The organism is Rubidibacter lacunae KORDI 51-2, from assembly GCF_000473895.1.
GTDB classification, from domain to species: Bacteria; Cyanobacteriota; Cyanobacteriia; order Cyanobacteriales; family Rubidibacteraceae; genus Rubidibacter; species Rubidibacter lacunae.
Window position 1 is genome coordinate 1 of sequence record NZ_ASSJ01000001.1, and the last position, 57,671, is coordinate 57,671.

At 56.1% G+C, this 57,671-nt stretch carries 39 protein-coding genes, 1 other RNA gene and 1 pseudogene (1 of these 41 running past the window's edge); 30 read left to right on the forward strand and 11 right to left on the reverse strand.

The window, feature by feature from the left end; genetic code table 11:
- Nucleotides 1-637 precede the first annotated feature (637 nt).
- From KR51_RS00010 to KR51_RS00020, 3 genes are all read left to right on the forward strand, one after another.
- On the forward strand, nt 638-10,864 hold the full coding sequence (locus KR51_RS00010; RefSeq protein WP_022603645.1) for a CARDB domain-containing protein: 10,227 nt from the start codon (nt 638-640) through the stop codon (nt 10,862-10,864).
- Between the two features lie 230 nt (nt 10,865-11,094).
- Complete coding sequence (locus tag KR51_RS00015) at nt 11,095-12,039, forward strand: hypothetical protein (protein WP_022603646.1); 945 nt, start codon at nt 11,095-11,097, stop codon at nt 12,037-12,039.
- Nucleotides 12,032-14,404, forward strand: a complete 2,373-nt coding sequence (locus tag KR51_RS00020) for a tetratricopeptide repeat protein (protein WP_040654517.1) — start codon at nt 12,032-12,034, stop codon at nt 14,402-14,404. The genes KR51_RS00015 and KR51_RS00020 overlap by 8 nt, the downstream gene beginning before the upstream one ends.
- A gap of 940 nt (nt 14,405-15,344) precedes the next feature.
- Here the strand turns inward: KR51_RS00020 and KR51_RS00025 are convergent.
- Together KR51_RS00025 and KR51_RS21395 are read right to left on the reverse strand one after the other, a co-directional pair.
- Nucleotides 15,345-16,013, reverse strand: a complete 669-nt coding sequence (locus KR51_RS00025; protein WP_022603649.1) for a hypothetical protein — start codon at nt 16,011-16,013, stop codon at nt 15,345-15,347.
- A gap of 173 nt (nt 16,014-16,186) precedes the next feature.
- Nucleotides 16,187-16,348: a transposase gene (locus KR51_RS21395; RefSeq protein WP_456300039.1), complete on the reverse strand. Its 162-nt coding sequence runs from the start codon at nt 16,346-16,348 to the stop codon at nt 16,187-16,189.
- Nucleotides 16,349-16,790: 442 nt separating this feature from the next.
- Between KR51_RS21395 and KR51_RS00030 the strand changes: the two genes are divergently transcribed.
- The 9 genes from KR51_RS00030 to KR51_RS00070 all read left to right on the forward strand — a co-directional run bounded on the left by KR51_RS00030 (nt 16,791) and on the right by KR51_RS00070 (nt 22,033).
- Entirely contained in the window at nt 16,791-17,321 is a 531-nt protein-coding gene (locus KR51_RS00030) for a phycobiliprotein lyase (protein ID WP_040654566.1), read from the forward strand.
- A gap of 87 nt (nt 17,322-17,408) precedes the next feature.
- Complete coding sequence (locus tag KR51_RS00035; protein ID WP_022603652.1) at nt 17,409-18,215, forward strand: hypothetical protein; 807 nt, start codon at nt 17,409-17,411, stop codon at nt 18,213-18,215.
- Nucleotides 18,216-18,223: 8 nt separating this feature from the next.
- Nucleotides 18,224-19,090 carry an SDR family oxidoreductase gene (locus KR51_RS00040; protein WP_232214473.1) on the forward strand — a complete coding sequence of 289 codons (867 nt, stop codon included), beginning with the start codon at nt 18,224-18,226 and terminating at the stop codon, nt 19,088-19,090.
- 111 nt (nt 19,091-19,201) lie between these two features.
- Nucleotides 19,202-19,298: signal recognition particle sRNA small type (gene ffs, locus KR51_RS17080), an RNA gene on the forward strand.
- A gap of 83 nt (nt 19,299-19,381) precedes the next feature.
- On the forward strand, nt 19,382-19,831 hold the full coding sequence (locus KR51_RS00050) for a phasin family protein (RefSeq protein WP_022603654.1): 450 nt from the start codon (nt 19,382-19,384) through the stop codon (nt 19,829-19,831).
- A gap of 89 nt (nt 19,832-19,920) precedes the next feature.
- Complete coding sequence (locus KR51_RS00055; protein WP_022603655.1) at nt 19,921-20,346, forward strand: hypothetical protein; 426 nt, start codon at nt 19,921-19,923, stop codon at nt 20,344-20,346.
- A 45-nt stretch (nt 20,347-20,391) separates the two neighbouring features.
- On the forward strand, nt 20,392-20,832 hold the full coding sequence (gene queF / locus KR51_RS00060) for a preQ(1) synthase (protein ID WP_022603656.1): 441 nt from the start codon (nt 20,392-20,394) through the stop codon (nt 20,830-20,832).
- A gap of 16 nt (nt 20,833-20,848) precedes the next feature.
- Entirely contained in the window at nt 20,849-21,373 is a 525-nt protein-coding gene (gene msrA, locus KR51_RS00065) for a peptide-methionine (S)-S-oxide reductase MsrA (RefSeq protein WP_022603657.1), read from the forward strand.
- A 6-nt stretch (nt 21,374-21,379) separates the two neighbouring features.
- Nucleotides 21,380-22,033: an LmeA family phospholipid-binding protein gene (locus KR51_RS00070; RefSeq protein ID WP_022603658.1), complete on the forward strand. Its 654-nt coding sequence runs from the start codon at nt 21,380-21,382 to the stop codon at nt 22,031-22,033.
- Between the two features lie 109 nt (nt 22,034-22,142).
- On the opposite strand, the gene KR51_RS00075 is transcribed toward KR51_RS00070, so the two are convergent.
- On the reverse strand, nt 22,143-23,219 hold the full coding sequence (locus KR51_RS00075; protein WP_022603660.1) for an AI-2E family transporter: 1,077 nt from the start codon (nt 23,217-23,219) through the stop codon (nt 22,143-22,145).
- 749 nt (nt 23,220-23,968) lie between these two features.
- On the opposite strand from KR51_RS00075, the gene KR51_RS00080 reads away from it, so the two are divergent.
- Nucleotides 23,969-24,331: a hypothetical protein gene (locus KR51_RS00080; protein WP_022603662.1), complete on the forward strand. Its 363-nt coding sequence runs from the start codon at nt 23,969-23,971 to the stop codon at nt 24,329-24,331.
- Between the two features lie 158 nt (nt 24,332-24,489).
- Here the strand turns inward: KR51_RS00080 and recJ are convergent, their stop codons facing one another.
- From recJ to KR51_RS00095, 3 genes are all read right to left on the reverse strand, one after another.
- Nucleotides 24,490-26,772: a single-stranded-DNA-specific exonuclease RecJ gene (gene recJ / locus KR51_RS00085; protein ID WP_022603664.1), complete on the reverse strand. Its 2,283-nt coding sequence runs from the start codon at nt 26,770-26,772 to the stop codon at nt 24,490-24,492.
- A gap of 101 nt (nt 26,773-26,873) precedes the next feature.
- The gene (locus KR51_RS00090) at nt 26,874-27,725 is read right to left on the reverse strand and encodes a universal stress protein (RefSeq protein WP_022603665.1); all 852 of its coding nucleotides are present in this window, start codon (nt 27,723-27,725) and stop codon (nt 26,874-26,876) included.
- Nucleotides 27,726-27,821: 96 nt separating this feature from the next.
- A complete protein-coding gene (locus tag KR51_RS00095) occupies nt 27,822-28,076 on the reverse strand; it encodes a hypothetical protein (protein ID WP_040654533.1) in 255 nt (84 codons plus the stop codon).
- Between the two features lie 87 nt (nt 28,077-28,163).
- On the opposite strand from KR51_RS00095, the gene KR51_RS00100 reads away from it, so the two are divergent.
- Together KR51_RS00100 and KR51_RS00105 are read left to right on the forward strand one after the other, a co-directional pair.
- Nucleotides 28,164-29,546 carry a folate/biopterin family MFS transporter gene (locus KR51_RS00100; RefSeq protein ID WP_022603666.1) on the forward strand — a complete coding sequence of 461 codons (1,383 nt, stop codon included), beginning with the start codon at nt 28,164-28,166 and terminating at the stop codon, nt 29,544-29,546.
- A gap of 758 nt (nt 29,547-30,304) precedes the next feature.
- Nucleotides 30,305-31,795 carry a carotenoid oxygenase family protein gene (locus KR51_RS00105; protein ID WP_022603667.1) on the forward strand — a complete coding sequence of 497 codons (1,491 nt, stop codon included), beginning with the start codon at nt 30,305-30,307 and terminating at the stop codon, nt 31,793-31,795.
- Between the two features lie 226 nt (nt 31,796-32,021).
- Here KR51_RS00105 and carB read toward each other — a convergent pair whose 3' ends face one another.
- Both carB and KR51_RS00115 read right to left on the reverse strand, forming a co-directional pair.
- Nucleotides 32,022-35,297, reverse strand: a complete 3,276-nt coding sequence (gene carB, locus KR51_RS00110; RefSeq protein WP_022603668.1) for a carbamoyl-phosphate synthase large subunit — start codon at nt 35,295-35,297, stop codon at nt 32,022-32,024.
- A gap of 124 nt (nt 35,298-35,421) precedes the next feature.
- Entirely contained in the window at nt 35,422-35,607 is a 186-nt protein-coding gene (locus KR51_RS00115; RefSeq protein ID WP_198016639.1) for a hypothetical protein, read from the reverse strand.
- A 240-nt stretch (nt 35,608-35,847) separates the two neighbouring features.
- On the opposite strand from KR51_RS00115, the gene KR51_RS00120 reads away from it, so the two are divergent.
- From KR51_RS00120 to KR51_RS20825, 3 genes are read left to right on the forward strand one after another with little or no spacing between them, the layout of a single operon-like run.
- Nucleotides 35,848-36,837 carry a 2-hydroxyacid dehydrogenase gene (locus KR51_RS00120; RefSeq protein ID WP_022603669.1) on the forward strand — a complete coding sequence of 330 codons (990 nt, stop codon included), beginning with the start codon at nt 35,848-35,850 and terminating at the stop codon, nt 36,835-36,837.
- A gap of 14 nt (nt 36,838-36,851) precedes the next feature.
- Nucleotides 36,852-37,007, forward strand: coding sequence for a hypothetical protein (locus KR51_RS18965; RefSeq protein ID WP_156914887.1), 156 nt, complete (start codon nt 36,852-36,854; stop codon nt 37,005-37,007).
- Nucleotides 36,985-38,094 carry an ABC transporter ATP-binding protein gene (locus KR51_RS20825; protein WP_022603670.1) on the forward strand — a complete coding sequence of 370 codons (1,110 nt, stop codon included), beginning with the start codon at nt 36,985-36,987 and terminating at the stop codon, nt 38,092-38,094. Before KR51_RS18965 ends, KR51_RS20825 begins: the two co-directional genes overlap by 23 nt.
- A gap of 98 nt (nt 38,095-38,192) precedes the next feature.
- Here KR51_RS20825 and KR51_RS00130 read toward each other — a convergent pair whose 3' ends face one another.
- The 3 genes from KR51_RS00130 to KR51_RS00140 all read right to left on the reverse strand — a co-directional run bounded on the left by KR51_RS00130 (nt 38,193) and on the right by KR51_RS00140 (nt 41,744).
- Nucleotides 38,193-40,247 (reverse strand): flotillin family protein, encoded by a 2,055-nt coding sequence (locus KR51_RS00130; RefSeq protein WP_022603671.1) that lies wholly within the window; start codon nt 40,245-40,247, stop codon nt 38,193-38,195.
- A 341-nt stretch (nt 40,248-40,588) separates the two neighbouring features.
- The gene (locus tag KR51_RS00135; RefSeq protein ID WP_022603673.1) at nt 40,589-41,278 is read right to left on the reverse strand and encodes an OB-fold-containig protein; all 690 of its coding nucleotides are present in this window, start codon (nt 41,276-41,278) and stop codon (nt 40,589-40,591) included.
- A gap of 145 nt (nt 41,279-41,423) precedes the next feature.
- On the reverse strand, nt 41,424-41,744 hold the full coding sequence (locus KR51_RS00140) for a DUF3082 domain-containing protein (RefSeq protein ID WP_022603675.1): 321 nt from the start codon (nt 41,742-41,744) through the stop codon (nt 41,424-41,426).
- Between the two features lie 152 nt (nt 41,745-41,896).
- On the opposite strand from KR51_RS00140, the gene KR51_RS00145 reads away from it, so the two are divergent.
- From KR51_RS00145 to KR51_RS00195, 12 genes and pseudogenes are all read left to right on the forward strand, one after another.
- Nucleotides 41,897-42,526 carry a molybdenum cofactor guanylyltransferase gene (locus tag KR51_RS00145; protein ID WP_022603677.1) on the forward strand — a complete coding sequence of 210 codons (630 nt, stop codon included), beginning with the start codon at nt 41,897-41,899 and terminating at the stop codon, nt 42,524-42,526.
- A gap of 119 nt (nt 42,527-42,645) precedes the next feature.
- Nucleotides 42,646-43,348 (forward strand): annotated as a pseudogene (locus KR51_RS17810) (IS1 family transposase).
- A gap of 68 nt (nt 43,349-43,416) precedes the next feature.
- Nucleotides 43,417-43,662 (forward strand): hypothetical protein, encoded by a 246-nt coding sequence (locus tag KR51_RS00150; protein ID WP_022603679.1) that lies wholly within the window; start codon nt 43,417-43,419, stop codon nt 43,660-43,662.
- Nucleotides 43,663-43,696: 34 nt separating this feature from the next.
- The gene (csaB, locus tag KR51_RS00155; protein ID WP_022603680.1) at nt 43,697-44,770 is read left to right on the forward strand and encodes a polysaccharide pyruvyl transferase CsaB; all 1,074 of its coding nucleotides are present in this window, start codon (nt 43,697-43,699) and stop codon (nt 44,768-44,770) included.
- A gap of 235 nt (nt 44,771-45,005) precedes the next feature.
- Entirely contained in the window at nt 45,006-45,926 is a 921-nt protein-coding gene (locus tag KR51_RS00160) for a hypothetical protein (RefSeq protein ID WP_156914888.1), read from the forward strand.
- Between the two features lie 139 nt (nt 45,927-46,065).
- Nucleotides 46,066-46,821 carry a tetratricopeptide repeat protein gene (locus tag KR51_RS00165; RefSeq protein WP_022603682.1) on the forward strand — a complete coding sequence of 252 codons (756 nt, stop codon included), beginning with the start codon at nt 46,066-46,068 and terminating at the stop codon, nt 46,819-46,821.
- 236 nt (nt 46,822-47,057) lie between these two features.
- A complete protein-coding gene (locus KR51_RS00170) occupies nt 47,058-48,938 on the forward strand; it encodes a serine hydrolase domain-containing protein (RefSeq protein ID WP_022603683.1) in 1,881 nt (626 codons plus the stop codon).
- Nucleotides 48,939-49,281: 343 nt separating this feature from the next.
- Nucleotides 49,282-50,358, forward strand: a complete 1,077-nt coding sequence (proX, locus tag KR51_RS00175) for a glycine betaine/L-proline ABC transporter substrate-binding protein ProX (protein ID WP_022603684.1) — start codon at nt 49,282-49,284, stop codon at nt 50,356-50,358.
- A gap of 433 nt (nt 50,359-50,791) precedes the next feature.
- Complete coding sequence (locus KR51_RS00180) at nt 50,792-52,225, forward strand: ammonium transporter (RefSeq protein WP_084202351.1); 1,434 nt, start codon at nt 50,792-50,794, stop codon at nt 52,223-52,225.
- Nucleotides 52,226-52,489: 264 nt separating this feature from the next.
- Entirely contained in the window at nt 52,490-52,969 is a 480-nt protein-coding gene (locus KR51_RS00185) for a (2Fe-2S) ferredoxin domain-containing protein (protein ID WP_022603688.1), read from the forward strand.
- Between the two features lie 147 nt (nt 52,970-53,116).
- Nucleotides 53,117-53,770, forward strand: coding sequence for a response regulator transcription factor (locus KR51_RS00190; protein WP_040654578.1), 654 nt, complete (start codon nt 53,117-53,119; stop codon nt 53,768-53,770).
- Nucleotides 53,771-54,525: 755 nt separating this feature from the next.
- Nucleotides 54,526-57,671 carry the 5' portion of a DEAD/DEAH box helicase gene (locus tag KR51_RS00195; protein WP_022603690.1) on the forward strand. The gene runs 1,090 nt beyond the window's last position, so the window shows 3,146 of its 4,236 coding nt (coding positions 1-3,146); it begins with the start codon at nt 54,526-54,528; its stop codon lies off the right edge, out of view.

The window sequence follows — 57,671 nt, forward strand, 5'->3', positions numbered from 1 at the left end:
GCCTGGAACTGAAAACAGCCTAGGCTCCACACATCAGCTAGTTTCTAGAGCAGTGTAAGGAGCAAGCCTAACACGCGGAAGCAGAATTATATTTCTAGAAAGGGAAGAGCACCCGCTATGGACATTTTGCCACCTGCTCAATGTCCTTCAGCTTTTCTCTATAGTTGGCTCCTAGTAAATCCATCATTTCTGCCTGGGCTCTATCCCGCACCTCTTGCCGACTATTTCTCTCCGAAAAGTACAACGCAAAGGCTTCCATGCCAAGCAACTTTTCCAAGAATTTTCAGGCAGCGATGCTTTCCTGTCTTGCCTTCAGGGCATACGATATTATTTTTCTTTGATGATATGGTTGCTTGAGTGTCGAGAACATATTGTGTTGACAAGTTCACTTTACAGTGTTACTCTTGAGCAGGCTTTGCGAGAGCTGGTAGCTTGCCTATGTCTTTAGGTAATGGGATTAATGCAGCTACTTGCTTAACTGTTTTTGACAGAATGAATGGCGTTTGCTAGGTTATTAGGCTCGCCTAGGTTTTGCGAACCAAGAGTTTCATTTAGGGTTTCTCACAGCAGAGTTTCTTCTAACTTCTGCTGTGAATTCGGGTCTTTCTTTTCTTTGGTATTATTGGAGGTTGGGTAAGTGTTGAAGTCTCCGTCCGAGTTGCTTCCCGTGTTTGCAGATACCGCGAACGATGTCGCGATCGCGAGCGTATCGTCGGAAGCGCCCGCCAGTATCTTCGCGGATGACTTCGACCCAAACATCGACCCCACGCTCTGGGCGGAGATTAGCGGTGGCACAGCCAACACCCAGTTTACGGGTAGCAACGGTAACTCGCTGTTCTTTAGCGGCTCAGATCCGCGCCAGGCCATTACGAATCCGATCGAGATCGCGAACGGCGGGACAATTGAATTCGACCTAATTTTCGGTACGAGCGGCAACGGCGGGGAAAATGCGGATGACGGCGAGGATGTGGTGCTGGAATATAGTACCGACGGCGCTACTTTTAGGACCATCGCTACCTACGACACCGAAAACTTTCCTGTTTTTACGACGGTAACCGCAGCGGTTCCGGCTGCAGCACAGACCGCCGGCACGCAGTTTCGATGGCGCCAGGTCAGTAACAGTGGTGGTGGCAACGATCAGTGGGCGATCGACAACGTCTCCATTGTCCCCAACGAAGGTTTAAGCATCGATGATGCCAGCGTCATTGAGGGCGACAGCGGCACGATAACGGCGCTGTTTACCGTCACGCTGTTTGACGATCCGGGCATCCCTGTCACGGTCGATTACGCTACTGCGGACGGAAGCGCCACGATTTCCGGTGGCGACTACATCGCGACCAGCGGCACCCTGACCTTCAATGGGGCAGGCTCGCAAACAGTTGCGGTGATAGTTAACGGCGACCTAACCAGCGAAAGCAGCGAGACCTTCACGCTGGAGCTGAGTAATGCCAATCATCCGATCCTCGACGGCAGCGGCACCGTCACAATTTTCAATGACGACCTCTTAGAGGTAGACCTAGAGCTGTCGCTGCTGATTGACGTTTCGGGAAGCGTGAGCGAGGGTGAGTACGAGCTGCAGGTAGGCGGTTATGCCAACGTTTTCGACGATCCGACTATTTACACTAACTTGATTGCTGGGGGTATCGAAGGGCGCGTCGGCATAAACGTCGTGCTCTGGTCGAGCAACACCGAGCAGGTGGAGTCCGTGCCCTGGACGGTCATCGACAGCGTGGAATCGTCTCAGGCGTTTGCCAACACGATCCGCTCGACATTGCTGCCAGACTTCGGCGGCACCCGCCCCTTCAATGGCGGCACCGATCCGGGACCGGCAATCGAATTCGCGACACCGTTGTTTTTCAGCAACGATCTCGACGGACGCTTTCTTGCGATGGAAGTGTCTGGAGACGGTTCGGGGAACGCCAGCACAACTTCAGCTGCGCGCGATCGCGCCCTGGAAGCAGGCATTGACGCCATCAATGGCATCACAATTGGCAACAGTAGCTCGCTGCAGAACTTCTATAGGGATTCGTTGATTGGCGGCACCAACGCCGACGGCACACCTGCATTCATCGTCGAAGCCAATACCTTCAGCGAATTTGAGGCCGCCGCACGCCAGAAGCTCATTGCCCAATTGACGCCGCCACCGCAGATTACCATCGACGACGTGGCAATTGCCGAGGGCAACGCCGGCACCACCACGCTGACGTTTACGCTTTCGCTCAACCGCCCCAACGACCAGCTCATTAGCGTCGATTTTGCCTCTCGCGACCTAAGTGTCGGTGATATCGCAGAAGCAGGCATTGACTACTTAGCGACGAACGGCACGGTAACCTTTGCAATTGGCACCACAACGCAAACGGTGACAGTGGACCTGCTCGGCGACCTGACGCGCGAGCCAGACGAGCGCTTCGAACTAGTTCTGAGCAACTCGGTCAACGGTGACATCCTGGACGGCACGGGCATCGGCACGATTCTCAACGACGACCTGCCCGACCTCAGTTTTGTCAGCACCAGTGTCTCGCCGGACCCCGTCAGCCCCCTTGAATCGTTTACCCTCGAGTGGAGCGTCGCCAACTCGAGTCCGTTCGGAACGCTCGCGACCTGGGCCGACGCGGTGTTTTTGTCGGCCGACGCGGTGCTAGACAGCGGGGATATCCAGCTCGCCAGTCGCAACAGCACGCCGCTGGGAGCCGGAGATTCTTACACGCGCAGCGCGACGCTGGCCTTTCCCGAGCGCGCGGCGGGGACGTATTCGCTCATCTTTGTGACGGACCGTGCGGATGCCGAAGCCGAGCTCGAAGAGAGTAACAATAAAACCGTCGTTCCGCTTGAGGTTGTCGTCCCGAACTTAGAGATTACAGACGTCTCGCTGCCCGAGACAGCAGCATTTGGCAGCGCGATCGCCACTTCCTGGACGGTAACAAACACCGGCAGCGGACGCGCATCGGCCAACTGGCTCGATCGCGTGTACCTCTCAACAGACGCCACCCTCGATGCCGGCGACGTAATTTTGCAAGCCTTGGCGGCACCGCAGACCCTTGAGTCGGGAGTCAGCTATAGGCAAATCCAGTCGATTTCCTTGCCGCTGGATGCCAGCCTGGAGCCGGGTGATTATTTCGTGCTGGTCGAGACCGACGAGCGCGGCGACCAGTTCGAGACCGATGAGGATGATAACGCCATCGCTGTTCCGATCGCTCTGGAGTTTCCTCCCCTGCCCGATCTCATCGTATCGGTCATTGCCGCTCCCTTAGAAGCTATCTCAGGACAACAGATTCCTATCACTTGGACCCTAACCAACCAGGGAACTGCCGACTTCTCAGGAACCATCCAGGATCGGATTTTTCTCTCCAGCGATCGATTCTTTGGCGACGATCGATTCTATGGGAGCTTTGACTTTACCGGCACCATCGCCGTAGGTCAGTCCATTAATCGGACTCAGCTCATTAATCTACCGATTACCTTGGGTGATGACCGATTTGCCATCATCCAAACCGATGTGCTCGATGATGTCTTTGAGGGGCTAACGGGGGAAGCCAACAATCAAACCGTTGGTGACACCCTCATTGACATTGAACTTGCGCAGTTCCCCAATCTTCAAGCAGAGAATGTGCTCGCGCCCAGTATTGTCTTCTCTAGTCAGGAAACCCTAGTGGAATGGGAGGTGGTCAATGTTGGCAATGCCCCCACTAATGTCCCGCGCTGGAATGACGGAATTTGGCTCTCCCTCGATCGGGTTTTAGACGGGGGCGATTTTTTCCTGGGGAACGCTGTTAACCCAAGTTTTCTCGCGGTTGGCGACCGTTACCGCAATAGCCAAGTGGTCACGCTACCGGAAGGCTTGGACGGAAATTACTTTTTCCTGGTTCAAGCGGACAGCAATACCGCTGTCGTGGAATTTGAAGCCGAAGACGATAACTTAGCCGCCAGTGAGCTGGTGGAGGTTGAACTGACACCGCCCCCAGATTTGACTGTCAGTGTGGTCAGCTTGCCGAGTTTAGTTTTCTCTGGAACTCAAGTCGACGTCAATTGGACAGTTACCAATGTTGGCGAAGGTCGCTCCTTGGAAACCCGTTGGCGCGATCGAGTTTATCTTTCGACGGATGAGTTTCGCGGGAACGATACTCTCCTTGCCACGGTGGGGCGCAACGGTCGTTTAGAAGCGGGAGACAGCTACAGTGCGTCAGCGGCGGTAGAGCTGCCTCCAGAAATTAGCGGTGACTTTTTCATTCTTGTCGAGACCGATGCAGGCAACCAGGTATTTGAGGGCGCTTTAGAAACGAACAATATCGGGTTCGACTCGACAGAAATTTTGCTGACGCCGCCTCCGGATTTGGAAGTCACCTTTGTAACAGCGCCCGCCATTGCTACTGCCAGCCGCTCTTTCAGTGTTTCCTATGGTGTCACCAATTTTGGGGCAACGGCAACTCTGGATGCTAACTGGAGCGATGCTGTTTATCTGTCCTCTGATTCCCAACTTGACCCCAGCAGCGACCTGTTTTTGGGGTTCGTCAATCGCCAGGGGGCTCTAGACATTGGCGAATCCTACACCGCCACTGGCAACTTCACACTACCCGACGGGCTAAGCGGTGACTTTTTTGTCATCGTTCAGACCGACGACAGCGATGGCGTCTTCGAACTTGATAACGACAACAACGCCAATGGGAGTCCCAGCGTCACGACCATAACTTCCGAGCCAGCGGATCTCCTTGTGAGCCAAGTGCAAGCTCTCAGCAGCGTCGAAGCCGGCAAGAGTTTGCTGGTGGCGTGGCAAGTGCTCAATCAAGGGATTGGTGACACCGCAGTAACCGGATGGCAGGACCACATTGTCCTCTCCCTAGACGATATCTACGGCAACGCCGACGATGTCACGATCGGCACATTTGTTCGCAATAGTCTGCTTGATGTTGACGAAACTTACACTCGTAGCCAAGCCCTTGCCATTCCTTTTGAGCTGGTGGGCAACTTCAACCTGTTTGTGGAAACCGATCGCAAAAACCGGGTGTTTGAGGATCTTAACGAAGGCAATAACCTCAGCGGACCCCTGCCCGTTACGATAACCCGCCAAACCCCGGATTTACAGGTGACCAGTGTTGTGCCCCCAATCAGCGCCCTTTCCGGTCAAACCTTTAGCGTTAACTGGACGGTCCGCAACTTCGGCACGGGTCAAACCAACGCCAACTTTTGGTACGACGAAGTTTATCTGTCGACGGATGATATCTTGAGCAGCGACGACCGGCCCCTTGGTCGGGTGATTCGCTCCGGTCGTTTGGACCCTGGGGAAAGCTACACCGCCAATGGCACCTTTACCCTCCCTCTCGAGCTCGTAGGTGACTTCTTTGTTTTGGTAGAAAGCGATCGCAATAGCGTCAATTCCCGCAACAATAACCAGGTCTTTGAAGATAGCCTCGAAACTAATAATGTAGGTGCCAGTGAGCAGCTCACAACCATTGCCCCTAGCCCTGTGCCCGATTTGGTGGTCAGTGTTGTTGACGCCCCCTTAACCGCCATTAGTGGTCAAAACTTCGACTTAACCTGGACTGTAACCAATCAAGGTCAAGCGCTCAGCGACGATATCAACCGTAATGTTTTTTATCTGTCCCTGGATCAAATTTTCGATCGCAACCAGGATACCTACCTAGGCTTTGTGGAGCAGAGTGCCGGGCTCGGGGCCGGGGAAAGCCTTACCCAGACAGTATCTCTGCGTATTCCCGCCGGATTAGCTGGACCCTTCTACGTATTCGCAGAAGCCGACAACGGAAACCGTATTTTCGAGCGCGGAGGTGAAAACAATAACCGCAGCTACGACACCACCTCGGTGGACGTAATTTTGCCTCCTCCAGCAGATCTGTCTGCCACGGCTATTACCCCGCCAGCCATCGGCATTATTGGTGAGAGCAGCACCATAAGCTACACCGTCACCAATCTCAGTGCTGAATCAGTCCAAGGCCGCTGGACCGATTCTCTCTATCTCTCCGTCGATGAGACCTTCGACGCTAGCGATCGCCTATTTTCCCAGATTCCGCTCGGGGGACCGATTGGCTCAAACACCAGCTATAGTCGCTCCGCCACTGCCCCCCTACCCGGACTGGTTCCGGGGGATTATTTCGTGATTTTGCGGAGCGACATCCGTAACGAAGTGCCCGAAGCTGACGAAGCCAACAACCTGGGGGTTTCTCTGGGTCAAATCAGCGTGGATATCGAGTCCCTCCCCTTAGGGGGCAGCGACAGCGACCAATTGGTTGACGGTCAAGCCATTTACTACCGCATTGACGCCCCGGCCGGGGAGTCCATCCGCCTGAGCTTGGATAGCCTCGATGACACCGTTAGCACCGAGCTCTTTGTCCGCTTTGGGGATGTTCCGACTCGGGGGCAGTTCGACTTTGTTGGCGAACCGTTTGTCGCCGATCAAGAAATCGTTTTTCCCTCGGAAGCCGGTGGCTCTTATTACGTTTTACTCTTTGGCGACAATCTGCCCAATCCGTCTGACTATACCCTCAGCGCCGAAACCATTCCATTCTCTCTGTCCGAAACGGATCCGCTGACAGTCGGCACCAGTGGCCCCTTTACCCTAGAACTCGAGGGTGCTCGATTCGATAGTGAGACTGACTTTCGGCTGGTTACTCCCGACGGGCAGGTTATCGAGCCCATTGCTTTGGTGCGAGAAAATTCCACAAAAGCTTTTGTCACGTTTGGTTTGGAAGATGCGCCCTTGGGCATCTATGACATTCAAGCGGAAGCTGGAGATGGTGACATTGCCGAGCTGACCGATGCGCTAACGGTAATTGCCGGAGAGGGGGAGAATTTCATCGCTCGCATTGAAGGACCAGCCCGGGTTCGGCCGCGGGTCAGCTACGCCGCTAGAATTGACTATGCCAACGCTGGGGATGTGGACAGTGCCGCCGCGTTAGTCATTTTACGCAGTGAAACCGGAACTCCCCTAGGGGCCGATTTTGATGACATTGCGCCCCGCAATGGCTTGCATCTACTGGCAATTGGTGATGACGTCCGACCGGATACCCTGCGCCCCGGCGAACTAAGTTCGGTGCCGTTCTTCTACCGCGTAGACGGAGCTGCCGTCAGTATTGACACTTTTATCTACCGAGCAGACAGCACAACCGTCATTACCGAAGTGGAATGGAGAGAGATCGAAGCGGCTATCCGACCGCCAGAATTGAGCGATGCTCAATGGAATCCATTCTGGGCTGAGGTACAGCCGCGCATTGGGGAAAACTGGGGCGACTACGTTTCTGTGCTCAATGAACTGGCAATCGCCTTTGACGAGCCCAGCGATCGTCCCTTCGATGTTCGGGAATTGATTGCCAAATTCTTTGAGAGTGGAGATCTGTCAGTATTCTCCCAAAAATCAAGGGTTTCCGGGCGAATTTTCGATAGTGAAACGGGTGAACCTGTGGCGTCTCCTGGACTATTTCTTTACCAAGAAAAAGACGGAGAAGTGACAGCTCTACAGGTTTTTGCCGCAGATGCGGACGGCCGCTTTGAGCTTAATTCTTTAGAACCAGGCACTTACTTCCTCGGCGGCTACAACAGCTTTCGCCTCAGCGAGCGGGTCGACGTTCCAGAAGTAACAGGACCCCTTAGCTTCGATCCCACTGCCATCATATTTACGGTTGCTGAAGGACAGGATCTCACCGGACTGCAATTCAATCTGAATCCGCCCCAGGAATCCCAACCTTTAGAGGTCGATCCAAGTGATTTTGGACAAGAATACGAGGTTCTCATTGCTGACCTAGAGGCTAGCCTCGCAGAACTGGAGGAAGCGATCGCCACTGGGTCGGGAGCTGGAGCTCAAAGTTTTGCTGCGACCAGAACCATTGACGTTACGGCCATTGAAATTGACTCGGTAGTCAGCAGTGCTGCGGATGCCAGGGTGAGCAACAGCAACTTACCCGTTCCCCTTCCCAGTCCTAATTTGCCCGAGAGAAACCCCGGCGGCCGCCTATCCATTAAGATCCCCGAATTAGGCAGCCTTGCTCTGGGTGTTAACCGCAAAGAAGAACGGACCTGCGAAGGGGCATTCGTGAGAACCACCTATGGAGGGCTGCTCACAGTCGACAACTTTCTTGGGGTTGGCGATCTAAGCGGGGTTGGTGTTATTGCTATTCCCGTCAGAACTGATTACGACTTAGTTAAACAAGGGAATGAATGCGTCTATAGACTGACTTCTACAACCCTATCCGCTTCTGGTGGCGTTGGAGTAAAGGGGGACGCACTTGCACTGCTTGACGTAGTAGCACGATTTGCCCCTCCCGCCGTTCCAATTGTGAATTTTATTCGAAAGACTATTAAACGAATTAATGATGTTTCGAGTGTATTCGAGCTAAGTGGCGAAATCCTTGCCAAAGTGGGGATTACCGGCGCGCTCAAACTTTTCCCCGACGGCACTGCCTCCGGTCGCATTACCGCCGATGTTGGAGCCTCTGGTCGGGCATTAATTCAGTTTCCCGGCATACGGTCCGGAAATGGCTTTCTGGGCGAAACCGATCTAGTAGTATCGGTCAACTTGGACGCCAATATTCCCCTAGCCGGTCCCCAATCACTGGGGCAGACCAAAATATCCGGTACTGCCACTTTCTTTGGAATTCTTGTGGGTCAAAATGTAAATCTTACGTTTGAATTTTTCAAAAATGGGGGCGACGGTGGTGACTTTAGCGACAGGCAGCCGCTGCCAACAGGTTCGTTTTTCTATGACTTACTCTCAAATAGCCAGGGTTTATCTGGTGGTCCACCGGAAGAATGCGATTGCGACGACGATCCGCCCTATTTGCCGCCCGTTCAGACCTCCCAGGATCCGAATGACATTATTGGACCGGAGGGATTTGGCGAAGAGAATTGGATTCCGGCTGCTGATATGTTGGAATATCGTATTCGGTTTGAAAACGATCCGGAATTCGCCTCGGCACCCGCCCAAGTGGTGCGTATCACTCAGCAACTTGATACCGATCTTGACTTCCGTACCTTCCGAGTGGGGGACTTTGGCTTTGGTGACCTAATAATAGATGTCCCTGAGAACCGCGCGTTTTATCAAGAGCGTCTGGACTTAACGGCTGAACAAGGTATCTTTGTTGATGTTGTAGCTGGTATCGATATTGCTAATGGCGAGGCATTTTGGCAGTTTACCTCCATCGATCCAGCAACTGGCGATCAGCCCTTAGATCCTGCTCTGGGCTTTCTGCCGCCCAACCTTACTGCACCTGAGGGAGACGGATTTGTAGAATACACCATCCATCCACGAGCGGACATCGCAACGGGTACGATTATTGATGCCCAAGCGCGAATAGTTTTTGATATCAACGAACCCATCGACACCCCAGCGATCTTCAATACCTTGGATGCTGAAGCACCGGCCACTGCCGTTGCGACCCTGCAAGGGACAGTAAACAGTCCCGAAATTCCATTGAGGTGGTCTGGTCAGGACATTCCGGGCGGCTCCGCACTAGATAGTTTCGATGTCTTTGTTGCCGAAAATGATGGCATTTTCGAGCCATGGTTGTTGGATACCACTTTAACGGAGGGAGTCTATGTCGGCGAGCCAGGGCGGCGCTATCGTTTCTACGTTCTAGGCACTGACAACGCGGGAAATGTAGAGGCAATTCCTGCGCTCCCGGACGCAGAAACCACTGTGGTCAACGATAACCTGCCACCAGTCGTCAAGTCACCCCTCCCGGAGCAGCAGGTCATTACCGGAGAACTTTTTGTCTTCGATTTTGCAGCAGACGCATTTATCGACCCAGATCCGGGAGACATCTTGACCTATAGTGCCAGCCTTAGTGGAGGCACGCCCCTTCCTGATTGGCTCTCATTCGAAGGCGTTATTCGAACTTTTACGGGAACGCCGCCGGTAGAAGCAGTGGGCGAACTCACTGTTGAAGTGGAAGCGCAAGATGAAGACGGGGGCATTGCATCAAACACGTTTGCCTTAGTCATTGACGCCGCAGACTTAGAGCCGCCAAATAATCCGCCTGTCGCGACCGACGATACTGCGATTGCGCGGTTGAATGAAACCTTAACGTTGTCAGCGGCAGACCTACTGGCTAACGATACGGATGCAGATGCGGAGGACATTTTGACCGTAGTAAACGTGAGTAATCCTCTTAACGGTTCGGTCAGTTTGGATGCCAATGGCGACATTATCTTTACCCCAACAACAGATTTCGTAGGCACAGCCAGTTTTGACTACCAAATCAATGACGGTAGTGGAGGTACCGCGGTCGCCTCTGTGCTGATTGATGTGCAATCGCCATTTAATGAAGTTCCGGGCACCGGGGGCAATGACGTGTTGATCGGCACAACTGGCGACGATAAACTCACGGGTGCAAATGGTCGCGATACTCTCTTGGGGGGCAATGGCAATGACTTGCTTGATGGCGGTCGCGGTCGCGATACTCTCTTGGGGGGCAATGGCAATGACTTGCTTGATGGCGGTCGCGGTCGCGATACTCTCTTGGGGGGCAATGGCAATGACTTGCTTGATGGCGGTCGCGGTCGAGATGTTCTCTTAGGGGGCGATGGCGATGACTTACTCGATGGCGGTCGCGGCAGTGACTCAATCAGCGGTGGTTCAGGTCGAGATGTTTTTGTTTACAACAACGTTCGGCATGGGCTCGATCTAATCGTTGATTTCGAAGTAGGTTTCGATAAAATCGATTTAAGTGCCATCTTCGAGTCATCCAGATATGGCAGCCAGGATCCATTTGCCGACTATGTTCGCCTCAGTGCCCAAGGCAGAAGCAATACGCTCCTTGAAGTTAATCCCGTGGGCGATGCTCGAAACCGCTTCCTTCCCCTGGCGAATCTGCATGGGATATTACCTGATGCTTTAAGTACTGCGGATTTTGTTATATAGCTTTTGTCAGCACTAACAGGACACTTCTGCCTATGCGCTGGTAACATATTAGCGTTTTGGAGGCCACTCGCCTCTTTGCCAAAGAGATTGTTGCTACAATAATATTCACTAAATGAGTGTACCCGACTATTCAGGTTCGCAATGCTGTAAGAGGGTGTATTCAGAAAATTGCTCGCAAATCAATATAGGTATGACTTCAGCCAAATCGTAACAAGATTCCCAAAGATACAATGGATATTGATTGGTTCGCGCTTGTTGCTTTGTTGGCTATGGCTATATTAGTCGGCATTTTTTACTTGCCGGATGCTAGCGTATTCATTTCATCAACTCAGTTTCGAATTCGGTTCCGTCCTTTGGTTAATTGGGCATTTGCCTGGTTTTTTTTATGGTTAAGCGGTTTGTCTATCACCGTGGCATTGTTCAGTGTTTCCGACATAGGAATTTTTTGTCAGCGTTCAATTGGAACGGAAACTGTAGATTGTGAAATCAGGGAGCTAGATTGGTGGGGAAAAGAGTTGGTTGACCTTCACCTTGGCGATTTACGGCAGGCCAATTTTGAACCTGTGCTATTTTCCAATGAATCCAACTCACTTTCATCTAGTGAATCTCCCTCTTCTTTTGAGCAAGATGAGAGCGTGCGCTTAGTGCTGCGTGGCATAAACACTGCTTACGAGTTTCAGGACAATTTGCGGAAAAGCGATCTGGCATCGCCATCGATCAGCTATGACTACCAAGTGCTCTATATTCAGCAACGTTTGACTCAGTTTCTAAATGGAAGGGAGCAACAGATTTCGTTGAGTGTTGATTGCCGTGAGATTCTATACAGCTGTTTTGGACTGGGAGGATTTTTCCTAATAATTATGCTCATATTTCTCATCAGTTCGCCGTTCATTGAGCTAAATTTGGACCAGACGAGCCAAACCTATGAGCTAGTCCGTCGGCGAGCAAGAGGACTTTTGGGAAAAACTTGGCAAGGTACCCTTAGCGAAATTGACAAGGCAGATCTTGAAACTACTCAAGGTGAAACCTCTACATTGTCTCGTGTGATTTTACGGCTAAAATCAGGTGAACTCATACCAGTAACATATAATTATAGTAATATTTCCTCAGAATACAAACTCTACTGGATAAAGCAAATTAATATCTATCTGAAGAATGCTGCCTCAAATGGATAGCTTCTACAACAGCTCTATTTCTATTGATGAAAACTATCAACAAGCTTTAGCTGCTTATGAACACCAGCAATTTCATGCAGCAGTGGAGATTTGTAGTCTGATACTTACCCAAGCTCCATATCATCTTGATGCACTTCAGATTAAAGCAGCAGCCCAATTGGAATCAGGGGATTTTCGGGCAGGGATCGCTACGTTTGAACGAGCTTTAAGCATAGCTCCAAAAAATATCGAAATTCACTGTAATCGAGCCACAGCTCTACTGACTATTGGGGAGACACTAGCCGCTCAGGAAGCATTGGACCAAGCGATCGCCCAACGGCCAACCCAATCTCGCCCTTACTTTATGCGAGGTCTGATTTTGCTGGCACAGTCGGCGATTCCAGAAGCGATCGCGGACTTCGATCGAGCTTTGGAATTTGCACCTGAAAATCTTGGCGAAGTCTACAAAAGTCGAGGACTTGCTCGGACTTTGCAGGAGGATTGGTCAGAGGCAGTTAACGATTGTGACCAAGCTCTAAAATTAAATGAACTCGATCCAGAACTGCTGAATATTCGTGGCTTAGCACATTGGCGCTTAGGTCACGAAAACGCAGCTTTAAAAGACTTTTCCGACGCGATCGCCTTAGCACCTAGCCACATCGAACCGTGGCTAAACCGGGCCCAACTATACTGGCAGCAGCGTCAGCTTACAGAGGCGCAGCAAGATTTAGCCCAGGCGCACCTCCTCGCCCCGGAACGGGAAGATATCCAGCTAAAACAGTGGCAGCTAGCGGTTGCCAATAAAGAGGCTTCAGCTATTCTGAGCCAGGTTGAATCCCTGCTCAAAGATAAAACCTCTTCAGAGCATGCCAACGTCCGAGCTTGGTTAGCCGCCCAGCCCGAAACACCTGAAGGAAGTTGGATTCGAGGCAGCCTGGAAACAGTGCTAAGTAATTGGCCCAGCGCGCTTTCTCATTGGAATCAGCTGATCGCAATTCAGCCCGAAGCTTTTGGAGCCTATGCGCTGCGAGGATTGGTCAAATGTAAACTCGGGGACTATAGCGGCGCCGTTTCAGACCTCACTAGTTTTCTTACTCAGTGCCAGCCAACTGCCGTAGCGCTGAAATGCCGAGGGGAAGCCCATTATCTAATGGGAAACCAAGCGCAAGCATTGAGCGATTTTAGCGCCGCCTCATCCCTGAATTCTGAGGATCCCGATCTATATAGATATCGAGCCAGAATTTTTGCAGAGCAAACAATCTGGTCCCGAGCTCTCGCCGAAATCAACCAGGCTCTAGCTCTACAGCCTCAAAATCTCGAAGCGATTAATTTACGGGGATTAATTTGGCTGCGTCTCGAACAGCCCCAGCGAGCTTTAGCTGACCTAGATCTGCACATAACCCTCTCGCCAGAAGATGCGATCGCTTGGGGAAACCGGGGTTCCTTGCGCGCGCAACTCGATGACCTGGAGGGCGCATTAGCTGATTTTGGGCGCTCACTACAGCTCCAACCAGAGGCGAGTGGAGGGTGGCAAGAGCGAGGACGAGTGCTCATGCGCTTGGGGCGTTTCGCTGAGGCACTGAGCGATTTTCAGCAGGCCGTGCAACTCCAGCCGGAAAGTGCCGCAGCCCTAAATAACCGGGGCGTTGCTTATCGAAATCTTGGTGAGCTGGAGGCCGCCCGACAGGATTTCGCAGCGGCAAGCCAGCTTCAGCCGGAGAATGTCGCTTTCGCTGAAAACCAAGCCGAACTGCTGGTGGCTATGGGGCAACCGGAGCAAGCGCTTCGCACCCTAAATCGATTACTCAAGGATTGCCCTCATGCCGTCTCCAGCCAGAAGCTTCGCGCGGACATCTATCTGCAAACTCAACGATTCGATCAGGCCGTTGCAGATTACAGCGCTGTGCTCTCCGGCGATCCTCAAAATCCAGAACTTTACTACCGTCGAAGCATTGCCTATAGCTACCTCAATAAGACTAAAGCCGCGATCGCAGACGCTAGTCAAGGGTTAATGATTGCGCCAGAAGCCTTCCAGCTCCTAATTTTGCGAGGCAAACTCTATCTTAATGCCGAAAATTATCGGGCTGCCCTTCAGGATTTTAGTCAGGCGATAAAACAAGACCCGAGCGCTGATATTTATTACTATCGAGGTGTTTGTAATCACTATCTGAGTCAATTTGACCAAGCCGTTGCCGACTACAGCGAGGCTATTCGATGCAATCCTGAGTTTAGTGCTGCTTACCAAGATCGGGGGCATAGCTACGCCGCTCTTCAAAACTCACAAGCCAAGCAGGATTGGCAACAAGCTCTAGCTCTTTACAACAGCCAAGGAAACCGCCAAAAAGCAGCTGAGATCGAACAACTTCTTAAAGAGAATCTTCTATAGTCCAAAAAAGATTTAAGTCAAAGTCCTCTCCAGTTCTTCGAGAAGAAAGGGGACGATGCTCTTATCCCTATAGCCACCACCCCGACCCTGACAAAGCCAGGGTTGTGATTTTTCTTTCGAAAGACGCCATGTCAGCTTGCAAGTTGTCAGCGATCGCGCTCAACTCGAGACGTTCGAGATGGGATGCAAGCTACTCAAAATTTCATCACTGCCTCCAACTCTCCCATCATCAAGCTCATCTACCAAGCAGTAAAATGCCTGGGATCAAAAGAAAGGGGACCTCGAGACATTTCCGAATTGTGTACTACTGGCGGCTGAAATGTACGTGCAGACTTGTCAGCCTTTTGTCTTGAGCGAACAAATCGCCAACCCACCTAACAACAAGCCGGCAAAGCCTTGCTGATGCTTAAAAGTATCGACATGACTCTCCACACCGCCAAGAATATCGTCACCAAACTTGTCAAGCTGATTCCGGCGATCTCCCTCACCTCACTTTATGAATTTAAGCTACGTTGCAACCGATCTTGCCCGGCTGGAAATGTCAAATTACCGCCAGAGAGAAAGTTTGTTGAGAATGGAGAGGGGAACAGCACAGAAAACTGGAAATTCTCACTTTTCAATTTAGTACTGGTACTAAATCCTGGCGATCGCTCATGACGAAGAAGCACTCCAAGCTTATACTTTAAGCCTTTCAGCAATCTTGATTAGATTATGTTCGGATTTGTTAAATCTCCTTTCCTGATTCATCAGAATACTCTATAAACAGCGAATTTCCAGTTGCTTGGAACTGGGCAAACATTTTATCGACTAACGCAACCCCAATTCCTCTGTCGCTGACCATCGGTGAAACGTAGCTGCCATTCGACAAGACTATCTCGTCTAACCAGAGAAGCGATCGCCCTGACCCAGATTTGTATGCCCCTCATAAAGCGGGCGATCGCTATGACACTTCTTTCACTTCATACAGGCACCCGCGCTCGTCTTCATAAGTTCCATCTTCTCGCCTGGTTAGAGATAGCACTTCTTTAATCGAATGGTGAGTTCCCTTTGCTAATTTCCAAAGAATCGGGATGACCAATGTTTCTAGGGTGACCAGTATTGCCAACACGATGATGAGTTTGAAAATACCTTCATTGTCAGCCTCACTGAGAATCTGGCCCGCGACGATAGTCGCAAGGATGAAAATGTTTGCTGCCGTTGCATGCTGAAGCCAAGAGTGAGCTGGCCGCAGGCGTATTGCCAGCAAAGCTAGTGCGTGCGCGTAAGCGATCGCATAGATAGAAAGGATGCTAGCGGTCTTCCAGTATCCTTCCGAGGATATATCTACCCAAGTGGCAAGGATATGCATTGCTGCAGAGAATCCTGCCAGAACAATACCAGATACGCCGGCAAAGGAGCTTCTAACCCTTGTGGAGTAGGCACCACAACACAGAGAACAGATGCTAGCAACGGCGATAATAGATGTGGTGATTAAGACTTTGAATTTAAACCAATTAAAGCCTCCGGTCAGCACGATGAAAATTGCAAGCAGGGCGCTGACTGATAGAAAGACAATAAATGAATAAAGCGACCCTTTGCGAAGGCGCTCGATCGCCTTGGAATCCTGCATCACTGCTCTCCGTCAAGAAAATAGGTGGACAACCACTGACACAAGCAATCCTATCCATCCTTGTGACAAAGATGCTTTCCTGTGGGACGCTATGCAACCCGTACCATGCGTGCCCAAGCCAATGGCAGGTAGCACCGAGTAATGGTCTCCTACAGGCTCATGATCTGCTTGTCCTAGGACACGTCGATTTCGACGAAGGTGTGGTTGCATTGAACACACTTGAAGCGCTGGATACCGTGGCTGATGCGTCCGTGTTTGTGAGATTTGGGAGGGTCGCAAAAGGGGCAGTGCATGTCAGCGAGTTCGATCGGTGTCTCTTCCTCGATCGATCCCATACTTCTTTGGTTCACTACCCCATCGACCGATCGCCACCCGCTCGGCTCACTTGTGCGCTATGTCCATATCAGCCTTGCTCCACCAACAAACCGACTGGTGCCATTAGATCCCTTAATCGGAGCGGAGTTTCGACCGAAGTTATCCGGAGGTGAAATCTTATTGAGACTAGCCCCAAATCTGGGTACCGCAAGGCTCGCGCTCGATGCATCCCCCCCGATATTTGCCGCAAACTTACGCTACCGACGCGCACCACAACTCATAAATCCATCTCGCGATTGTACCGGCAGATACAGTCAGGAGGATTTAATATCTGTAGGCTATCGTGAAGCTTTGTGAAGGCCATGCACTTCAGGGCTAAGAGTCTGCATTCCCTCTTATCTAGTTGTACAAATTCGCTCAGATCCCAACCATCTAGGCCATAAGGAGTCTATCTTGACCACCATCGGATCTACACGCGCGGTCGTCGCAACGCATGAGCAACTCATCGCTGCCTTCTTCCAGGCATCTGCTGGCAAGTGGCACTCCGAGCGTCGTTATTACACCTTGCCCCAGGGCAAAACCAAAGAAGTGTGCAGCCGCCTAGAAATCGAACTCCTCGATCGCGGTTGTGAGGAGTTGCACCACCTAGAGGCCTTACATCAGCTTGATGCTGACGCGCTGGTCTGTGGCACGCGGGTGAGCTGGTGCAGTATAGATGCTGAAACCGGTCGGCTGCAATCGGAAGATTCGACGCTATTTGGCGCGCTCGGGAACCAGCTTTATCGCGATCGCGGCTTTGCGATCGACCAGCCGGTAGCCGCGCAGTTCCACTTCATCAACCCTCAGACTTTGTGCCTGCGAACCGAATATAAAGGCTCAAGCTTTGAGGAAGAGTTGAAGCTGATCGGCGATCGCTACCGTACCCGTCAAACGATCGTCGCGCGGGCGGGGGAGCAGAAGCTCATCGGACAATACCTCGAGACGCGCCTGTAACTCGCCCGTATCACCGGCAAGACGAGCGAGTCCGCAATCGCGTCCGGGCTGCTAGAGTAGCGAGTAAATCCCCTTACCGTACTGCTCATGTTCCGACGTCGTCGAACGCGATCGCTCGTCCTACCGGCACTCCTCACCTGTAGCTTGGTGCTACTATCGCCGTCGATCCGTGCCGAGTCGCCTGCCTCCGCTCCCGATTCGCTTCAGCAGCTCTTGATTGACATGGAGCGCGCGGCCAGCAGCCAAGATTTACAGTCGGTGATGGAGCACTACAGTCCGGACTTTACCAACAGCGACGGCCTCGACTTTACCTCGCTATCCTTGGGGCTGACCCAGTTGTGGGAAGAATACGACAGCATTGACTACACGATCGAGCTGCAGTCTTGGGACAGAAACGGTACCGACCTCATCGCCGAAACCCTCACGCGCGTTACAGGCGTGCGCCGAGTTGGGGCTAGAGACATTCGTCTGAGCGCTGAAATCGTGTCTCGCCAGCGCCTTAGCGGCGATCGCATCGTCGAGCAAGAAATCCTGTCCGAGCGCTCGCAAATCCTCACGGGCGCAAATCCCCCGCAGGTGAGCGTGAAGTTGCCCGATGCCGTCGCAACAGGCGAGATGTTTGACTTCGACGTTGTCGTTGACGAACCATTGGGCGACGACGTCCTACTGGGAGCGGTTTTGGAAGAGCGCGTCACAAATCTCACCCAGCTGTCGGATAGCGCATTGGACATCGACGTTTTGCCAGCGGGTGGCATCTTCCAAATCGGCACTGCTCCCGACGAACCCGGTGACGAATGGCTCTCGGCCGTGTTGATTCGCTCCGATGGCATCACCGTCGTAACGCAGCGCTTGCGGATTGAGGCGGGCGAGCCGAGTGCCGAGGCCGCACCTTAGCAACTCGGTTGCCGATCGCGCTCTCTAGTCCGCGCCCCGATAAGGTCAACGGTCCTGCGTTCCGAACGATTGCGTTTCTCAAGCCCATGGTCGATCTCGACGGTTCGATCGCGTTAGTGACCGGTGCCAGCAGCGGTATCGGTACGGCCTGTGCCCGCAGTTTTGCCCGTGCGGGCGCGCGGCTGGTTCTCTTGGCTCGCAGTGGCGATCGCCTGCGCGAACTGCAGGCCGAGCTGGCCGATGACAGCGGTGGTGCGTGTTACGTCCTCCCGTGCGACGTCCGCGATCGCGCAGCCGTTACCGCCGCGGTAGCGTCGCTGCCACCATCGTGGTCGGACATCGACGTGCTGGTCAATAATGCCGGGCTCAGTCGCGGTTTTGACCGATTTCCCGACTGCAGCATCGAGGATTGGGAAGAGATGATCGACACCAACCTCAAGGGGTTGCTATACGTTACCCGCGCGCTCGTGCCGGGTATGGTCGCGCGCGATCGCGGCCACATCATCAACATCGGCTCGATTGCCGGGCACCAAACTTATCCACGCGGCAACGTCTACTGCGCCACCAAAGCTGCTGTGCGCGCGCTCTCCGAAGGATTGAAGCTAGACCTGCTCGGGACGGCCGTCCGCGTCAGCTCGGTCGATCCCGGTCTGGTGGAAACAAACTTCAGCAACGTACGTTTCCACGGCGATCGCGTACAAGCCGCCAAAACCTATGCGGGCATGACACCGCTGACGCCGGAAGATATCGCCGAGGTGGTTGCGTTTTGCGCGTCGCGCCCGCCCCACGTCAACATCAGCGAAGTCCTTGTCATCCCCACCGATCAATCCAGTTCGACACTGGTCCACCGCCGACTGCCGGACGAGCGCGCGTAGGGCGTTGGCTCCCTCGGCACGTTGGATACGGGTTGGTGCCGCCGGCGATCTCGCCGGTCCCTCAATGCGGAATGAAGTCGGTGCACTGGGAGTGCGTGTTATTCTAGAATCGATCCGGACTCGCGCGATCGTGACGCCCGAACCTTGTCAGGACCGGAAGGTAGCAGCAATAAGGGATGCTCGCGATAGGCGCGAACTCCGGGTCGCTTGCAGTCCGCACCACCTCGCGGCGGACTGGCTGGTAGCAGTAGCAGTATTAAACGAGTATCGATTCGGGCGCGATCGCACATCATGGGTCAGAACCGATTTGGCGACTTCGTGCAGAAAGCCTTCTACCTCGGGGTTGGCATTGCCGACTTCGCTCAGGAGAAAGCTTCTGAAACCTTGCAGGATTTGCGAGGGCGCGGGCAGCAGCTTGCCGACGAGATGGTCCGACGGGGCGAGATGAGTTCCGAGGAGGCTCGCCGATTCGTCGACGATCTCGTGCGCGAAGCTCAACAACGTCAACCGGGGAAGTCAACGGATGCGGCTGCGGACAAACCGACCGGTCGTCCCGAACCCCGCCAGATCGAGATCGAGATTCTAGAGGACGAGGAGCTGCCGGCATCGGCGGTCGGCGACTCCAGCAATACTGCGGGGGGCGAGAATCTTGCCGCGGACGACGAGGATTCCGAGCGGCTCGACTCCCTGCGCCAGCAAGTGGACGCGCTGCGCGAGGAACTGCGCCGCCTGCAGCAATAACGCGCGCGATTGCGGTTTGGGACGGGCGGGTCCCGAGCGGGCGATGGTGGAACGGCGGAATGGACGGAAGTATTGCTGGAGGTTGACTCGTGCCCGAGCCGGATGATTGGTCGCGCGATGTCTGGGAATTCTGCGAACTAACGGCAACCGAACTCGAACGGTTTTTTCAGTCGGCCTCAGAGGCGATCGCGGCGATCGCCTCTGAGGCCGAGGCGGCATTGGTTGCCGACTGGACGCAAACCTGGGAGGAGTTCTGGGACGCGCTGGGTGTTGACGAGCAACCCTACGAGCCGGATGTCTTGCTGTTTGCCGAAGAGCGTTGGGAGCCGATGGCAACATCGGTTGTAGCCGGAGCCGACTGGAACCCCGCCTGTGTGGGCTGCCGCCACTATCACGGTTATGTTTACGGGGAAAATTTTTTGGTGTGCGCGATGCATCCCTACGGTTCGGAGGACGACACGTGTCCCGACTGGGAAGGCAAACCCCCACCGCTGCCGCCACGCTATCGGTTTTGATCGGCCGCTGCACTCGGATTGCTATTAGATACGGAGGTCTCCCTTGTGACTCAAACGCCACCCCCTGCCTCAGCTTCAGCAAACCCACCGACCGAGGTGAAGTACGGCGAACGCGCGATCGCTGAAGGCGAACTGTTGACCTTCCCCAATCCGCGTCCCGGTCGCCGCTACACGATCGACATTTCGCTGCCGGAGTTTACTTGTAAATGCCCGTTTTCCGGCTATCCCGACTTCGCAACAATTTATCTGTCGTACGTGCCTGACGAGCGCGTTGTGGAGCTGAAGGCGATCAAGCTTTACATCAATGGCTATCGCGATCGCCACATCTCCCATGAGGAATCGGTCAATCAGATTCTCGATGATTTGGTGGCCGCGTGCGATCCGCTGGAGATGACGGTCGAGGGGGATTTTTCGCCGCGCGGAAACGTGCATACGGTCGTGAAGGTGCGGCACGTGAAGCCGCTGTCGGATGGGACGGGCATGTAGATCGAGCGGAGACGAGATGGCGGAACGACTGGAGTTGGCAACATTTGGGGCGGGTTGTTTCTGGGGCGTGGAGGCTGCGTTCCAGCGCGTGCCAGGCGTGCGCTCGACGTCGGTGGGTTACATGGGCGGGCATTTCCCCAACCCGAGCTATTTCGACGTGCTGGCGCGCATCACCGGCCATGCCGAAGTAGCGCAGGTGGAATTCGACCCGAATGCCATTAGCTACAATCAACTCCTAAATGTTTTCTGGTCGATTCACGATCCGACGCAAGTCGATCGCCAGGGTCCCGATCGCGGCGAGCAGTATCGGTCGGCAATCTTCTACCACTTACCGGAGCAGGAAGCCGCTGCACGTCGATCGCGTCTTGCCCTGGAGCAGTCGGGCAAGTACGACAAACCGATCGCCACGCAAATCGTGCCGGCAAGCGAGTACTACCGCGCCGACGACAGCCACCAACAATATTTTGAGAAACGCGCGCGCGCTCGATGCGATCGCCAGACCGGGTCGCGATCGCAGTCCGAGCGGGCGGTGTCGTCCTAGCTGGCAATGCTCGACAGTTATCTGCTCGCGCCGATCGCGTCATCTGCCCTGCAGCTTTGGGTCCGCTCGCAGCTCGATCGCGTGACAGCGCTGGAGGTGGAAGTAGTAGGAGGCGATCGCGCGTTACTGCACGGACAGGTAGAGCGGGTGGTGTTGCGTGCGACTAAGGCTGTTTATCGCGGCTTGCAGCTGGGGAAAGCAGATTTTGCCGCCGATCGCGTGCGGCTGGAACCCTCACTGTTCGGTCGGTGGATGCAGCCAACAGCACCGGTGACAATTGTAGGAGAGGTGAGGCTGCACTCCGAAGATTTACGAGCGTCGCTAGCGTCGCTGCTCCTATCGCGCGCGCTGACCGAAATATGTGCGACAGCATTACAGGTTGATGGCGTCTGCTGGACGTGGGTTGCCTGCGATCGCGCCGGACTGAGGCTGTGGGGCGATCGCGCGGGCGAGCCAGTTGCGATACAAGCGGGGTTGCACGCGATCGCACCGCAAGTAATTTGGTTGTCGCCGCTGGCGGTTACCGTGGGACAATCGCGTCGGGTCCTTCCGGAAGGCTATCGCCTGACCCTCGGCTCGGAAATCGCGCTGGAAACCCTGCAACTCGAAGCTGAGGGCATGCGCATCAGCGGGTGCGTGTGGATCGTACCGGAACGGTGATGCTCGAACGCAAGGCACATACATCGCCGGCACGTAATTATCTTTCTGGAAATTTAAACGCACCCCCGATCTCCTACATCGCCGACCGTATCGATCGAGTGTTTTGAGGTTATTCAGACTGATTGGCAAAACCTGCTTCAGGTTGGGTGGCGTAGTCTTCTAGAGAAACCTCGGTATCGACCCACGTCCGCAGCAATTCGTAGCCCATAGACAAAACTACCGGTCCGACGAAAAGACCGATGATGCCGTGAGCCAAGGTGCCGCCGAACACGCCGATGAAAACAACCAGCATCGGTACTGGCAGTCCGCGGGACAGGAGGATCGGCTTAAGGAAATTATCCGATAGCCCGGCTGCCACCATCCAAACCGTGAAAATCCCAGCCTTTATTCCTCCTATCGTGGTCCAGGCATAGGCAATTGTGCCCAACACCACAATCCCCGGACCGACTTGCACGACACTCAAAACCAAACAGATTGGAATGAGGATACCGGCGAGGGGAATCCCGGCTAGAACGAGACTGATCCCGATCAAGAGGGTTTGGAAAACGGCAATACCGACCACTCCTCGGGTTACATTGCGAATTGTCGCCACTGCCAGCGCCAGGAAACCATCACCTTGGATGGGGTTCAGTCGGAGAACGAAGCGACGGATGCCCCTCGCGATCGCGTCTGCATTGAGCATCAAAAGCCCAGAAATAATGGTGGCGAGCAAAAACTGCAAAATACCAAGACTGGTCGTGCCAGCCAATGCCAGTAGGCTGCCGGCAAGTTTTTGTAGTTGCGGGCTATACTCCTCAATCACGCTCTTGAGGTTGACGGATGCGTCTTGCCAGATCTCTGCAGCGGGTTCTCCGATAACCGGCCAAGTCGCGATGCTGGGGGAAGGCGGCGGAATTTGGAGGTTACCGCTTTCGAGATTGGAAGCAAAGGATTGAATGCTGTCAACGGCCCCACCCGCCATAAAACTGACGGGACCGAGAACGATTGCAACACCCATGAGCGTGATCGACATTGCTGCTAGTTTCCGCCTACCTCCAAAGCGATCGCTCAACCACAAGAACAGCGGGTAAAGCACCACCGCGATAATCGACGCCCAGATTGCGAGGGCAATGAAGGGGCGCAACAAAATAAAACACCAAGTTGAAAACAAGGCCAGGGCTGCATAACGAATGATGGGATCGACCACGATCGCCTCCACGGATTGGACACAGTGGGAATTTAGAGACTGGAATCTTTTAAAACAAGAGGCATAAAATCGAGCTATCTGGAACCGATTCAAGCATATGCAACCGCCATCTTTGCAATGGGTTCGGGAAATCTTTAGCTTCTGGAGGGTATCTAGAAAGAATGGATCGAGCGGCCAGCCGAATCAACATCAATTGCACTATCGTCGTCCCTGCCTTACTGACGATCGTGTCGCCCCCACGATCGCGTCGCAGACTTGGCTGTGAAGGTCGTACCAATTGGTTTTGGGCAGTGGGATGGAGACAGTGGAGGAGCGCCCGTCCTATGCGGCCTAACCAGAACGGCGGTTGCTATCCTTGCGACTGCAATGCTGGCAAGAACGGTAGATCGATGCATTTCTTAATCTCAAACCGCTATAGAATATCGAATGAAAATTAGTGCCTACCGTTTGTACTTACCAAGAACTATCCATCGCGCGATCGCTATCTTAATTGCGAGTATTGCTTAAGGGCACCTCGATTGATTCGCTCAAGGCTGAAAGTCTGCAGGGTAGAACGTGCATTTCAGCTGCCAATAGACTTAAACCTCGAAATTTATAGAGATGCCCTTAAGTTGAACTGACTCGCCAACGCGATTTAATAACAGCTAGACGAACAGTCAAATGAAACTCTCGACTCCCATTTCGCGCCACTGGTGCAACGATTGTTCGCAAAATCATTTTATGCTGACTAAAAGTAAATAGTGTTTGCCATGCACCGTCTTATTGCCTTCGTGTTTTTGGTAGTAGTTTCCCTCATCGATCGCCCGGTTTTGGGAATGGATGGTCCCCCCAACGCCGACGCCGAGACTGGGACGGGTTCGCTGGTCTGGGTAGCAAAGTCGTACTCCGTCGGCGAGCAGTGTCGCCGATACGAGGAGCCCCCGACGCCGGAAACTGAACTGAAGTTGGTGGGCGTGGAGGTTTATGCGGAAGTAATCGAGCGGAAGATAGCCTGCTTGGCCTGTGGTTGCCCGTCTTATGTTGCCGTTCACTACGCCGAGATCCGGGAGTCAGACTTAGAGCTGTCTGTAGAAAGCGGGTTCGAGCGATCGGACCCTCCCAATCGCGATTGAGGGGGCAGCGATCGCAAGCCAGTCGCAATCGAGGTTTGCCGATAGTTGTTGATTGAGGGACTCGTCTTGGTGCAGTTGTGGCCCCGAAGTTGTTACTGAGGTCGACTTCGTTGCTCGTCGTTCTCAGGTTGGCGAAGTTTGCACGGACGTCAGGCAACTCAACCCACAGCGTCCGCAAGCGTTGTGACCGGGGCGCGACAGAAAAACTCGCGGCGAAACTGAGCTTCTGCTATGGCTTCTAATGCCTGCGAGATCGCCGCTTCAGCATCGTCGCACGGCTGCAACTGCCCGGACACGGCAACCGCATCAGCGGTTTGCTCGACGGTCAACCCCAGGGACTCCAGGGCATGCAACCCCACATCTAACGCGCGATCGCCGAGGTCGAGTTTGGTCCGTAATTGCTCGCGGCGCGCGACGGTGCCCGTGCGGCAGAGGAACTTGGCGATACCGACCAGTTGCTCCCACGTTGCTTGCGGCGATCGCGTCTCCGGTGCCGAATAGGCCAACGCCAGCTTGCGATCGTGCGTCCGCGCGCGACGGGCGTTAGTGCTGAGGTCGCGCCAGTCGTATGGACAGTCGTGCAGAACGACCGCTTCGTCGGTGGTGCGCTCGCAGTCCTCGGAGCGATCGCGCCAGTCGAGCAACCAACTGTGACGATCGTGTCGGACGCCGAGGCCGTCGGAACGCGGTCGAACGGCTAACAGACGGACTTCATAGCGGCGCGAGTAGGAATTGTAGTCGAGTTCGACGATCGCGTCGTGGCGCTCGGCAGTCGGCAGTTCGTCGACTGCGTGTCCCCACCAAATGCCGGGAAATCCCCTGTCGGTCGAGCCATCGTGCAACTCGAACGTGGTGCGCGGGTAGCGCGTTTTGCCACCCTTAAGGTCGCGATAATTGGTCCGCCACAGCGCCTCGAACCAACAAGCGCGCACGAGCAGTTTCGGCGCGGGGTTGCCCATACCGCACGGTTCGAGCCAGCGCAGTTCTCGGAACAGGTCTTTCCCGAGCTCGGCAACGGTAACGGCGAGGTCGGCCGTCACGGTGGGGGCTGTCGGCGTCGCGCCCAAACGCTGCCGTAACTGCTGTTGTAGTCCGTCGCGGAACAGCGGCACGTTCTCGGCGAGTAAGCTCATGCCCGCTGCGTAGGGATGCCCGCCAAAACTACGGAGCAGTGGTGCTTGCGAGGTAACTAGTTCGTACAAGTCGATGTTGTTGACCGAGCGCGCCGATCCCCGCGCGATCGCCGGATCGGCCGTCTCGTCGACGTTCAACAAAATCGTTGGGCGGCCGTATTCTTGCGCGATTTGACCGGCCACCAACCCGAGGATGCCACCGTGCCACTGCGGGTCGGCCAGCACGATCGCGTCTGCGGTCGAGAGATCCACCCGTGCGAGTTGTGCCTTCACGGCTTTGACCAAGTCGGTCTGCAGGTCGCGACGGCGGCCGTTAGCGAGTTCGGCAGCCGTTGCCAGCTCGCGACAGTGTTGCGGATCGCGACCGGTCAGCAGTTCGATACAGAAGCTGGCGTCACCGTGGATGCGGCTGACAGCATTGATGCGCGGTCCGATGCCGAAGGAAATGTCCGTGGCGCGATCGCCCACGCGCTGGCACAAACCGAGTAAGTGAGCGACGCCCGGTCGATCGTGGGTCTTGGCTTGAGTTTTGAGGCGATCGATGCCGCGCTGCGCCAGGTAGCGGCAGTCGCCTTTGAGTTCCACGAGGTCGGCAATCAAACCGATCGCGACCAAATCGAGCAGGTGCTCCAGCGGCCGTTGCGGTACGTCGGGCAGGCGTTCGTAGAGTGCTTCGACAAGTTTGTAGGCAACGGCGACACCGGAGAGGTGATGCAGAGGATGGTCGGACGGCAGGTAGCGGGGATTGACGATCGCCACAACATCCGTACGGGCAGCGGGCAGTGCGTGGTGGTCGGTAACGATAATGTCGATGCCGAGGGCGCGCGCGTGGTCGATCTCGGCGAGGTTGGTGCTGCCGGTGTCGCAGGTGACGACGAGAGTGACCCCCGCTGCCGCCAGGCGATCGAGACCGGCGGAGTTAAGGCCGTGGGATTCACGCAGGCGATCGGGCACGAGGTAACTGAGGCGATCGCGCGGTGCGAAGAATTCCCCCAGCCCGTCCCACAATACGCTCGTGGCAGTAATGCCGTCGGCATCGAAGTCACCCCAAATCGCCACGCGCTCGTCGTCGTCGCGAGCCTGCTGCAAGCGCGCGATCGCCCATTCCATCTCGTTGCCGAAGGCAAACGGACTCGTCGGGACGTAACAGTCCGGGTCGAGGAAGCCAGACAAGTTGTCAAGATCGCGGATGCCCCGCTGCCAGAGGAGAGCGGCGAGATAGCGTCCGTCAGGAGCATAACCCCGCACCGCATCCCGGAACCACTCGGGGACGGCATCCGCAGCAAGAATTTCCCAGTCGTCTTGCATGTTGTTAGCGGTAAATCGTGCTAGCGCTTGGCAGTACACCTGTCCCTATCTTCTCGCAGGGCACTGCCGAGTCGCCAGCCCGAAACGCGATCGCGTCCACTTCACACTGACGTGCGACCCAGCAGGACGGGACAGTTGGCGTGAACGCGCACGTAATCAGAGAGCGAGCCACCGAGCAAGCGATCCAAATCCGGCAGGCTCTTGGCAACTGTCGGTCGGCGATCGGGCGAGCCGAGGATCAGCAAATCGACGTTCTTGTCCCCGGCAAGCTGGCAAATTGTCGGACCTGCCTGACCGCCCGTCACGAGGCAGCTCGGCTCGATGCCGAATTGCTTGGCGCGCGCGATCGCGGCTTTCAACTCCGGCGCGGCATCGCCTCGCACGTGGGTTTGCACGCCCTCTGACGGATCGAGCGCTTTGTCTACGTAGGTTAAAAAGAGCTGCCCCCCCGAGATTTCGCGGACCAAAAACAACGCCAACTCCAGGCAATAACTAGCCGCCTTCGATTTGTCCACTGCGACCATCAGGCGCTTGAGCTTCTTGACGTAGATGTCATCTTTCACTAGTAGCATCGGCCGGCTGGTGAGTTGGAAGACATACTGGCTGACTGAATTCTCCAGGATCGACTCCAAGCGCTTGAGTCCGCGCGAGCCCATCACGATCAAATCGGCATCGAGTTCGTCGGCAACTTGCAGCACCGTATCCTTCGGTTCGCCCTGCCGCAGAATCGTGGTCACGCGCTGGGGATCGAGCTTCAGGCGCTGGAGGGCGCCGGCCAAGACCTTAGCCCCGTCTTCCCACTTCTCGGTCATGCCCTGAGCGCTCGCCTGCGGGGGTACAACGTGGAGTAACGAGAGCGTCGCTCGCTGCAGCGATGGCAGATCCAGCAGGTACTCCAACATCTCTTCGGTGTGACCCGTCCCCGAGTCGGCCAGGAGAATTCTTTTCAGCATCTCGATGCGTCCTTTAATCGATGCGTCTTTTAACAAAGCGGTTGCAGTTCGGCGCGGGCACCCTGTGGCTTCGCTCGCGACTGCCCGCAGTCTCGGCTAAGGCGGGCGAACAATACGTTCTAACGATCTGTTGGGAAACCAATCGCAAAACAGCTGCGACCCGATCGAGCCCGGTTCGATCTGCGATCGCGCGCGGGCGGCCAAATTGCCTCTGAATAAAGCATAGGCAGGCACTCGCGCCGCCATCGCCACCATGCAACACGTCTTCAAATTTAGCGAACGGGTATCGAGCGCGCGATCGCCAACTGTTTGGATCCCGCCAAACTGCTCCCGTCCTGAAGCCCAAGCCACGGCGCTCTCTCAGGTGGGACCGATCGCGCTCCGACCGAGCCGCCCGGTAAGATGGACTGAGATACAAAACTTAAACTTTCTTCAGGAATGACTGCCGCCCTCACCCCCCGCAAGCGACTGCGCAACGTCATCCGCGATCGCCTGCTGTTTGGCAACGAGCCGACGCCGGAGCTACTGGCGATTCTGTCGATTTATTTCGTGCAGGGCATTCTCAATTTGGCACGCCTGGCAATCGGCTTTTTTCTCAAGGACGACCTCGGTCTCAGTCCGGCGGAAACCTCAGCACTGATCGGAATTGCTGCCTTGCCTTGGGCGATCAAGCCGGCGTTCGGATTTTTGTCTGACGGGTTGCCGATCGCCGGCTTGCGACGGCGGCCGTATCTGATTATTTCCGGCGTGTTGGGATCGATCTCGTGGCTGCTGTTGGCGACGGTCGCGGACAGTGCTTGGTCGGCGACGGCTGCGATTTTGCTCGGTTCTGCTTCGGTCGCGCTCTCAGACGTGATTGTGGACTCGCTGGTGGTAGAACGCGCGCGCTCGGAATCGTTAGCTAACGCCGGTGCCCTGCAGTCGATTAGTTGGGGCGCCGCAGCGGTGGGTGGGTTGCTGACGGCGTATCTGAGCGGCTGGATGTTGGAGCGGCTCGATACGCGGTCCGTGTTCGGAATCGTCGCGACGTTTCCACTCATCGTGGCACTGGCGGCCGGGGCGATCGCGGAGCGAACGGCGGGCACGACGCCACGACCGGTCGAGCAGGCCAAACGCTTGTGGGCGACCGTGCGACAGCCGGTTATCCTGCTACCCACGGCATTTATTGTCCTGTGGCAGGCGACCCCGAATGCCGAGTCGGCACTCTTTTTCTTCACGACCAACGAGTTAGGATTCTCGCCCGAGTTCTTGGGGCGCGTGCGGTTGGTTACGAGTGGGGCGGCGCTCCTGGGCATTTGGCTGTATCAACGTTTCTTCAAAACCGTGCCGTTCCGCCACATTCTCGGCTGGAGTACGGTGGGGTCGGCGGTGCTGGGGCTGACCGCGCTGCTGTTGGTCACCCACGCCAACCGCGCGCTCGGCATCGACGATCGCTGGTTCAGCCTCGGCGACAGCTTGATCCTGACCGTCGCGGGCCAAATTGCGTTCATGCCGGTGCTAGTGTTGTCCGCGCGGTTGTGCCCGCCGGGCGTGGAAGCATCGCTCTTTGCGCTGCTGATGTCGGCGTTTAACTTAGCGGGCTTGCTATCCCAAGAGCTAGGCGCGCTGCTAACCCAATGGTTGGGGGTCACCGCAACGAATTTCGACAATCTCTGGCTGTTAGTGCTGTTGACCAACCTTTCAACCTTGCTGCCGTTGTTTTTCCTCGGTTGGGTGCCCGCGCGCGACCCCCGCGTCTTGTCAGCGGACGAGCCGCTGCCGGCTGCACCCGCACCCGATTGCGTTGCCGAACAACCTGTCGCACTCTACGGCGACCGGTAAAGCGATCGCTTCGCGCTGTCACGCTCCTATCCCACTCAGCTCGCTCTTTAGCAACAGAAAGGTCGATCGGGACAGTCTTCGGAAAGGGAATCCTAACAAAACTGACGTTGCAGACCGGAAGTGTCCGAATCGGCTCTTCAACTGCTATAGCAATACCCCACTCGATCCGGACAGTTCATCTTTCACAGAGTGGGCCTTAACGGATAACCCGGCCCCCGCATGCCTTGCCGATACCATGCCGAGTTGTCAGGGGATGCGGTTGGGGCGAGATCTCTATCGAGAGACGTAATATTTCCATTAAAACTTGACATTTCTCGGGAAAACTGTAGAAATTGATTAGCCGAGCCGTCAAGACTTTTATCCCCCAGCATTAGCTGAGGGACGGAAGGAAGAGAGTTTGTGCAGCTGGAAACGGCTTATTGCAGCTCTGAAGGAACGCGCCTTTAATCGAAAACATGTGAAATACCGCTGATAAAAGTATACGCAAGACCCCGGTTAACCGGAACGTCGTTTAGTATTCCGAGACTGGCAGTTACCGAGGCGTCAAAGTCGAGTTATGTGACTTTGACGAAGTCATTACACATCCGGCCAGCCGGATGAATTACTGCGTTTTCAACCACTTGAGAGCATCTGGGTCGACAAATTTAGCAGTTGGGGAGCTGGTGCGAACCCTTGAGTTCTGAAACAACTGTGATTGCGGCATTTCCATTGCCGAAGTTGTCCAGACGCTCCCTTCAATTGCTATGTAGTTAACGACCATGACCTCAACCCAGCAGCATCCGCCTGCAGGAGCGTCCATGCGCTTCGATGACTGGCGGCTAGGATACGAATCCCAGCGTCGTGAAGAAGCCTATTGGCTGGATCGCGAGGCGATCGTTGGCACGATTCCTGCCGAACTGCAGGGCACGCTCTTCCGTAACGGACCGGGTTTGCTGGATGTGGGCGGGACGCCGATTCACCATCCCTTCGACGGTGACGGCACGATCTGTGCCGTCACTTTCCGTGACGGACGCGCCCATTTTCAGAATCGCTTCGTCCGCACTGAGGGCTTCTGCGCCGAGCAGGCAGGGTGTAGAATCCTTTATCGCGGTGTTTTCGGCACGCAAAAGCCTGGCGGTTGGACGAGCAATGCCTTCGACTTTCGCCTTAAAAACATCGCCAACACCAACGTTATTTACTGGGGCGGCAAGCTCCTGGCGTTGTGGGAAGCCGGGCTGCCGCACTGCCTCGAGCCGGGCACATTGGAGACGTTCGGCACTGACGAGCTTGACGGCGCGATCGCCGATACGTGCGCTTTTTCCGCTCACCCGCGCGTTGACCCCTGCAGCCAGCTCGACGGCGGCGCGCCTTGCCTGGTCAATTTCTGCATCAAGCCCGGTTTGTCCACGACGATCTGGGTTTACGAATTCACGACTGACTGCCAGTTGCTCCGCAAACACGCGCACAGCGTGCCCGGTTTTGCATTCATTCACGATTTCGCGATTACCCCGAACTACTGCCTGTTCTTCCAGAACTCGGTATCGTTCAACCCGATTCCCTTTGCGTTAGGCCTGCGCGGTGCGGGCGAGTGCGTGAAGTTCCAGCCCCAGAAGCCGACGCGGGTGCTGGTCGTGCCTCGCGATCCGGCGCGCCAAGACGTAAAGGTCCTGGAAGTCGAGGCGGGCTTCGTGTTCCACCACGCCAATGCCTGTGAATTGGACGAGCAAACCCTGCGCATTGACTCGATCTGCTACGCTGACTTCCCCAAAGTCGAACCTGGCTCGGACTTCCGCGACCTGGATTTCTCGGCGCTGGCGCCGGGGCAGCTATGGCGCTTTACGTTGAACCTGAATGCTGGGACGGTGGATCGTCAGTTGGCGATCGCGCGGCACTGCGAGTTTCCCTGCGTGCACCCGCAGCATGTCGGTCGGCCGTACCGCTATCTGTTTCTCGCCGCAGCCGATCGCCCCACGGGTACCGCGCCGTTGCAAGCGATCCTCAAGTACGACTGGGAGACGGGTGAGACGTGTCTATGGAGTGCGGCCCCGCGCGGCTATACCGGCGAGCCGGTGTTTGTGCCGATGCCTGATGCAACCGAGGAAGATGCTGGCTGGCTGCTGGTGCTGACTTACGACGCGAGCGCGCACCGGTCGGTGGTGGTGGTGTTGGACGCACGCGATCTGTCAGTCGTCACCGATCTGCGTCTGAAGTACCACATTCCCTTCGGACTGCACGGTACCTGGACGCCCGAGTGCTTCGTCTCGACGTAACGCGATCGCGCCGTGTCCTGGTAGCTGGAGCCCGCAGGCAAGAGCCGCCGGGATAGGGTCTGTTTTGACGAGCCATGCCTCTAGCTCTAGCGGACGAGACGGACCAACAGGCGATCGCCCCTCGCTTCGGACCAGCAACCGCTAGCTCACCCCCTGCGGCTTGGACTTTGCTCCGCAAGGGGGACAGATCGCGTTCGAGCCCGCAATCGACTTCCAAGTTCGTTGACTACTGCACCGAGGTGCCGATGAAATCCTGTAGCGCTTTCACATCTAGCGGCTGCGACTGCAGCGTCTGGATTGCTGCAACCGTAGCGCGCGCGCCTGCAATTGTGGTGACGATCGGGATTTTGTAGGCTAGAGCCGTGCGGCGAATCAGGCGTCCGTCGGCTTGGGCTTCGAGCCCTGACGGCGTGTTGATGATGAGCTGAATGTCGCGGTTCTTAATCGCATCGAGGACGTGCGGGCGTCCCTGATGGAGTTTCAAAACTAGCTCGACCGCCAGCCCTGCCGCCTGTAATGCCTGGCGCGTCCCTTCCGTCGCGACGATCTTGAACCCGAGGTCCATGAAGTCGCGCACGACCGGAATCACTGCCGCTTTGTCGCGATCGCTCATGGAGACGAACACCGCTCCAGACAGCGGCAGCGCCTGACTCGCTCCTAGCTCGGCTTTAGCGAACGACTTGCCGAAATCGCGATCGATACCCATCACCTCGCCCGTCGAGCGCATTTCCGGTCCGAGTAACGTATCGGTGCCGGGAAACTTCGCAAAGGGCAACACGGCTTCTTTCACGGCAACGTGCGCCAAAGTCGGTTCGCTCGTGAAGTTTAAATCGACTAGAGATTTACCCGACATCGCGCGTGCAGCCAGTTTGGCCAGGGGAAAGCCCGTTGCTTTGGAGACAAACGGGACCGTTCGCGACGCGCGCGGATTGGCCTCCAAGATGTAAACGGTCTCGCCTTGAACGGCATATTGCACGTTCATCAATCCGACAACTTTCAGTTCCCGGGCAAGTGCGTGCGTTGCTGTCCGAATGGTGGCAATGACCTCATCGGATAAAGACGTATGCGGTAGCGAACACGCTGAATCGCCCGAGTGGATGCCGGCTTGTTCAATGTGCTCCATGATGCCGCCAATGGTCACGTTGCCCTGCAAATCGGCGATCGCGTCCACGTCCACTTCCACGGCGTTTTCCAGAAACTTGTCGATCAAAATCGGGTGCTCCGGCTCGACTTGCACCGCCACGTTCATATAGCGTTCGAGTTCGGCATCGGAGAAAACGATTTCCATGGCGCGGCCGCCCAACACGTAGGATGGGCGCACCACGACGGGATAGCCGATGCGTCCGGCGATCTTCAGTGCCTCTTCGTAACTGCGGGCCAAACCGTTCGGCGGCCGGGCGATCGCCAACTTGTCGAGGACATCATCGAAGCGCTCGCGATCCTCGGCGGTGTCGATCGAGTCCGGCGACGTTCCCCAAATCCTTGTTGCTTCGTCATCCTTTGCAGCTGAGTCGCCGGCCTGCGCGTCCAGGAACTGCTGCAGCGGCACGGCCAACTTCAGGGGCGTCTGTCCGCCGAACTGAACGATGATGCCGCGGGGTCGCTCGACGCGAATAATGTTGAAGACATCCTCGCGCGTAAGCGGTTCGAAGTACAGGCGATCGCTGGTGTCGTAGTCGGTCGAGACGGTTTCGGGGTTGGAGTTGACCATAATCGTCTCGAACCCATCTTCGCGCAGCGCAAACGATGCGTGACAGCAGCAATAGTCGAACTCGATGCCCTGACCGATACGGTTGGGACCGCCACCGAGAATCATGACCTTCGGGCGATCGGACGGGAGGACCTCGCTTTCGCCTGCTTCGTAAGTCGAATAGTAGTAGGGCGTCGACGCTGCGAATTCGGCCGCACAGGTATCGACCATCTTGTACACCGGAAATACGTCTAGCTCGAGTCGTCGGGCTTCGACGTCTCGCTCGGCGGTTTTCGTAGCAAATGCAATTTGCCGATCCGAGAAGCCCAGCTGCTTGACTTCGCGCATCTGAGCGGCACGAATTTCTTCGATCGGCGTGCGCTTGAGGAATTTCTCGCCTTCAAACAGCGTTGCCATATGGTTGAGAAACCACGGGTCGATCGCCGTCAGCTCGTAAATTTCGTCTATATCAATACCGAGCTGCATGGCCTGACGAATGGCGAAGATCCGATCGGGATTGGGCGTGCGCAAACTTGCACGGACCTGCGCGATCGACGGCAGCTTCTCGGCGCGATCGCACCCCCAGCCGTAGCGGCCGATTTCCAACGATCGCAGTGCTTTTTGGAACGACTCGCAGAACGTGCGCCCGATCGCCATTGCCTCGCCCACGGATTTCATTTGCGTGGTCAATACGGGCTCGGAACCGGGGAACTTTTCGAAGGTGAAGCGCGGGATTTTGGTGACGACGTAATCGATGGTTGGTTCGAAGGACGCCGGGGTTTGCTTGGTAATATCGTTTGTAAGCTCGTCCAAGGTATAACCGATGGCGAGCTTTGCTGCGAACTTAGCAATGGGGAATCCAGTCGCTTTGGATGCCAGCGCCGACGATCGCGACACGCGCGGGTTCATTTCAATGACAATAACATCACCATTCTTAGGATTAACGGAAAACTGTATATTCGAGCCACCGGTTTCAACGCCAATCTCGCGAATAATCTTCAGGGAGTAATCGCGCAGTCGCTGGTATTCCTTGTCGGTTAAGGTTTGAGCGGGTGCCACCGTGATCGAGTCACCGGTGTGTACGCCCATCGGATCTAGGTTTTCGATCGAGCAAATGATGACAACATTGTCGGCGAGGTCGCGCATCACCTCTAGCTCGTATTCTTTCCAACCCAGCAATGATTTTTCAATCAGAATCTGCGACACCGGACTGGCATCTAAGCCGCCGGATGCCATTTCTTCAAATTCTTCTTGGTTGTAGGCGATGCCGCCACCCGTCCCGCCCAGTGTGAATGCAGGGCGGATCACAATGGGAAAACCGCCAATTACGTTTTTAGCAATACTTTTCGCTCCATCGAGCGTGCTGGCAATCCCCGACGGACAGACCGGCACGCCAATCCGTGTCATTGCCTCTTTAAAGAGCAATCGATCTTCTGCCATTTCGATTGCGGCGAGCTGTGCCCCAATCAACTCGACGCCGTATTTTTCAAGAATGCCTTTGCGTGCCAACGCAACCGCAACGTTCAATGCGGTCTGACCGCCCATTGTCGGCAACAGCGCATCGGGACGTTCTTTAGCAATAATTTTCTCGATGAATTCGGGAGTCAGCGGCTCGACGTAGGTGCGATCGCTCATTTCCGGATCGGTCATGATCGTAGCGGGGTTGGAGTTAACCAACACAACCTCATAACCTTCCTCGCGCAATGCCTTACATGCTTGGGTTCCGGAGTAGTCAAATTCGCATGCTTGCCCGATAACAATTGGTCCGGAACCGAGCAACAGAATTTTGTGCAGGTCATCGCGGCGGGGCATCGCAAGTTCGTCGTCTTCGCAACGAGTCTGAGAAATCGACCCTATTGTATCGGCTCGGCGGCGCTCCCCACGCGAATGTGGTGGTTTAATAACGCATCGAGCGAGACGCAGCAGCTGGTTGAATTCAACCAACCTGAGAGCATTTCCCAACCGGGCGATCGCCAAACGGCACCGGTCTCGTGGCGGACTCGAACCCTTTGACTCCTCCAGTGCTGTAGAGCTCGTTGACCATTCGCGCGGGATTCAACCCGCTCCCGGCTGGGTAACTGTCGGCACGATTCTTGCTATCGGTGTTATCGGCAACTGTCACCACCACCTTTGGCAGTTTCGCTACCTGTGTGCTCGCACGTCTGCAAAGGGTTTTATTGCCGAATGCATCATTACTTCTTTGATACGTCAGGTTGTTAGTCACCCTCGGCAAGTCATCCTGTCTGCAGGGGCAGCAAGTGTCTCGGGGGAAACGCTAAGAGACTCTTGCAAATTAGGTCCAAGCGCGGATCGCGCGATTCAATAGGGGCGTAAACCAGCTTTTATCAGGAGGGCGAGGGCGATGAAAGTTGCCATGTTCAGCACCAAGCGCTACGACCGAACGTTCTTCGATGCAGCAAATCGCGATCGCCACGAGATAACCTACTTTGAGCCACGGCTGACGGCGAGTACGGCCCCCTTGGCTGAGAGGTATCCGGCTGTGTGTGCGTTTATCAATGACGAACTCGACGCAGCGACCCTCAAGATCCTGGCCGCTGGCAATACGCGGACCATCGCCTTGCGATCTGCGGGCTTCAACAACGTCGATCTGCCTGAAGCTAAGGCTCTTGGCATGAACGTCGTGCGGGTCCCGGCGTATTCCCCCTATGCAGTTGCCGAACACGCAGTAGGGTTGGTGCTGACGCTCAACCGCAAGCTTCACCGTGCATACAGCCGCGTGCGTGACGACAACTTTGCCCTCGATGGATTGTTGGGATTCGACTTGCACGGCGCGACAGTCGGTATCGTTGGCACGGGCAAGATCGGTCGCTGCTTTGCCTGCATCATGCAAGGTTTCGGTTGCAAATTGCTGGCGTACGACGTTTACCAAAACCCCGAATGTTTGGAGATGGGGATCGAATACGTGGAACTACCCGAACTGCTAGGGCGCTCGGACATCATTTCATTGCACTGCCCGCTGACTGAGAATACGCACCACCTCGTCAACGACGAAACTATTGCACTTTTCAAACCCGGTGTCATGCTGATCAACACCAGTCGCGGGGCACTCATCGACACGGCTGCTGCCATTCAAGGGATCAAGTCGGGTCAAATCGGCTATCTCGGGATCGACGTGTACGAGAGGGAAGCCGATATCTTCTTTGAAGATTTATCTGATGAGGTCCTCCACGATGACGTGTTTCAGCTCCTGCAGTCGTTTTCCAACGTCGTGATTACCGCCCATCAGGCGTTCTTCACGCGGAATGCTCTCGAGGCTATTTCTTCCACAACGCTTGCCAACCTCGATGACATCGAGCAAGGACGTTCCTGTGCCAACGAAGTTAAGTCCTGACCGAAGGGCTGGACTTGACACGCGGCGCGATCGCGTTCGTTCTGTTTGTTGAATCTCCGCTTGTTGATTCTCAGCGATCGCGCCAGTGCGTTTCCTCCGCGCGGCAGGCGATCGCCTACAATCGGGCCGGTTCCGAGGAGGGCGGCTATGGCACGGGTCGAGTTAGTTAAGGTCGCGCGGCGCTTCGGTCGCACGGCGGCGATTGAAGATATAAGTTTTAAGGTTCCCGACGGGCAGTTTTGGGTGCTGGTGGGACCTTCAGGTTGTGGCAAATCAACCATCCTGCGGGCGATCGCCGGGCTCGACCCCGTCAGCGAAGGCACCGTTTATATCGGCGATCGTTCGGTCAACCGCGTGCCCGCCCGCCAGCGCGACGTGGCGATGGTTTTCCAAAACTACGCCCTTTACCCGCACATGAGCGTGGCCGAGAATCTCAGTTTCGGGTTGCGAATGCGCCGCGTTGCCGAGCCGGCCGAGATCGCCCGTCGCGTGGACGCCGTGGCGCGATCGCTCGACATCGCCCACCTGCTGGAGCGCAAACCCCGCCAACTCTCCGGCGGTCAGCAACAGCGCGTTGCTCTCGGCCGCGCGATCGTCCGCCAGCCGCAAGTGTTCTTGCTCGACGAACCGCTCTCCAATCTCGACGCACAACTGCGCGATGAAACCCGCACCGAACTCAAGCGCTTGCACGCCCGCATCGGCATCACTACCCTCTACGTCACCCACGACCAAATCGAGGCTATGACCCTTGCCGACAGCATCGTCGTGCTCGATCGCGGGCGCATTCAGCAGATCGGCACGCCGCAAGCAGTCTACGATCGCCCGGCCAACCGCGCGATCGCGACCTTCCTAGGCAGCCCGCCCATGAACCTACTCCCCGCAACCTATGGCGACGGCAGGTTTCGCATCGGCGACCAAACCCTCGCTGCAGGAACGCTCGCACGGGAGATCGAGCTGCGGACGGGCAAATCCTACGACCTTGGCATTCGCCCCGAGTGCTTGAGCTTGTTTCCTCCTGAAGGCGGCGAGTTTGCCGTCTTACAAGCAGTTGCCGATGCAGTCGAACCCCTCGGTCGCGAAACGCTCGTTAACGCGACCCTTCCCGGCACCGACTGCACCCTCAACTGTTTCATTCCGGGACTGTGGATGGGCGATCGGGGTACGAGGTTGGTGCTGCATCTGCCACTCAATCGCGCTTACTTGTTCGACGCTGCGACTAGCGAGCGGCTTTACCCACGGGGCGAGATCGTGCATTGAGCCGAGCGGGCAAAACCGGTCTCGATGGACGCAAGTGTCAACCGTGCCCTGCTTTGTGCCATTAGCAATTGATAGTTGGAGCAGCCCGAGTGTGTACTCTACGCGATCGTAGGTGGCAGTTCGATGGATGATTGCTGCGCTGCAGGTTGCGATGGGGCAGGTATCGGTGCTACTGGTTGTGTCGGACGATCGCCTTGAGTCGGTGCGACTGCAGGTGTTGATGCAGCCGGTGCGGCGGGTGGGGTTCCTGCGGCAGGCGTGCTGTTCTCCCCCTCCGGACCGTGCAACAGTTGCTTGACTTTCCCTGCCAGCGCCTCGACGTTACCGTCATCGAGCAGCGCGTTAATCAAAGCGAAACCGCTGGTCGACAGCATGAGCTTGTTGAGATCGCCGATGCCGTTCCCCGCGCCGTTGTTAGCACCATTCCCGTTGCCACTGCCTGGAAAAGCATAGATGCGCGCGTCGCCCAAAATTCCCGGTTGCGGCATCAATGCCGTCAAAATATCGGGCATTTGCTCGACGAGATCCGGCCACAAACCGCGGATCAAATCGGCGGTGCGGTTGGCATCGTTGAGGGCATTTTCCGCCTCAACCAGTGCTTGTCGACCCCGGGCCTCAGCGAGTGCTTTATCGCGGTTGGCATCGGCTAGGGTGCGAATGGACTCGGCTTCGAGGTCCGCAGCTTGGCGGGCAATTTCTGCCTGACGACGGCGGCGGTAAACGTCGATTTCCACCACGTTTTGGTCGGAAATGCGGCGCTCTTGAGCCTCCTGCTCGGCCGCGATCGCGGCCAGGCGCTGGCTGCGATCGGCTTCTTCAACCGCAACGGCTGTTTGGACGGCACTTTCCGCCGTCGCGCGCTCGGCATCGGCTTGGAAGCGTTCCTGTTCTTTGCGGGCGATCGCGATCGCGGCGGATTGCTGAACGATGCTCGACTCTTGCTCGGCTTCGGCAACTTCGATACGAGCGCGCAGGCGCGAAGCATTCGTGACCTTCTCGCGCTCGATCTCGGCCATTTCCGACTCTTGCTTCTGCAGCGCCTGAGCGACATTGAGCTGCTTGTTACTTTCTTCGAGCTGAATATCCGACGTGATTTTCTTTTGCTGCACGTCCAACTGCTTTTGGATGCGGCCTTCTTCGACCGACTGTTCCTGAAGGATCTTGTTGCGCTCGGCCGTTGCCGATTCGCGGTCTTGGGCTTCTTGAATTTCGCGAGCGCGTTGGGCGCGCAGGGATTCAATTTCGAGTCGTTGTTCGAGTTGGGCGTTCTCGTTGTCGCGGGCGATATTCAGCGACTGTTTCTGCGCTTCAAGTTCTTTTTGCTCGATCGCGACGCGGGTGGTTAGCTCGACTTCGCGCTGTTGGCGAATCGAGCGCTGGATGGTTTCCGTTCGCAAGCGCACGCCCTGTGCGTCGAAGAAATTGTTGGTGTCGTAGGTATCGCTTTCTTCAACTTCGGAAATGGCAATGTTGTTGAGGGTTAAGCCCACCTTTTTTAAATCCGGCTCGATGAGGTTCAAGACCTCTTGGGCAAAGCCGAGTTTATCAGAGTCGATTTCGGCGAGGTTCTTGTTTTTTGCTGCCGCGCGGATGGCGTCGTCCGCTCGCTTTTCCAGCGCGTTCTTAATATCCGCTGCAGTGATGCGGCCGTTCTGAGACAAGCGTTCGGTAGCGGTGCGGATGTCTTCGTCGATCGCGTTGATGCATACGAAAAACGTCACGCGCATATCGGCTCGCAGATAATCTTGGGTGCGGACGGCCAATTTACCCGTCCGTTCCACATCGATGGAAATTTCCTTGAGCGGCACGCGCGTCAGCTCGTCCAACACGGGAAACACCAGACAACCGCCGTGCTTGATCACCTTGCGTTTCCTGCCGACACCGGTTTTCACAAAGGCTTCGTTCGCAGGCGTAACTCTGTAAAGTCGGGCGAGAGCGGTCAGGGCAACCACGATCAACACGATGACCACGCCGCCAAGAATGAAAATGGGCAGGCTCCCCACCAGCTTCGTTGGAAACTGGGCGGCTTCGAGGCGACTGAGGGCAGCCGGTTGTTGGGCGATGAAGTGTTGTTCGGAGGCGCGCTCGGCACCAACGGTTGGTAACGACTGCACGAACGTCAGCCAAAACATCGGATTATCTTGCACGTACATGTGAACCCACTCCATAAGGCGGTTGTGAGACCTTTCAACTTTTTAGTCGCGATCGCTGGCGGGGTTTATGCCGACCTCAGTGGACGAGTCGCTCTGCGCTAAATAGGGCTTGCTGAAAAAGTCCACAAAGCGAATTTAGGGGACAGAGAGCTCATGAAATCAGGCTTTCGCCATCTAGCCCCAGATTTTCGCCCCTAGTTCTCGGCTCAAGTGCAAGGGTTTTGAGGCTCTAGCAACCATAACCTTGCACTTCTCTGACGCAGAAAACGCTGGAACCTTCTCGCTGAAACCATTCCAGCCTTTTTCAGCAAGCCCTAAATACTTCAGCAATCGAACTGCACCTAACTGCGCGTGCCCTGCTCGAACCACCGCTCGCGGTCGATGCTATCTTCTGCGATCGCCAGGTACGCGCGCGCTTGGCGATCGATGACGAGTACGCGCGTGCCGCAGGTGGGCACCACAGTCGCCCAGTCCGGCAGCATGGCACTAATCGTGACGCGATTGCCTTGAGGGTCGATCGCGATCGCTTGTCCGAGCTTGCCGTGCGGAATCGTCGCCGAGCTTACTGTACCCGTACAGCCGATTAAACGATCGGCGCCCGTGTCTTCTGAAAACGTGGCAAAAATGTTAGCAAACAAGCGCGCAATGAAACTGCCGGCGACCAAACTGATGGCAAATGACACGAGAAAAATGATGCTGCCGAGCCCGAACAAACCGCTGGGAATCCTACCGAGAACATTGCCCGCGATCGTGTTCAGCAACAGACCCGTCAATCCCCATACGCTAAAGTCCACTGCCAGCAAAAGCAGCAATGGAGCTTTCCCAAACCCCAGCAATCCGAGCAACACGTCCCTGCCGGAACTGTCATCAACATCGACATCAGCGTCGAGGTCGGCGTCAATATCGATATCAATATCGAGCGGACCGGTATCGGCTTCCTCGCCAACGCCCGATAGAATCACCAGAGCAAAGAAAACAATACCAACTGTCAAGAAAAGCCAATAGAGTGAATTCCCCGGATCGAATAGCACGATCGTGACCCGCCAGTTCCGTTACTCATCTGCGAGGATACGCGCTCGATTTCGGGGGTGCCAGGTTCGGCTACGAAAATTTACACGCAACCGGGCAACTCATCCCTCGCGCCCGTTCGGGTGCCGTTGATGTGATTTTGGTTGTTCAGGACTCGCGAGGCGATCGCTTCTGTTGCCACAGTGTTTGCCCAGCCAACAGCACTAACCCGACGGCCGAGAGGGCAAACAGTGCCGTCGCGATCGTGCAGCCGCCCACCACCAACGTGCGCACGGCCGAGCCGATCGCGATCGCGGTTTGGTTGCCTGAGGCGATCGGCTTGTTAGCGTAACTAGCGGCAATCGAGCGCGTCAGGAGATAGAGCGGCAGGGCAATGCCGCTGGAAATTGCCGCCCCGAGCAGGCAATCCCACGGGTTGATGGGGCGCGCTTCGGAGGTATCGGGGGAACGAGTTGGTGGTAACGTCATGGTGCGCGATCGCGACAGAACAGTTGGCGACAGTCGGCTATGGACGGCAACCCGAGCGGTAGCCGTGCCGATATTCCACAGACTAGCGCTTCAAGACAGCAGGCGATCGCTCTCGCGAGTGCCTGACGTTCGTCTGAGTTCGACACGTTGCTATGACTAAAGAGATAGCCCCGACGTCCGCCACCGAACCTTCCATTGCTGCCGTGGTGCTGGCAGGCGGGCGCAGCCGCCGCATGGGCGAGGATAAGGCACTGCTGGTTGCACGCGATAAACCGCTCCTGCAGCACGTTTGTGAGGTCGCGATCGCCGTTGCGCAGCCGGTGGCGGTGGTGGCCGCAGAACCGGAACGTTACAGGGCGATCGTGCCTTCCGGTTGTCAACTGGTCGCCGAACAACCTGGATTTGAGGGACCGCTAGTTGGGTTCGCACGCGGATTGGCTGCGGTTCGGGCCGATGCGGATGTTGATTGGGTGTTAGCCCTAGCATGCGATTTACCGTGCTTGGACGCAAGCGCGGTTCGGGAATGGCAACTGCAACTATCAGCCTTGCCCGATGACCGCCTGGCGTTCTTGCCGCGCCACCCGGAGGGATGGTGGGAAGCACTGTGCGGGTTTTATCGCGGGTCGTGTTTGCCGTCACTACAGGCATACGCAGCAGCAGGCGGGCGTTCGTTTCAGGGTTGGCTCGACCGTTGCAGCGTAGCAGAGTTGCCCGTCCGCGATCGCGCCCAGTTCCTCAACTGCAATACCCCCGAAGACCTCGAGCGTGCGCGGCAGCGGTAGCTCTCGTCCCGCTCGTTCATCTATCAGCGGTGCCGTTGGTTGAGGAGCGTTCGATCGAGAGCAGGTGCACTCGGGGATGTAGATACCTATAGCTGTGACGGCATTACGCAATGGTAAAGATGAGATGTCCTAAGTGCCAATTCCAGCATATTCGTAAGAACGGCTAACGATATGGCAAGCAAAACTGCCAGTGCAAGGACTGCGGCCGTCAATTTGTCGAGTCCTACTCACAACGAGGTTACCCACCCGGAGTTCGGGGAGACTGTTTGCGGCGATACGTCGCGGGGCAGGGGTTCCGGAGCATCGAACGTTGCACTGGGGTCAACCACAACACCGTCATCATTTGAGTCCGTTTGAGTGTAGTGGAGGAGCTCCCCCAGCTCCCCACTGAGGAGACTCAGTCCCTGAGATTGGGGAGCTCGATGAACTACAAACCTTCGTCGGCTCCAGGAAAAAACGATGGATATGGTCGGTGGTTGACCATAAACGGACTGGCATCCTTGCTTTCAGGTTGGCGACCGCAACAGCCAGACCTTTGAGAATCTCTAAGAGCGCGTGCAAGGGTGGGATTGTTTCTAGTGGGTGTGCGATGGCTACCCGGTGTATCCAAAGTTCATGGATGCGACAGAGCCCGGGGTGAGTAAAACGTATATGACTCAGGTGGAAGGAGAGAATACAAGGCTGAGGCATTACCTAGAAAGACTGAAGCGCAGGACTCTTTGCTATTCAAAATCTGAAGAGATGCTGACGCTATCGTTCAGGCTCTTGGTGCATTATTTGCGTTACCGGACAGTGCCAAATCCAAGGTCACCCATCTCTTGAGGGTGCAACACCGAATCGCAACCTGGCGCGTTGGACGCTTGGGTCACAAACTCGTCAAAAGAGAGGCAATGCTGACCTTCGCAGCGATCGCTTTCGCCGTGGTGAACGGTGCCGTGGCGTACGTTGGTATCGAACTCGTACTTTTGTTCGTACGCCTCACCCCGACCGGGGCTCTTTTGTGGTGTGGTTACTTGCTGTTTTTAACGACGGCGATCGCAACCGACGAAGTGTCTGCGAGCGACCATCTGCTCAACTGTTTGCCTACAGAGATCGCTTCGGAGTGTCTCGTGCAAGCGAGGTCGCGCCAGCGCTAAAGTAACCACAGAACACGGCTCACGAGAATGAAGGATGACGTCACGCAGAGCGCTTCTGTGCGGCTACTATGGGTGCGGCAACGCTGGCGACGAGGCTTTGCTAGCTGCACTCTTGCAGATGCTGCCCGTCGAGATCGAACCGGTAGTGCTATCGGCAAACCCCGCACAAACCCGAGCTCTTGGCGTCGAAGCACACTCCAGCCGCTCCGCATTTGCCATCTTGCGCGCTCTGAACGCTGCCGATGCATTTATCTGGGGAGGCGGCAGCCTGATACAAGATGCGACCAGTTGGCGGAGTCCGCTGTACTACTGCAGCTTGATGGCACTCGCACAAAAACGCGGGTTGAAGACAATTGCCTGGGCGCAAGGCATCGGACCCATCAATCTGCCTCTGACGCGCTGGGTAGCTCGCCAGACCTTCGCCCACTGTACTGCTGTCAGCGTGCGCGATCGCGTCTCGGCGCAGCTATTGGCAGAGTGGGAGATTCCCGCCGCGATCGCACCCGATCCAGTATGGGCACTGGAGAGCAAATCGCTCAAGGGATTGTTGGATCTCCCCGTTCCGCGCGTTGCAGTTACCCTGCGCGCCCATCCGTTGCTGACGCCCGAGCGCTTGCAAACCCTTATCGCTGCGCTGGTTAACTTTCAGAAGGCTACCCGCACCTGCGTTCTGGCCGTACCGTTCCAACCGGAGCGCGATCGCGCGATCGCCGAAGCAATCGTATCGACCGTCCCGAACGCTCATTTGGTAAGTACGACCGACCCGCGCGAGTTGAAAGGGGTGTTTCGCGGCGTCGAGCTGGCAATTGGCATGCGACTCCATAGCTTGATCGCAGCAGCAGCTGCAGGATGCCGGTGTTTTGCGCTCAGTTACGACCCTAAAATCGACCGCCTGCGCACCGAGTTGAATCTTCCCGGCTGGAAACTCGATGAATTGCCCGAAGATGCCGCAACCATGGCGACGACTTGGCTCGATTTCTATGCCAATGGCAACGCACTCACGCCGATGCAAGTGCAGTCCTTGAGCGATCGGGCGGGGATTCATCGCGAGGTATTGTTAAGGGTTTTTGCTGACGACGATTTCCCCAGTTTTTCCACCGATATTTAACAGCCATAAAAAGGGCTTTCCGTTAAAGTGGAGGCACCTGGGGCTTAATTCGGGCATATCCAGGGGTGAATCTCTCGTCAGGTTCGTGTTGTTACGACAACTTCCTGCGGATACCGATGCTTTCATCCGAATGGCTGCTCGTCTGAATGGCTGCAAACAGACGCAATTTCCCCAATTTCGATGGCTGCGAATCTTCCACAACAGTTGCTACGACATTGGGCTCGTAATAATAACCATGAACGAAACTGCCAAGATCGACGCCACTCACTCGAGCGGTCTCACTCTTGATGACCTCGCCCCGCACTCCGGCAAAGGCCTCACGGTCGCGTCGGGAGCGGGAACAGAGGCAGCGACAACTGACTGGCATGCCGTGGCCGAAGCACTTTACGACCGCAACCGCGACCTGCATCGCGAGGTGGCGCACCTTCAGCATGCACTTGCTGAGGCTCGCGAGCGGGCGGAAGTCAGCGCGGCGCAGTCCCAGCAAACTGAAGAGCGTTCGGCCCGCCACACCGAAGAACTCAACGCAGCCTACGAGCAAAACCTCGAGATCTCTGAGGATCTACGCGCTGCCCTGGAGCTTATCCAAAAGCAGCAAACCCTGATCGAGGAGTGCGGTCAACAGCTCGACGCCTTTCGCATCCGCACTCAGCAACTCGAAAATGAATGTGCGAGTGCTTGCGACGAACTGCGCTTGGCAGGCGAACGCGATGCCACTGAAGCTGCCGAAATCGCCGACCTTCGCCAACGTCTCGAACAACAGCGCCACTATACGCGGCAATTCAAGACTGCATTGGATAGCTACTTGGTTGCTGCAGGCAAGTTGGCTCCGGCTAGGAATGCCGAGGAGTTTGTCGCTAAAAGAATTTCCGAGATCCATCCTTGGTCTCCGGAAGCCACGTCGCTGGATGAGACGGAGAACGAGCATGTCGATCCGCCAGTCGGCTCGTGGGCTCGCCCAAGCGATGACGTCTCCGATCGCGCGCCCGAGCCGCTAACCGGGCCGCTAAGAGATGATAATAACGTTGATATTGCTGACTCCGCTGAGACTATCCCCAGAAACGGCGCGAGCGCATCGACGTCAACTGCGGCAGAGGCAGCTGCGGTTGCGGCCAAGCGTAAAAAGCTGGATTTATTCGATTTCGCGAGATCCTAAGGCGATCCCCCGTCGAAATTCGGAGTGCTGGCAGGTGCCACAAGGAATGTTTTGGCAGTAGGTTAGAGAGTGACCTCAAAGCGACTTTAAGTACAAAAATCTTCAGCCAACTCTTGCCCTATCCTGGCGAGCTTTACCGATGTCCGCACGGCGCGTCGAACCCTATCAAATCGTCCTGCTCGTTCTTGCCGTTATGGGGGTCTCGATGTTCGGGCGCCTGTTGGAAAGCGGCAGTACCGACGGTGTCTTCTACAATGCTTCTCCACCAGTCGAGCGCGATCGCCTCGAATCGCGGGACGAAACTGCAACTGCAGCACCCCCAGAGGTAGTCGAGTTGCTGACGGCAGCCGAGCGCAAGCAGAGCGGTGGCGATCTCGACGGTGCCTACACCGACCTCGGCCGCGCGATCGCCCTCCAACCGGACTACGCTCCTGCATACGCTGTCCGCGCGGCCGTGCTCAGTAGTTCGGGACGGTTTGAGGAAGCTCACGTTGATGCCACCCGCGCGATCGCCCTCGAACCGGATCGCGCACTGCATCACGGCAATCGTGCGGCGATCCAAGCCGCTGCAGGCAACCACGCAGCTGCTATTGCAGACTTGGATCGCGCGCTCGACCTCAACCCCAAATCCGCACGCTTCTTTAGCGATCGCGGACTATCCTATCTGGCGTTGGGCGATACCGAATTGGCGATCGCCGACTTCAACCAAGCGATCGACCTCGGGCCCGGCAAGGCGGAATATTATTATTGGCGAGCCACTGCCCTTCACAGTGCGGGCGACCTCACTGCCGGTCTTAAAGACTGTAACCGCGCGCTCCAACTCGATCCAAATTTCGCTGGTGCTCGGCAGCTGCAAGCTGAACTGCTGGAGGCAATCAGCACGGGCGATACCTGAGCGCGCAGTCCTTTTGCCAGCCGGTGCATCATCCCGACGCTGAGCGCGTTTGAGGGGCGATACTTGGCGGCAGTGCGGTCGCAGGCAGGCGCGCACTAGCGACACGTCCAAACTCGGGCGAAGCCGGCTCGCGTCTCAGTTCCCCCTAGTTTTGATGCGAATCGGTTCAATAGCGAGCAGTACAATACCATCGAAGGCGGAACCATCGAAGGCGCACCAAGGCAAAGAGTACGGAATTGAGGCAGTTCTGGGCAGTCCAAACATTCGTCCGAGCCATCTTAGGAGGGCTGCTCGCGTGGCTGGCGATTGCGAGTCCGGCAATCGCGCTATCGGGGAGTATTAGTAGCTTCGACAACTTTGCCGACGAGGCCGTGCGTGCGTTGATGCGACGGCACGGGATTCCTGGAGCAGCCGTTGCGATCGTGGCCGATGGCGAAATCGTCGCGGCGGAGGGCTACGGTTGGGGCGATCGCGCGCAAAGTATGAAGGTAAACGCAGAATCGACATTGTTTCGCGTCGACGGCGTGTCGCAGGTGCTAACGGCGATCGCAGCGTTGCAGCAGGTGGAGCGCGGTGCCCTGGAGATTGAGTCAGACATCAATACGTATCTCGATCGTTCAGCTTTAAGGGCTCCCGACGCAATTTCCCAGACCACTGCAGATAAGCCCCTCGTGCTCGGGCACTTGCTGTCCCATACAGACGGCTTCGATCCCGGTTGGAGCGTGGGGACGTTGGTGCGCTCGCCGGACGACCCGATCTCCCTCGCACGTTTTCTGCAGGAGCGATTGCGTCCGCGCCTGCTGCCACCGGACGAGATGTTTCTAGACAGCGAGGTGGGCATAACACTCGCCGGCCATCTGGTGGAAATAGCGACCGAGCAACCCTTTGCCGAATACGTCGAGCAGCAAATTTTCCTCCCCCTGGGCATGACGCACAGCAGCTTTACCCAGCCCATACCAGATTACGTGCGGCCCAATTTAGCCCGCGGCTACGAACTCAAAGGCGGTCAATTCCATCCGCGTCCGAGCGCATCGGTAAACAGTTTTCCAGCAACTGGACTGGTGACATCGGCAACGGACATGGCCCGACTGGCGCTTGCACTCTTGCAAGAGGGGTGCTTCGGGGGTGCCTGTATCCTGCCGGCAGACGAAGTCGCGCAGATGCAACGGCGGCAATTCGCACCCCATCCCCAGCTGCCCGGTGCAACGTACGGGTTCTTCGAGCGCTTCGTTAACGGCAGGCGCGCGATCGCCCAGCACGGCCGTGCCGACGGTTTCCGGAGCCTGTTGTTACTCGTCCCGGACGAGAACATCGGTTTTTTCATCGCCTGCAATCGCAATGCGGACAGGTTTATCGCCGATTTCACGCAGTCATTCTTCGATCGCTATTTCCCCGCCCGTCACGGCGCGCCCCCGACGCCCACACCGACGACAGACCCACGCGACCTCGCCGGCACCTATCGCCTCAGCAGCTATTCGCACTTAACGCTCGAGAAACTGGCCGTTGCTCTCGGTCGCGTGCCCGAGGTAGAAGCGATTGTCAACCGCGACGGCTCCTTGATCGTCGGCGATCGCCGCTGGGTTGAAATCGAACCGCTGCTGTTTCGGGCGACAGAATCCGAAACATTGCTGACCTTTCGCCGCGACGACCGCGGCCGCGTGCAGTATCTGTTTATCGGCGATTCTGTTTTTGGCACGATGGAGCGGCTGGCTTGGTACGAACCCACCCGCGTCCGCCGCGCGATCGCTCGCGGTTGCACGATCGCGTTTGTAGCAGGGATTGTTTTTGCGGGCTTGCGGCATCGCCGTCGCGAACGGTGGGCGCGGTGGAGCGCGATCGCCTTGAGTATCACTAACTTAATCTTTGCTGCTGGAGCAACTGCGATCGTGGCTCATTCGCAACCCTGGACGTTTGCCTATGGCTTGCCACTGAGCGTCCGATTTCTGTGCGGACTACCCGCGTTGTCACTGATCTGTTGGGGTGTTGCAGTCGGCGCGATTGCTTCAAGCAAACTACCGACGTTTGCGCGACTGGGTTACGGATCGATCGCGGGAGCGGGTGCTATTTTCCTGCTGGTGCTCGCATACTGGAACCTCTTGCCAATTGGAGCAATTTGAGGGGTTGAGGGCGGGCTCGATGCATCGTTTCTCGCTCGCATTGTCCTGCTTGCTTTGAATAGTAGTTGCTGCTGGGCGGGCTGGGCGGTTGAGGTCGCGGCTGCTGCGCTCTTGTGCCATGCCAGAGCCAGTCGGTCTCTTTCCACGCTGCATATCAGCCACCCGCACGCTCGATCGTCGCGGCTAAGGAGCTTGTACACTGTGGATGAATTAAAGCGGTTTAGCGCGATCGGCGGTATTTGCAAGCCGATGGACCGGTGCGTGTCGAGGCCGTGGTTTAACTGGCACTATGCCCATTAAGTCTCCACGTTCCCACAATCAAAGGGTCTGATATTTATTAACGATGACAACCAAACGCTTGCTAAAGCCAATTGCCATTGCTGCTGCACTGCTGTTGACCGGCGCGCTTGGCTGTCAGCAGCCTGCTGCTGACGAAGTCACCGGTGCGCTCGACGGCGATACAACCGACTCCCCCAGCGAGAGCGCGACTGAAACACCGGGTGCGGGCACGACTGTTACAGCTGCCTACAGCGTTCTTGAAGAACGATTTCAAACCGAAATTGTCAACATCGGTCTCGAACAACTGGGTTACGAGATCGCCGAACCTAAGGAAATCGAATACGCGACCATGCATGTCGATATTGCCAACGGCGGCACCGATTTTACCGCCGCCCACTGGCAGCGATTGCACAGCGAGTTCTTCAAAAATAGTGGCGACGACGACAAGCTCGAGCGCGTCGGCACGATCGTCGATAACGTTCTTCAGGGGTACGCGATCGACAAACGTACTGTTGAGGTCTACGGAATTGCCAATCTCCAGGATCTCCAGAACCCCGAAATTGCCGCACTTTTTGATACCGACGGTAACGGTAAAGCTAACCTGACCGGCTGCAATCCTGGCTGGGGCTGCGAGCTCGTCATCGAGCACCATCTCGCAGAGTACGGTTTAACCGAGACAGTCGAGCACGACCAAGGGCAATACTTTGCCCTCATTGCTGACACGATCGCGCGCTACAACCAAGGCGAGCCAGTTCTCTACTACACGTGGACGCCCTTGTGGGTGAGCGGCGTCCTCCCACCGGGTGAAGCAGTTGAATGGGTGGAAGTGCCCTACACGTCACTGCCAGAGGCGCAAGGAGATGTATCCAAAGATTTAACTACAGCTGAAGGAAAGAACCTGGGCTTTGCCGTCGATCGCCAAATGGTATTGTCCAACGACAAGTTCTTGGCGGCGCATCCCGCCGCCCGCCGCTTCTTCGAGCAGGTGGCGATTCCTATCGAGGACATTAGCGCCCAAAACCAACTGATGCAGGATGGTGAGGACGGTCTCGACGATATCCGCCGCCATGCAGAAGCATGGATTACCGAGCATCAAGAAGTATTCGACCGCTGGTTGGCAGCTGCCCGCCAAGTGAATTAGAAACCGCTCAAGGCAGCAAACTCGCAACCCAGGTTAGTCGTTTTCAATACGGTGGCAAACCCAGCCGAGCGAGGACGAAAAACATTCTTCACACGTGGTTGGATTGATGCAGTTCAGGACCTTTTTATAAAGCCGAAGATAGCATGCATTTGACCTGAAGCTCGCCTGTCATCTCCCCCTCGCCAAGAAGAACGGGCGCGATCGCCGACAAAGACCGTCTCGATACGCAACGGGCAACTTCAATCGAGTTGAGTTTGTAAACGCGTTCCCGCGTTTGTCTGGCGTTTTTTGTATGGGGGTTAAAAGTTTTGATATGGGGTTAAATAGTAATGAATAATAGCGATCTGTGGCACGCTGGCATGTTCGATCCAGCAAAACGGACGCGATAGAGGCTTATTCAACATTTACCCCCACTTACTTAGATGGTGTGATGATGTCTGGCAAATCTGTTACTAATGGGCTATTCCTCAACCGGGCTCGAACGTGGCTCCCACGCGTTTCACCAGCATGGATTGCCTGCGTGCCCCTGGCAGCGCTGCTTGTTGCAATCGTCAGCACGGCAGCTGGAGCGCAGTCTGGCGATGCACCCAGCTTGCAAGAGTTAAAAGCAACGCTCGATACGATTTGGGTACTGTTGGCTGCAATTTTGGTGGTGTTTATGAACGCCGGCTTCGCGATGTTGGAGACGGGTTTTTGCCGTCAAAAGAATGCCGTCAGCTTGCTGTCAAAGAACTTGATTGTCTTTGCCCTCGCCACGATCGCGTTTTGGGCGGTTGGGTTCTCTTTGATGTTCGGGTCGGGCGGCCTAATGGGGCTCGGCGGTTGGTTCTTGACAGGGGAGCCGAGTGCTTACGGACTCAGTCCTTTTCCAGAAGGGCTCCCCGTTGCGGTCTTCTTTCTGTTCCAGGCTGCTTTCGCCGGAACCGCTGCGACGATCGTTTCGGGAGCAGTCGCCGAGCGCATCAAGTTCGGCACCTTCACGATCTTCAGCCTATTGCTGGTGGCATTTGCTTACCCGATCGCCGGGCATTGGGTGTGGAGCAGCAACGCATGGCTGGGAGATCTGGGTTTTTCGGACTTTGCCGGTTCGACTGTGGTGCACTCAGTCGGCGGCTGGGCGGCATTGATGGGCGCGGCATTCCTCGGACCGAGGACGGGCAAGTACCGGCGCGACGGTCGCATTAGTGGTATTCCTCCCCACAATATGAGCATTGCTACCCTCGGCGCGCTCATTCTCTGGATCGGCTGGTTCGGCTTCAACCCCGGCTCGGAATTAGCGGCCAACGAAAACGTTCCCTACATTGCCTTGACAACCAACCTGGCCGCAGCCGCCGGCGGTATCACCGGCACGGTGACGTCCCGGCTCCGCTTCGGCAATCCCGATCTGTCAATGACGATCAACGGTATTTTGGCAGGTTTGGTAGCTATTACAGCGTCGTGTGCGGGCGTCGGATATTTCGGGGCCGTCATCATCGGCGCGATCGCGGGGACACTTGTGGTGTTTTCGGTGGAGGCGTTCGACAGCTTGCACATCGACGATCCCGTCGGAGCGATTTCCGTTCACTTGGTCAACGGTATTTGGGGCACGTTAGCGGTCGGCTTTTTCGACCTAAAGACCGGCTTGCTCTTCGGCGGTGGCTTAACACAGCTCGGCGTGCAAATCCTCGGAATTCTTAGCATCGGCGTTTTTACAGTCGCTCTCTGCTCGATTTTCTGGTCGGTTCTGCGTAGCGTTATCGGGCTGCGTGTCGATAGACACGAGGAGATCCAAGGTCTCGACATTGGCGAACATGCGATGGAAGCTTACGCGGGCTTCGTGAAGGAAGCGGATCGCACGGAAAGCTATCTCGAATCCGCCGGAGAATAGCACCAAGCTCTTGCCAGCCCTGCTTTTAGAGTGGCAGGCCGGTCGGTCCGGTCGCTTGGAATGGGGCGTCGGGTGTTTGCGAGCGAGAGGGCAAGGACCTTTAACTGCAAGGGAACGAGCAATGCGCCAAACTTGCTGCCAGACGGATGCCCGGACTAAACGCGAGCAGTGAGAGCAACGTCATGATGTTGCGGGCAATGTTATGAAATAAAGGCTCGGCTGTTTAGTGCACTCCCATTATTAGTTGCGTTCCGCGTTGTTGCTATGTCCGAACCGATTGCGACCGCTACGCCCGAAACACCTGCCGATACCAACCCCGATGCAACCCGCACGGCAACCTTAGCAACGACCGTTGAGACACTGGCGCTGGACCGCCTTAAATACCACTTGTTGCTTTGCGCCGATCAAACCAAGCCGAAATGTTGCAGTAAGGCAGCCGGTCTGGAAGCGTGGGATTACCTCAAGCGCCGCCTCAAGGAGTTGGAACTCGATCGCCCGATTGGCGATCGCCCCTACTGCGTGTTTCGAACCAAGGCCAATTGCTTGCGCGTTTGCGTCGCCGGACCAATTTTGTTGGTTTATCCCGATGGTGTTTGGTACCGGGATGCGACGCCACCCGTCATCGAGCGCGTGCTGCAGGAACATATTCTCGGCGGAAAAATCGTTGAGGATTACGCCTTCCACGTGCAGTCCCTAACCGACAATGCACCGCCTCCCTTGGCTGAAGAACGCAACGTTTCTTAATGGGAAAAAACCTGACAGCTCATAGTGCAAGTCGGACACGCGTCCGAAAAGAATGCCTATAATAACGTACTATCTAGGCGAGCACATCAATGCACAGCTTTGATGCCGTGGAGCGACCGGATTGTCTTGACTCTTTCCCAAACGCGCATGAAAGACACTGCCACAAAGGACAAAAAGCAGCTTCTGCTAATCGACGACGATCCAAACTTGATTCTGCTTGTCAAGGACTATCTGGAGTTTCGCGGCTACGACGTTCTGACTGCTAAGAACGGCCGCAATGCCCTAGAGGTCCTCAAAGACAGCAACCCTGACATGATCATTTGCGACGTGATGATGCCGGAGATGGACGGCTACGAACTAGTTGAAAAGGTTCGGCGGGAGTCCCGCTCGAGCTGGATTCCAATTCTGTTTCTGTCGGCAAAGGGTCAAACCCAGGATCGCATCAAGGGCTTGAGTCAAGGAGCCGATATTTATATGGTCAAACCCTTCGAGCCAGAAGAATTGGTCGCGCAGGTTGAGTCCTCACTCAAACAAGCATCGCGTCTGATGCGCCAGCCATCCAGCGGCTTGGGCGAACTCAGCGATCGCAAGCAAGTACCGCCGAACGTAGGGCTGACGCGCACGGAAACAAAAGTGGTGCAGCTCGTGGCCCAAGGTTTAGCCAATCGCGAGATTGCCGAACAGCTCAATGTCAGCCAGCGCACGATCGAAAGTCATGTCTCGAACATGCTTAACAAGACGCGTTTGCACAACCGTACGGAATTAGCGCGTTGGGTGATCGAGAGTAATTTAGCTCAGTAATCAGCACTATCGACATTAAGTACCTATAGCCCTTTCAGGGTAGATCGGAACACCCAGAGTCTTATTCAAAAAAGTTATGTTTATAACTTCTGACCTGGAGTTGTCTACAACTTTCCCTGCCGTTGCTATATCTCAGAAAGCAAGAGTTTCAGACTTATTGCAAACTTTCATTTTCGATCGAGTGTAGTTTCGACACGGCACTGGAGCGCGCAATGGCGCGCTCGCAAGAAGAACTATCGCCTGAAGCAAAGATTCACGCGTACTAAACAATTTATAATTCCTCACATGAAAAACAATTTCTGTAGGATAATCCACGCAGTGCAGCACCCCCAGTAGTCATTGACGATCCGGGCTTGGACCGACAAACTGGGGCGAATGAGTGACCGCTTACCTGCCGGTCGGTCAAACACATTGCTGCTACAGAATTTCTGCTTAGCGCTTGAGGGCGCTCGCACGTGACGTGGATGGAGGCGATCGGGAACCTCCCAATGCAAGTTCGTTGGGCGAAAAGCCCGGCCAAGCAGCGCTTACATGATATTACATTACTTTAGAGCCCCGATCGCGAGTTCGGACTCGAGCGGCGGTGATAAACTGGCGCCAATGAACGGATCGAGCCTTGTAGCTTTTCAAGACCGCTCATTACCGCGCGAGGTGCGTTGAGTTCGGTTTAACTATAAGTTTTTCAGCCCCCGAACCATCCCTCACCATCTCGAGAAACGTTACGCGACGATCGCGGCTTTGTTTCGGCACGGGAAATGTACGAAGATTGGCACGCAAAAAGTCAAACGCGCAAGGAGCAACTGTGGAATCAGCTCGTTCCCCTCTACGAGAACTTGTCCTTGCTAGAAAGGCAAATGGTGCGGTTAGTGGCGATCGCCTACGAACCCGTGGCGCGGGGTATATTCGCCGCCATGCTGCAACAAGTCGGGGTCCAGCACCCTCGGGGAAAGGCATGGACGACAGCGCACGTGAAACCCTATTGCGAGCGCTTGATTGCCGACGGGCTGCTGGTTGCCGAGCAAAGACGAGGAATGCGCTGCCAGCCTGCAATTTTAGAAGTGGCGACCCGAGACGCGATTGCTGCCGGGGAGTTCAAGCGGCTGAGCGGCGTGGTGCAACAGCTCAAACCGTTACGTCAATATGGCAAGAGCGGTCCGCTGCTTTTTGACAGCGAAGACCAGTTCGTGCGCGAGGTACGCATCGCGCTGTATCGTGGTGACTGGAAAGCGATACAGCAATACGAGCGCGATTTCCGCACGTACAGCTATTACAGAAACGAAAAACTCGCTACCTCCTCTGTACTTGTCTGGGTTAGCAGCAATCCTTTCGATGGCGAGTGGTTGGCGTCGCTGTCACCAGCTATCTACGAAACGGCTCTGTCGAGCATTCTGACCCACGCGCTCTGCAGTTTGGAATCATCCGAAGCTGCATGGGAGCAGCTCATCCGCGGGGTTGAAACCGCCACGCCCGAGCCGTCGGAGCGGGCGATCGCCACTCTCGTCGAACAATACATCTTCCGCGGCGAGCTAGAGGAAGCCGCTCGCCAGCTCGATGCCTTCGAACCCGAACGCCACGAGCGGTGTTTGTATGGGGGCTGGCTGTCCTTTCTGAAGGGGGAGAATGCTGAAGCGATCGCACAGTTCGAGCAAGGGCTGAAACGCCGGTCCAAGGAAACCGGGAAGCGCAAGAACGTGTTTTTCAAGGACTGCGGCGGTCTGTTCTTTGTTTTGGCCCTGCTGAAAGATGGCTCTCCCCAACGACTGCAGCAAGCAATCGACTATCTCAACGCTTGGAACCGTCACTTCAATGGTCACTGGCTGCAGCCGAGTCACCAGGTACTCGCTGCGGTAACGGAGTTTTGTCAGTCTGGCAATCCGGGACTGCAGGAACTCGCCTGCCAATACGGCAGCCTCGCTCCCAACGAAGTCATCAGTATCGAGCATCTCATCAACGCTCTGTGCATTTATTGGCTGGACAAGCAAGCAGCCCAAGAGTCCTTGCCTGTCTTCTTAGACGAGCTGTGCGGGCTGGCCGAACGAGCGGGATACTACTGGCTGGCAGAGCAGTTTGGCGACCTATCGATTCGGGCCAAGCTCGGCGATCGCCAAGACCGAGCCAGCATCGAGTTGCGGAAAGAAATTGCCGACGCCAATACCCTGGCCGACATCGTGCGACCAAGAGAACCTTGGGAGTTTGCCCTCGATGCACTGGTTGAACTGCAGCCACCCGCGATGAGTGCAGCTGAGGCCGTCGAAGAAAACAACAAACGCTTGGCATGGTTCTTGACGTGGTACGCGAGCGATCGCTGGTCGCTGCAGCCGCGCGAGCAAAAGATTGGAGCCAGCGGTCAGTGGAGTAAGGGACGTCCCGTTGCTCTCAAACGCCTCTACAAAGACCCGGATGAATTTACTTACTGCACCGCCCAAGACCGACTGGTCTGCGGTTGGGTCCGGCGAGAGCAATACGGCCCGTATGGCTACACGGAGTATCGACTTGCTTCCCAGGCCTTAAAGTCCCTCGTCGGCCACCCGTTAGTGTTTTTGGATGACGGCGCGACCCGAATGGATTTGGTCGCCGGGGAACCAGAGCTGCGAATCGAGAAAGGGAAATCGCAGCAGCTGACTGTAAAGCTGGTGCCGCCGCTACCACACCACTGCGACGTCCTGGCAATTAAGGAAGCCTCCACCCGTCTCAAGGTGATTGAAATCACGGCCAAACATCGCCGCATCGCCAGCATTCTCGGGGATAGCAACCAGCTTAAGGTTCCTGAGTCCGCGCGCGAACGCCTGCGGGACGCGATCGCCGCTGCATCGAGTCACGTGGCGGTGCAATCGGATATTGGGGGGGTGAGCAACCTGAGGGAAGTTCCCGCCGAGAGCAAGCCCCACTTCCAAATCCTGCCGGTTGGAGAAGGGTTGAAGGTGGCTGCACGAGTGCGTCCGTTTGCAACTGGCGGACCCGATTATGTGCCGGGAGAAGGAAGCCCGACAGCGATCGCCGAGGTGGCCGGAGAGCGCCTGCAAACCAATCGCGATTTGCAGGCCGAAAAGCAACGTCTGGACGAGGTGCTGGCAGCTTTGCCGACATTAACACGCCACGAAGAAGCAGGCGGTGAGTGGTCGCTCGCAGAACCGGACGCCTGTTTGGAGATGTTGTTGGAGCTCCAAGAGCTCGGCGAAGGCGCTTCGGTGGAATGGCCGGAAGGAGAGAAACTGCGGGTCGGCCACCGCGCTGACGCGAGTCACTTTCAGTTGAGCTTGGCAAAAAAGCAAGATTGGTTCGCGATCGACGGCTCTCTGCAACTCGATAACAACCTCGTCCTGGATATGCAGGAGTTGCTAGATTTACTCGCCCGCACCCCCGGACGCTTCCTGCCCCTCGGGGACGGGCAGTTTTTGGCCCTGACACAGTCTTTCCGCAAGCGCCTGGAGGAATTGCGCGCGTTTGCAACGAAACGCGGCAACAGCTATGGGTTGCATCCCCTAACCGCTCACGCGATCGAGGACTTTACCGAAGAAGTCGGGAAGCTTAAAGCAGACAAGCATTGGCGAGAGCGCGTCCGTCGCCTGCGCGAAATGGAAACATTGCAACCGCAGGTGCCATCAACGCTGCAGGCTGAGTTGCGCGATTACCAACAGGAGGGATTCTGTTGGCTGGCTCGGCTGGCCCATTGGGGAGTGGGGGCGTGCTTGGCCGACGACATGGGCTTGGGTAAGACCCTACAAGCGCTGGCAGTCGTCCTCACCCGCGCGCCTCAGGGACCGACGCTCGCGATCGCGCCCACCTCGGTCTGTGGCAACTGGGAAGCAGAGGCAAGCAAATTCGCCCCGACGCTGAATCTCCTCAGTCTCGACGGCGATCGCCAGCAACTTCTCGACCGGCTTCAACCTTTCGACCTGCT

Excerpts from the sequence above, each read along its gene's own strand:
- KR51_RS00025 (WP_022603649.1), bottom strand. The coding sequence starts at position 16,013 with ATGCAGGATTCCAAGGCGATCGAGCGCCTTCGCAAAGGGTCGCTTTAT.
- KR51_RS00160 (WP_156914888.1), top strand. The coding sequence starts at position 45,006 with ATGAACGAAACTGCCAAGATCGACGCCACTCACTCGAGCGGTCTCACT.
- KR51_RS00050 (WP_022603654.1), top strand. The coding sequence starts at position 19,382 with ATGGGTCAGAACCGATTTGGCGACTTCGTGCAGAAAGCCTTCTACCTC.
- KR51_RS00130 (WP_022603671.1), bottom strand. The coding sequence starts at position 40,247 with ATGTACGTGCAAGATAATCCGATGTTTTGGCTGACGTTCGTGCAGTCG.
- KR51_RS00180 (WP_084202351.1), top strand. The coding sequence starts at position 50,792 with ATGTCTGGCAAATCTGTTACTAATGGGCTATTCCTCAACCGGGCTCGA.
- KR51_RS00185 (WP_022603688.1), top strand. The coding sequence starts at position 52,490 with ATGTCCGAACCGATTGCGACCGCTACGCCCGAAACACCTGCCGATACC.
- KR51_RS00100 (WP_022603666.1), top strand. The coding sequence starts at position 28,164 with ATGACTGCCGCCCTCACCCCCCGCAAGCGACTGCGCAACGTCATCCGC.
- KR51_RS00035 (WP_022603652.1), top strand. The coding sequence starts at position 17,409 with ATGTTCCGACGTCGTCGAACGCGATCGCTCGTCCTACCGGCACTCCTC.
- KR51_RS00105 (WP_022603667.1), top strand. The coding sequence starts at position 30,305 with ATGACCTCAACCCAGCAGCATCCGCCTGCAGGAGCGTCCATGCGCTTC.
- KR51_RS00145 (WP_022603677.1), top strand. The coding sequence starts at position 41,897 with ATGACTAAAGAGATAGCCCCGACGTCCGCCACCGAACCTTCCATTGCT.
- carB (WP_022603668.1), bottom strand. The coding sequence starts at position 35,297 with ATGCCCCGCCGCGATGACCTGCACAAAATTCTGTTGCTCGGTTCCGGA.
- csaB (WP_022603680.1), top strand. The coding sequence starts at position 43,697 with ATGACGTCACGCAGAGCGCTTCTGTGCGGCTACTATGGGTGCGGCAAC.
- KR51_RS00020 (WP_040654517.1), top strand. The coding sequence starts at position 12,032 with ATGGATAGCTTCTACAACAGCTCTATTTCTATTGATGAAAACTATCAA.
- KR51_RS00150 (WP_022603679.1), top strand. The coding sequence starts at position 43,417 with ATGCTGACCTTCGCAGCGATCGCTTTCGCCGTGGTGAACGGTGCCGTG.
- KR51_RS21395 (WP_456300039.1), bottom strand. The coding sequence starts at position 16,348 with ATGGGATCGATCGAGGAAGAGACACCGATCGAACTCGCTGACATGCAC.
- KR51_RS00015 (WP_022603646.1), top strand. The coding sequence starts at position 11,095 with ATGGATATTGATTGGTTCGCGCTTGTTGCTTTGTTGGCTATGGCTATA.
- KR51_RS00090 (WP_022603665.1), bottom strand. The coding sequence starts at position 27,725 with ATGCTGAAAAGAATTCTCCTGGCCGACTCGGGGACGGGTCACACCGAA.
- msrA (WP_022603657.1), top strand. The coding sequence starts at position 20,849 with ATGGCGGAACGACTGGAGTTGGCAACATTTGGGGCGGGTTGTTTCTGG.
- KR51_RS00070 (WP_022603658.1), top strand. The coding sequence starts at position 21,380 with ATGCTCGACAGTTATCTGCTCGCGCCGATCGCGTCATCTGCCCTGCAG.
- KR51_RS00140 (WP_022603675.1), bottom strand. The coding sequence starts at position 41,744 with ATGACGTTACCACCAACTCGTTCCCCCGATACCTCCGAAGCGCGCCCC.
- KR51_RS00165 (WP_022603682.1), top strand. The coding sequence starts at position 46,066 with ATGTCCGCACGGCGCGTCGAACCCTATCAAATCGTCCTGCTCGTTCTT.
- KR51_RS00080 (WP_022603662.1), top strand. The coding sequence starts at position 23,969 with ATGCACCGTCTTATTGCCTTCGTGTTTTTGGTAGTAGTTTCCCTCATC.
- proX (WP_022603684.1), top strand. The coding sequence starts at position 49,282 with ATGACAACCAAACGCTTGCTAAAGCCAATTGCCATTGCTGCTGCACTG.
- KR51_RS00120 (WP_022603669.1), top strand. The coding sequence starts at position 35,848 with ATGAAAGTTGCCATGTTCAGCACCAAGCGCTACGACCGAACGTTCTTC.
- KR51_RS20825 (WP_022603670.1), top strand. The coding sequence starts at position 36,985 with ATGGCACGGGTCGAGTTAGTTAAGGTCGCGCGGCGCTTCGGTCGCACG.
- KR51_RS00190 (WP_040654578.1), top strand. The coding sequence starts at position 53,117 with ATGAAAGACACTGCCACAAAGGACAAAAAGCAGCTTCTGCTAATCGAC.
- recJ (WP_022603664.1), bottom strand. The coding sequence starts at position 26,772 with ATGCAAGACGACTGGGAAATTCTTGCTGCGGATGCCGTCCCCGAGTGG.